Source organism: Anaerococcus vaginalis ATCC 51170 (genome assembly GCF_000163295.1).
GTDB classification, from domain to species: Bacteria; Bacillota; Clostridia; order Tissierellales; family Peptoniphilaceae; genus Anaerococcus; species Anaerococcus vaginalis.
On sequence record NZ_GG700527.1, the window covers coordinates 1778954 to 1836624 of the forward strand.

The following is a 57671-nucleotide window of genomic DNA, read 5'->3' on the forward strand; positions in this document are numbered from 1 at the left end:
GGACTTCAAAAATTGTTGATTTCTAAATTCCAAAATTCTAAAAACGCAAACTCGCTAACGCTCAAACAGTGCGTTTTTTTGACGAATTTTAAAATTTGAAATCAAATCAATTTTTTCCGTATGATATTCTTAGCATGAGGTTTTGTATACTTTATCAACAGTCTGAGAAGGCACACTTGCCTTCTTTTTAATTTAAAATAAAAAATTAATACATAGAAAGTTTTTTCTCAATCCACATTATAAAAGAATGGGGGAAAATTTTTGAAATTATTAATAAAATTTTTGCACTTGGGTGGGTGGTTATTAGGTCTTTTTTGCCCATTTTTTTTACGGCTTTTTCTACCATTTTTTCTAGATTTTCATTTCCTAAATTTTTTATTCCACCCGAATTATTGTTTGATTTTTTTAAAAATTCTGTTTCGACCCTGTTTGGGCATAAAACTGAAATTTTTATATCTTTAAACTCTCTCCTTACAGCTCTTGAAAATGACAGAACATAAGACTTACTTGCAGCATAAAGGGCAAATTTTGCCTGTGGAATAAAGGCTGCTGATGAGGCAATATTTAAAATTATTCCGTCTTTTTGGAAAAAATCTAGAGAAAATTTCGTCATTGCTGTGAGAGCTTTTATATTTAAGTCCAAAGTTTTCATATCATCATCAAAACTTGTGTTTTTAAAATAATCATTTTCTCCCATGCCTGCAGAATTTATCAAAAGTCCTATTTTTTTGTTTGAAATTTCTAATTCTTTTTTTAAAGTTTCAAAAGATTTTTTCTCACACAAATCAAGGGCAAAAATCCTTGCCCTTGTTTGTAATTTTTCTGATAAATCTTGAAGTTTTTCAAATCTTCTTCCTATTAGCCAAATTTCTTCATAATTTTTTTTGTCAATTTGCCTTGCAAATTCATATCCTATGCCTGAACTTGCTCCAGTAATTATGGCTATCATTATTTGCTCATAGCCTTCATTATTAGGTTTTGTTTTAAATTCCACAAATCATGAGAAAGGTCGACGTAATAATTGTGAGGTTGGTCAAATCTTTTTACCTCATCCCACAAGGATTTCACTTCGGACTTGCAGTATTCGTTTATTTCTTCAATTTTTGGAGATTCATAAACTTTTTTGCCGTTTGCAAAAATTGGAATTTGCATTTTTCGAATTTCATAATTTTCCATTCTTTTCATCTTCCAAGTAAAGTGTGGATCAAAAATTACAAGTGGTTTAGTTTCATCGACTTTTTCTTCTTTTAAAGTTATATAATCAGCTTCTGCCTTACCAGTTTTTTTGTCGTATAATCTGTAAACTTCTTTAAGCCCTGGTGTTGTAATTTTTTCTACATTTTCTGATACTTTTATTTTTGCGAGTTTACCTTTTTCATCTTCAACTTGAACGAGTTTATAAACTCCACCAAAAACTGGATCGGATTTTGCAGTGATTAATCTTTCGCCGATTCCAAATGAATCAATTTCTGCGCCTTGTTGGAGAAGGGATTCTATTTTGTATTCGTCAAGCGAATTGCTTGCAACAATTTTTGCATCCTTGTAGCCATTTTCGTCTAAAATTTTTCTGCATTCTTTTGAAAGATAGGCAATATCTCCTGAATCAATCCTAACTCCTCCAGAAATTCCCAAAGGATCTAAAACTTCCTTGAAAACTTTCATAGCATTTGGCAAACCTTGTTTTAAAACATCGTAGGTGTCAATTAATAAAATGCAGTTATCTGGATATAATTTTGCATAAGCCAAAAATGACTCATATTCTGAATCGAAGGATTGAACCCAAGAGTGGGCCATAGTTCCTCCAGCAGGATAAGCATACATTTGACTTGAAAGAGTGTTTGATGTGATTGGAGCGCCGGCTATAAAGGCAGACCTTGCGCCTTTTACAGAAGCGTCAGGCCCTTGAGCACGTCTTGCTCCAAATTCCATCACAGTTCTTCCCTTTGCAGCTCTTACAATTCTATTTGTTTTTGTAGCAACAAGGGAGCCGTAATTTAAAGACAAAAGCAAATAAGTTTCTAAAATTTGTGCTTCAATTATTGGAGCTCTTACAGTTACAATCGGTTCAGATGGAAACATTGCTGATCCTTCTGGAAATGCCCAAATATCTCCTGTGAATTTAAAATTTTTCAAATAAGTTAAAAATTCTTCCGAAAATTTTGTATTTTTTCTAAAGTATTCAATATCTTCTTCATCAAAATGAATATTTTCTACATAATCAATAATATCATCTAAGCCAGAAAAAATTGAAAATCCTCCGCCGTCAGGATTTTTTCTGTAAAATGCATCAAAAACTGCAATCGTATCTTTCATTCCACTTTCAAAATATCCATAAGCCATAGTAAATTCATAAAAATCACTTAGCATAGATAAATTTCTTCTTGTTTGCATATTTTCCTTCCTTATTATTTTTTCGTTTCACATATTGTTTTTATTATACCACTAATGAGTGGTATAGTAATAATAGTTTGGCACAAATTGGCAAACAAAAGGAGATACATAAATGTATATTTTTGATATAGATGGAACACTTTTAAATACGATTGATTCTATTTCATATAATATAAACCAAACTTTAAAAAATTTTTCTTTAAGTCAAGTACCGAAAGAAAAAATTGAGGAGTTTGTAGGAAATGGTCCAAAAGTTTTGATTGAAAAAACTCTTGATTATATTGGCTTTGAAAAATCTGAAAAAAGAGAAAAAATTTTAAACTCTTATAACAAAAGATATGATGATAATCCAACCTATCTTACAAAGCCTTATGATGGAATCGTAGAAGAGCTTGAAAAAATAAAAAAAATGGGCGAAATTTTGGTTGCTTTTTCTAACAAGCCAGATTCCACTTGCAAAAAAGTTATAGGAGAAATTTTTGGAGAAGGCTATTTTGATTTTATTTTAGGATATAGAGAAGATATAAAAAGAAAACCGTCTCCTGAGGGTATGTATATAATAAAAGAAAGATTTGGAGTCGACTATTCGGATATTTTTTATTTTGGAGACAGCGAAGTCGACATGGAGTGTGGAAAAAATGCTGGAGTATTTACTGTAGGATGTGCTTGGGGCTTTAGAGAAAGAAAAATTTTGGAAAATTTAAAGCCAAATCTTATAATAGATAGTCCAAAAGAAATTTCAAAAATAAGGAGAGTATAATGGCAAATTTATCAGTATTTGATATTATTGGACCTGTAATGATTGGCCCATCATCATCCCATACTGCGGGAGCAAACAGAATTGCAAAAATCGCAAGAGATTTGGGCGGAGAAGGATTTACAAAAGTTGATTTTTATTTACACGGATCATTTGAAAAAACTTACCAAGGTCACGGAACAGATAGGGCTTTGGTTGGAGGAGTTTTGGGTTTCGGACCAGAAGATGAAAGATTAAGAGACTCATTTAAAATAGCAGATGACGCAGGAATTACTTATAATTTTATTCCACAAGATATGGGAGAAGTTCATCCAAACACAGTAAAAATTGTTCTTCACTACCCAGACGGCCATGAATTTAAATTGAGAGGCTCATCAATTGGTGGCGGAAATATTATGATAAATCAAATAATGGACAATGAAGTAGAATATAATGGAAAAAATCCTACAATTATTTGTACTTATCCTGAACAAAAAGGAATGATAGCTTTCATTTCAAATGTTTTGTTTGACCACAATTATAATATAAAAAATATGAAAACTATAAACAAGGGCAACACAATTATGCTAATTGTAGAATTAGATCAAGATTTGGAAGAAGAAGTTTACAAAGAAATTGAAGCTGGTAAGAATTTTGAATTTATAAAATATTTGGGGTAATTTATGAAAACAACAATGGAATATATTAAAAATAGAATAAAAGAAGAAAACAAGGAAGTTTGGGAGATTGCGCTTGAAGATGAAATGGAGCTAACAGGAAAATCAAAAGAAGAAGTTTTTGAATTATTACAAAAATCTCTTGATGTTATGAAAGAATCTTCACAAAAAGCTCTTGATAAAAAATTAATGTCAATGACAAAAATGACTGGTGGAAATGCAAAATCAATGAACAATTATTTTCTATCAGAAGATACAATAATGGGAGATTTGCCAACAAAGGCAATGGCAATGGCTTTTTCAACATCAGAAGTAAACGCATCAATGGGAAAAATTGTAGCAAGTCCAACAGCAGGATCTGCAGGAATTGTTCCAGCAAGTTTAATGGCGATGCGTGAAAAATATGGATATTCTGATGAAGAGTTGATCAAAGCAATTCTCGTTGCAACAGAATTTGGACAAATTATTGCTGACAATGCAACTTTTGCGGGAGCTGAGGGCGGATGCCAAGCTGAGTGTGGATCTGCAGCAGCTATGTGTGCAGCAGCAATTTGTTATTTAAGAGGTTGTGACATTGACGTGATGGAAGATGCAGCATCAATTGCACTTTTATCAATCATGGGGCTTGTTTGTGATCCAATAGGAGGAATGGTAGAATTTCCTTGCAATATTAGAAATGCATCAGGAGTTATAAACGCACTTTCAGCAGCTGATATGGCAATTGCTGGAGTAAAAGTTTTGGTAACATTTGACGAAACAGTAGACGCCTTAAAAGAAGTTGGAGATGCCCTTCCTGCAAGCCTAAGAGAAACAGGCGAAGGCGGAGTTGCAGCTTGCCCATCAGCTATAAGATTAAAAAGAAAATATATAGACAAAGAAGAAGACTAAAATTTTTAAATAAAAATCTCAAAGAAAAAATAAAGCTATTTTACAAAAAAAGTAAAATAGCTTTATTTTTTATCATCTTCATCATCTTTTTCATCTTTTAAATTAAATTTTTTTCTCATGTGGTGTCTTAAAATTGTAAGTAAAAGGATAAAATATAGGATTGTAAAAACAATTAGAAGGATTACGCATATATTTCTTTTTATTTTGAAATACAAAATTATTGGATAAATTATGCCAAATAAAATTATTCCAAGAATTATAGAAAGATTTCCTGCAAAATTATTTCCGTATTCCCAACATTCTTTATTGTAACAAACTTCCCAAATGTGAAAGCCAACTCTCATTTTTGGATAGTCTGTGTGAAATTTTTTGAAAAATATTCCTACATAAATTGAAAAGAATAATAAAAGCACATCGCCAACTATTAAATTTCCCAAATTATCACCCTTTCTTTGAATTATTACTAGATAAAATATACCCCAATTGATATAAATTGAAAAATATTTACTTTTTGCATACAATATTAATAGACTTTGTAAGTTTATAATGAAGAAATGTTAAGTTAGTTAAAGAGGTGATTCGATGAAAATTTTAATTACATCTGATTGGTACCATCCCGTCGTCAATGGTGTAGTAAGATCAATTTTAAATTTAAAATCCTATCTGGAAGATAGGGGATTTGACGTAAAAGTTTTAACCCTCTCAAATTCAACTGAAAGTTATAAAAAAGGAAATGTTTATTATATAGGAAGTCTTGGTGCAGGGAAAATTTATCCAGAGGCAAGGATTTCTGCAACTTTAAGAAATAAATTTATTAAGGAAATAAAAGATTGGAAACCAGATATTGTCCATTCACAATGCGAATTTTCTACTTTTATGATGGCGACAAAAATTGCCAAAAAAACATCTTGTCCCTTAGTTCACACCTATCATACAATTTATGAAGACTACACTCATTATTTTTCTCCATCAAAAAAGGTGGGCAAAAAAATGATTTCGGTTTTTTCAAAAGCAATTGCCGATAGGGTTGAAATGATTATTGTTCCAAGTGAAAAAACTAGAGAAATTTTAAAATCTTATGATATTGAGGATGAGAAAATAAAAATAATTCCTACTGGCATAGAAATGCCAGAAAAATTGGAAGATAAAAATAAAATTAGAGATTATTATGGATTTGATGCAAGCGATAAAATAATTCTTTATTTGGGTAGGCTTGCCGAAGAAAAAAATATTGAGGAATTAATTGATTATTACGGAAGGCTTGATATAGAAAAATTAAAATTTATTCTTGTAGGAGGCGGACCTTATTTAAAAGATTTGAAATCTTATGCAAAAAATATTGAGAAAAAAATATATTTTGCGGGTATGGTTAAGCCTTTTGAAGTTAATAATTATTATAGAATGGCAGATGCTTTTGTTTCTGCAAGTAAGTCCGAAACTCAAGGACTTACTTATTATGAGGCGATGAGCAATGCTACTCCTGCGATTTGTAGAAAAGATTACTGCCTTGATAAGGTAATAATTGATGATTTTAATGGCTACCAATATGAAAATTTTTCTGATTTTAAAAAATATTTGGAAATGATTTTTCTTGATAAAGAAAAAAAGGATAAACTTTCTAGAAACGCAAGAAAATATGCTTTGGAAAATTTTTCTATAGATTCTTTTGGCGAAAATTGCGAAAGATTATATAAAGAAGCAATCAAAAAAGGTAGGACACATGAAAATTCTTATTTATAATGAAGATTATCAAACTGTAAAAGAATCTGGCGTTGGAAAAGCAATAGACCATCAAAAAAAGGCTTTGGATTTGGTTGGAGTTTCATATACCTTAAATCCAGATGACGATTATGATATTTGCCACATAAATACAGTTTTTCCAAAGTCTGCTTTTTTTGCAAATAAGGCGAGAAAATCTGGCAAAAAAGTTGTCTATCATGGACATTCCACCAAGGAAGATTTTAAAAATTCTTTTATCCTATCAAATGAACTTGCACCATTTTTCAAAAAATGGCTTATACATTGCTACAAAAAAGGAGATTTGATTTTAACACCAACAAAATACTCCAAAAATATTCTAGAATCTTATGATATTGGCAAAGAAATTAAAGTAGTATCAAACGGAGTCGACCTAGATTTTTGGAAGAAAAAAGAAAATGACAGGGAAAATTTTTATCAAAGATATAAGCTTGATAAAAATAAAAAATCAATCATTTCAGTTGGTCTATTTATAGAAAGAAAAGGGATTCTGGATTTCGTAGATCTTGCAAAAAAACTTCCCCAATACGAATTTGTGTGGTTTGGAGAATTGAAATTGAGCTTAGTTCCAGAAAAAATCAAAAAAGCTGTCAAAACAGATTTGAAAAATTTGCATTTTCCAGGCTACGTTAGCCAAGAATTATTGCGAGAAGCCTACTCAGGCTCAGACCTTTATATATTTCCAACATTTGAAGAAACCGAAGGAATAGTTTTGCTAGAGGCCCTTGCAACAAAAGCCGACACAATAATTAGAGATATAGAAATTTATAAAAATCTCAAAGACGGAAAAGAAATTTATAAAGCGAAAGACAAAAAAGAATTTTACAAAAAAATAAAATTGATTTTGGAAAGAAAATATCCTTCACTAAAAGAAGAAGGATATAAGCTCGCCCAAGAAAAATCCATAGAAAATATAGGCTTGAAACTAAAAAAATATTACCAAGACCTATTAGAAAGAGAAGAAAAATGAGAAGTGTAATAAAATTTATAGGCTATGCCCTTTTGATTATTTTACTACCAAGTTTTGTCATGCTATTTGTGACAAGCCTTGATACAAGTAATTTTATGTTAATTTTTTTAGGACAAATTTTAGTTTTTCTAATATTATTAAGTTTTTATTTTCTAATTAGAAAAAATACAAAAAAATACGAAGATAAAACGAAAAAAGAAATCGAAAACGAAAAAAATATAGAAAAATTAAAAAAATTAAGAAATGAAAAAATTTCATACAAATCAAAAGCAAATATAACAAAACAAATAATAGACATCTCCTATTCAAAAGAAGAATGCGAAAACCTTAAAAAATTCACATCAACCTATGACGATATGATTTTTTATTATTCAGCCCTTATAAAAAATGAGAGAGATGATAGAAAAAAATACAAGCAAAAAAGAGATAATTTTATAAAAAGATACAAAAATAGACATTTTATTTTCCCAGATTACAAAGAAAATTTAAAAACTTCAATAAAATGGATAGGAGTATTTTTGATTTTTTCCCTAATTTCATATTTAAATCCATTCAAATTCATAAAAAATCAAGAAATTTATGGGATAGTAGTATTATTAAATTTCACTTTCAATCTAGCACTTGTAGTAAATACAATTATTTGGATCCTAAGAAGCTTGAAAAGTTACTGGGCAAAAAATTTACTTTAAAGCATGATAAATTATAAATAAGAGAAATGGTAACTTGTTTATCAGTTATAGTTTTATATTTTTTTAATAGTTTGAGACAAAAGTTTTATCTTTTGTCTTTTTTTTTGAAAATTTTGAAAATTAATTTTCGAAGTGATTTAATTAAAACGAAATATTAAATTAATTAATATATGATATTAAAATATTAAAAAAATTAAAAACAAACTTTACAAAAATTAAAATGGTGGTATACTTATTTTATAAAGGAGGCGGGGTTTGATTAATAAATGTCCTAATTGTGGTGGTGACTTGGTTATCACTTCTTATAAATGTAATTCATGTTTTACTGAAGTTAGTGGAGAATTTGAGATGGGTAAGTTTCAAAGACTTGATATTGAGGATTTGGAATTTATTGAGCTTTTTTTGCAAAAGCGTGGCAGTATAAAAGATGTTGGAGAGAGTTTGGGAATTTCTTACCCGACTGTTAGAAATAGAATTGACAAGATTGTAAAAAAACTTGGTGGAAAAATAAATAAACAAGAATCTAGAATAGATATTTTGAATATGGTCAACAGCGGAGAGATTACTCCTGACCAAGCAAGTGAACTTTTAAAGGAGCTTAAAGATGAATGAAGAAAAGAAAATGATTTTAGATATGTTAAAAGAAGGAAAAATTACAGTTGAACAAGCTAGCGATCTTTTGGAGGCGGTTGGCAAAGACAAGTCTAAAAATAATGAGGAAAGTTTTGTTGATAAATTATCAACTTCTTTTGAAAAAATTATGAAAAAGACAAGTGAAACTATTTCAAATTTTGATTTTGATATTGATCTTGATAGTGTAAATATTCCTAATATTTACCACATAAATTCTCAAAAAACTGAAAATCAAACAAAAATCGATGATGATGTTAATGCTATTGAAATTGATCTTATAAATGGTTCTTTGGATATTGAAAGAGCTCAAGAAAATCATATTATGGTTGATGAGAAAGTTTATTTCAAAAACAAAGAAGACCAAGTAAATGATTATTTAAATATTGAAGTTGTTGAGGACAAATTAATTGTAAGTGTAAATGAAAATTATAAGTCTTTGGATGCAAGTGCGAATGTAAAATTATATTTGGGCAAAAATATTTATGATAGTCTTGATATAAATATTGTAAATGGATCAGTTTATCTTTCAAATATTTCTGGAGAAAATGCAAATGTTGATCTTGTAAATGGTTCTATAAGAATTGATGGCTTAAATATGAAAAAAGTTGATCTTTCATCAAAAGCTGGTTCAATTAAAATTTTTAAAATCGTTGATGCAAAAGAAGTTAATATAGGAACACAATTTGGATCAGTTGTAATTGATACAAATGAATTTAATAAAAATATAAAAGCTTTGATTAAATCATCATCTTATTCAATTGCGGATAAATTTAAAAATAAATTGCAAACAAAAGATGGCTACCAAGTTTCAACTAATCCAGAGGAATCAGATTTAGATTTGGATATAAAATCAGCTTTTGGTAGAGTAAGCATTAGATAAAATAGAAAATAAAACAAAAAGGTCTTAGGAGAAATCCTAGGGCCTTTTTTGTTTGGAGATTTTGAAAAATAGGTTTTAAAATCACTTATTTAGTTTAGTATATTTGTTTAAAAAATTTAGCCTTGTTAGGCTAAAAATTTTTGAGGCAATTACCAACAAATATTTGCAAAAGAAAAAATGAAATTATTAGAAAAGAGCGTAAATTTTGAGGGATTATTTTCAAATTTTCTTTCAATTTAGATATTAAATTATATTTATTAGGAAATGTAAAAATTTTTGTAAAATTTGAGTAAATATTTGAAGAATTTTCAAAAAAAAAACAAAATCAAATTTTAAAAAATAAGTGGTAAAAGCTTTTAAATTAGGCGTTTAGCGTATTTTATTTTTTAATTTTAAAAATTTAAAAAAAGACTTTACAAAAATAAAAATCGGGGATATAATATTATTGTATTAAGAGAGCGATACAATAATACAAAAATACAAAAAGGAAAGTGAATGAATATTTTAAAAATAATTTTGCCTATGGGGCTTTTGGGTTTTTTGTTTGTATTTATTATAAAAAAACTTGAAAAAAGCGAAAAAATTAAAGGCAAAAATCAAAATTACAAAAACAAGCAAAATTATTTGGCAGAAGGCATGACTATCGGAATGAGTTTTGGTATAATTTTTGGTTCTTTGTACGATAATATTGGAACTTTTCTTCCGATTGGAATGTTGATTGGTTTGGTTGTTGGGCAAGCGATAGAAAAAAAGGAGGAATAAATGGAATTTGATAATGATAGACCCATTTATCTTCAAATTTTAGAAGATTTTAAGTCGAAAATTTCAAGTGGCGTGTGGAAAGCTGGCGAAAAAATTGATTCTGTTAGAAATCTTGCCAAGGATTATGAAGTAAATCCAAATACTGTCCAAAGAGCTTTGTCTGAGCTTGAACGCGATGGGCTTTGCAAAAGCCAAAGGACAGCTGGGAGATTTGTAACGGATGATGGGGATTTGATAAAATCTTTGTCAAAAAATGCTTTTGAAATAATTTGCGAAGATTTTATTAACAATGCAAAAAATTTAAAAATTTCAAAAGAAGATGCTCTTGATGGTCTTGATAAATTTTGGGAGGTGGACTAATGTTAGAGATTAAAAATTTATCTATTGCATACAAAAATAAACTTGTTTTAGATAAGCTAAATTTATATTTTAAAAAAGGAGAAATTGTTGGGCTTTTGGGACCTAATGGATCGGGAAAAACAACTTTGCTTAGAATTCTTGCAGGTCTTGAAAAAAATTATAAGGGCGAGGTTAAAATTGGTGGAGAAAATCCAGACTATCTTACAAAATCATTTGTATCCTACCAACCAGACCATCTTCCTTTGGACAAATCATATAATTTGATTCAAATTTCAAATTTATATGACGAATTTTTTGAAGATTTTTCAAAAGAAAAATTTGAAAAAATAATTAGAGATTTTAAACTTGATATGAAAATGAAAATAAAAAATATGTCAAAGGGTATGAAAGACAAGGTGCAAATTGCTCTTTCTCTTTCAAGAAAATCGGATTTATATCTTTTGGATGAGCCAATGAGTGGAATTGATCCTGCAAGTAGGAGAAAAATTATGGATGTAATAATTGATAATTTTGATTCAGAAGGTCTTATGATTATTTCAACTCATTTGATTAGTCAAATCGAAAGACTTTTGGATAAGGTTGTATTTATTTCTGATGGAAAAATTATTTTGGAAGAAAATATTGATGATTTGAGACAAAATCACAAGATGGGAGTTGAAGAATACTTTGAGGAGGTTTTCAATGGCTAAATTATTAAAACACCAATTAAAAGAAAATATTAGGGACATAATTCCTTGGATGGTAATTCCTTTAATTTTGTCACTTGTATTAAATTATATAAATTTATATTTTGACTCAGCGTTTTTGGATTTTATCACAGTTATTTCAATGCTAGTTATGTATTCATCCTTTGCAATTTCTATGATAATTGTAATTTTAAATGATTACAAAAAATTTTATGGCGAAGAGGCTGCCTTTTATGATGTCCTCCCAGTAAAATCAAAAGATATAACAACATCAAGAATTCTAAATATAATGATTCTTGCTATACTTGCAGGTTTAATATTTTTGATAGAATTTTTTGGATTTTTAGTTATTTCGACAGGACAAGATGGAATAGGAATAAAAGAATTGTTTGACCAAATAAAAAGCTTTTTTGATCAATTTCCATCAAAAACATTAATAATGGGGATAATAACACTGATATTTTCCTTGCTTGCAACTTTTACAAGAATTTTGGCATCAATCAGCATTGGTTCAAGCAAAACTTTCAAAGATATGGGAAAATTTGGACCTGTTTTAGTTTTTATTATAATAACAATAATAGTTTCAGTTTTAGGGCTAACCTTTGGTCTTAAATTTTTTGAAACTTTTGCAATAAATGTATCAGAAAGCTCAACTCAAACACAAAGCGGATTTTATTTAAGCAAAATAGAAACTATAGAAGAATTAACAAGAGTAATGGGGTTCGGTACTATTTTAAACATAGTAGTATCATCTGTACAAATTTATCTTACAAACTTCTTTCACAAAAACAAACTAACAGTAGCATAAAGAAAGGCTCAAGGTTTATCCTTGGGCTTTATTTTTTTCTTAGTATAATAAAAAAGAGGTGACTTATGGAAAAAATATTATTTTTAGAAGGAAAATTTGTAGAAAAAATTTGGGGAGGAGATAGGCTTAAAAAAGAATTTCTTTACCAATTCGAATCAAAAAATATTGGAGAATATTGGGCGATTTCTGCTATGAAAGATTTCCCATCAAAAATTTTAAATGGAAAATATAAGGGTGAAAATTTAGATTTTTTATATCAAAACCACAAAGAAATTTTTGGAAATGAAAAAAAAGAAAAATTTCCCCTATTGATAAAACTAATAGATGCAAACGATGACTTATCAATCCAAGTCCATCCAGATGATGAAATGGCAAAAAATGAAAATTCCTACGGCAAAAGTGAGTGTTGGTATATTTTAAATGAAAATCCGGCAAAAATAATCTATGGCTTAAAAACAAAAAACAAAAAAGAAGCCATTGACCTAATAGATAAGGAAAAATGGGAAGATTTATTAAAAGAAGAAAATTCAAAAAAAGGAGATTTTTTTAAAGTGCCAGCCGGCATGGTTCATGCCATAAAAAAAGATTCCTTGATTTTGGAAATCCAACAAGCGTCAGATATAACTTACAGACTTTATGATTACAATAGGAAAGATAAAAATGGAAACAAAAGAGCTTTGCACCTAGAAAAATCAAAAAAAGCCTTAAAGTGCCTAGACACAGAAAAAATCCACGAAAATTTAGAAAAAAATATAGAAATTTTGTATGATAATGAGTATTTTACAGTAAAAAAAATAAATGTAGAAAAAGAAATTTCGTTTGAAAGAAAAGAGCCATATATTTTAGAAAGCATAATAAAGGGATGTGGGGAAATTATAATAGATGATGAAACATATCCAATAAAAAAAGGAGATTTTTTTATAATAACAAATTATGCCAAATCCTATTCTTTTAAAGGAAATCTAGAAATCGTAGAATCATCTTCAAAATAAAAGACCATCGGAAGATGGTCTTTTTGAATTCTTATTTTTAATTTTGTTTATCTAGAAATTTTTTTACCCTATCAAAAATAAGCAAAAATACAATTATTAAAATCAAAGCATCAGCTGCTAAGAAAGAATAATTATATGCAAAAGCGTATAGGGTAAAGTTATTAAAGCCGGCTGCTTTTGCTGTTGCCATATCGTTAAAGAATATAAAAGCACTAATCACATTAAAAGCTCCACTTACTAAATATGAAATTATTATTGATGGAATGTATGAATATTTGCTTTTATTTTTGCTAAATGATATACCTGCAAGGGCAATTGCTGAAAATGAAAGAATATAATCAAGAATTGCTTGGGCAGGATGAATTACATATCCTCCAAAAACCATATTCAACAATCCCAAAACTGCTGCAGCCAAAAGTCCTTTTTTAGCTCCCCATCTTATTGCAAAAATTATAATTGGAAGTCTTGATGCAAGAGTTACTGAACCTCCTAAAGGCATTTTAAACAAAACTACAAAAGAAAGTACAAAAGAAAGGGCGATTGACACTCCTCCTTCGACTATAAATCTTGTATTATTTTTCTCCATATTTTACTCCTTTTTTTCTGTTATATTTTATATAATAACAATTTTAAGTATATCATGTTAGTTGATAAATTGGAATTAAAATTAGCTAATACTTTAAAACTTAGCAAATGTAAGTAAAATATAAATATATTATTTACAAATTTGAGGGATAAAATGAAAAAGTTATTATATATATATAATCCGATGAGCGGGCAAAGAACTATAGGAAATTATTTAAGCTCAATTGTTGAATATTTTAGCAAAAATTCTTATTTTCCGACAGTTTATGCAACGCAAAGAGCGGATGATGCGAGAGAAAAAGTAAAGGAATTTGCCAAAGAATATGATGAGATTTTGGTAAGCGGTGGTGATGGAACCTTGGATGAAGTTGTTTCTGGTGTTTTAAAAGCTGATGCAAATTCTATAATTGGATACATTCCAACAGGTTCAACAAATGATTTTTCAAGGTCATTAAAAATTCCTTCTGACATAAAAAAATCTAGCAAATATGCTATAAAAGGCGAAGTTATGGATGTGGATGTTGGAAAATTTAATTCTAAATTTTTTACCTACGTTGCAGCCTTTGGTTCAATCGCCCAAGTTTCTTACGAAACTGACCAATCAATGAAAAATATTTTTGGAAGATTTGCTTATATTTTGGAGGGAGTAAAAACTGTTTCAAATTTAAAATCTTACAAGGCAAAAATAAAAATTGATGAAGAAGTTTTTGAAGGAGAATTTATTCATTTTATGGCAACAAATTCTGTTTCGGTTGGAGGCTTTAATAATTTTTACAATAAAAATATTGGACTTGATGATGGAATTTTTGAAGCTGTTTTAATTAAAAAACCAAAGGGATTAATAGAACTAAATCAAATTATCGATGGGCTTAGGAGCAAAAAAGAAAATGATAATGTGATTTTTAGGTCTGGTTCTGTTTTTAAAGTTGAAAGTGACGAAAAAATTGATTGGACTTTAGATGGCGATTTTGGAGGCTCTTATAAAAAAAGTGAAGTAAAAGTTTTAAACAGAGCTGTAAAAATGAGAACGGGCTTTTCAAAAGATAGCAAGGAGTTGATTTCGAATAGGAAAAAAAGTATTGACAAAAGAATATAGTGGTAGTATACTGTAAAATTATTTGATTTTACTATTTTGCCAAAAAAGGTTATAATAAAAGAGAGAACCTAGGAGGTCAAAATGTTTAAAATCGGTGATAAAATAGTTTATCCTATGCATGGAGCTGGGATAATTGATTCTGTAGAAACCAAAGAGTTTTTAGGCGAGGAAAAAGAATATTTTATACTCAAAATGCCTATAGGTAACATGGATATATCAATTCCAAAAGCAAATATCAACAAAATGAATATTAGAGATGTTATATCCAAAAAAGAAGGAGAAGAAATACTTGCAATTCTTGAACAAGATCCTAAAGATTTAAATTCTAATTGGAATCTAAGATATAGAGAAAATCAAGAAATTTTAAAAACTGGAGATATTTTCAAAATTGCAAATATGGTAAGAGACCTTGTTGCCTTAGACGATGATAAGGGGCTTTCAACAACTGAGAAAAAACTTTTAAATAGGGCAAGAAGAATTATGGCTAGCGAATTAGTTATGTCAGGCTCTCTAGAAAAAGATGATGCTGAAAAAATGATTGATGAATCAATCGGATTATAAAAAATTAGGAGAAGATAATGTTAAATAGAATATTTCGAATTATGTTTTCTGTAATTGGAGCTATTCTAGGCATATCTGTATTAAAATTGGTACTATCTGTTGTGGATTTTACAATAGGTAGTTCTGTTTTTTTCATTGCAGTAAATGTTTTAGTGGCTTTATTATTTGCAGGCATATTTTATTTTCTATCAGGTTTTATTTACAAAATGATGGAAGATGTATTTATGAAGTTAGAAAAATACTTAGAAGATTTACCGCCACTTAGTGTGGCAGTTGGAATAAGCGGGGTAATTGTAGGTTTAATTTTAGCCTTTCTTGCAACCAAACCATTAAGCTCTTTGTCGTTACCAGTAGTTGGTAATTCAATTTTTGTGCTATTATCTATTATTATTTATTTGGGCTTTGGACTTTTGGGTTGGAGAATTGCATCAAAATATCCTGACAAATACCCTCAAACATTCCAAAAAGTAAAAAATGTAAAAATATCAAATAGAAGAGAAAATAAAAAAGAAATTTCAAAGGATACATCCTTAAAATTAATAGACACATCAGTTTTAATTGATGGAAGAATTTTAGATATTATAAAGATTAATTTCATTGAAGGAAAATTAATAATTCCAGAATTTGTCCTAGAAGAACTTCAACACATAGCCGATAGTCCCGACGATTTAAAAAGAGAAAGAGGTAGACGTGGGCTTGACGTTGTAAAAGAAATCAAAAAAAATAAGGATATAAATCTTGAAATAAGTTCAAAAGATTATCCAGAAATAAAAGAAGTAGACTCAAAACTTTTAAAATTTGCCCAAGATACAGGAGCAAAAATTTTTACAAATGACTACAATTTAAACAAGGTTGCAGATGTGCAAGGGATTACAGTTTTAAATATAAATGATTTGGCAAATGCAATGAAAACCAAGGTTTTGCCTGGAGAGATAATGGAAATTGAAGTTATCAAAGAAGGAAAATCTAGAAACCAAGGAGTAGGTTATCTTGAAGATGGAACAATGGTTGTAGTTGAAGATGGAAAAGATTTAATTGGAAAGAAAATAAATACAACAGTAACTAGTGTTTTACAAACATCGGCTGGAAAAATGATATTTGTAAGAGCAAAGGAATAATATGATAGACGGCAAAAAAATTTCAGCGGTAATTACAGCAGCAGGAAATGGACTTAGGATGAAATCCAACAAGGCAAAACCCTACATAGAAATTATGGGCAGAAAAATTCTAGAAATTAGCCTTGATACCATTGTAAAACTTGACCAAATTGACCAAATAATTGTAGTAATTAGAAAAGATGATGAAAATTATTTGAAGGATATTTTAAAAAAATATGACAAGAAAATTTCCTATGTTTTTGGGAAAGAAACAAGAGAACTTTCAACTTATGAAGGCTTAAAAGCTGTAGATAAAAATTCAAAATTGGTCTTAACCCATGATGGGGTAAGACCTTTTGCAAGTAAAGAACTATTTGAAAAAGTGCTAGAAAATTTAAAAGACTATAAGGCTGTAATAAGTGCAGTAAAATCAAAAGATACGGTAAAAATTGTAGATGAAAATTCTTTGGTAAAAACTACACCACTTAGAAAAGAAGTTTACAATGTTCAAACTCCTCAAGCCTTTGATAAGGAAATGATTTTGGATTTTTACGAAAAATATACACAAAGTAATTTTACAATAACAGATGATAGCCAGCTTTTTGAAATTTATAGTGATGAAAAAATAAAAGTAGTTGAAGGCGAATATTCAAATATAAAAATGACTACACCAGAAGATTTGATATTTGCCAAGGCGTTTTTAGAGGATTAGTATGAGAATCGGAATAGGATATGACGTTCACAAATTAGTTTGTAATAGAAAATTAATTTTGGGTGGAGTTGAATTTAAATATGAAAAAGGACTTTTGGGACACTCAGACGCAGATGTTTTGGTTCATGCCATAATGGATGCGATTTTGGGAGCCTTAAATCTTCCAGATATTGGAAATTTATTTCCAGATACTGACGATGAGTACAAAGATATTTACTCAATAAAACTTCTTGATAGGGTTGTAAAATTAATGGAAGAAAAATCCTACAAAATCGGAAATTTAGATACAGTTATAATTTGTGAAATGCCAAAAATTTCTCCTAAAAGAGAAGAAATTCAAAAAAAATTGGCAAAACATTTAAAAACTGATATAGAAAATGTATCAATCAAGGCATCAACTTCAGAAAAATTATCTTTTACAGGACGTGGAGAAGGAATTGAGGCAAGAGCTGTAGTTTTGTTAGAAAAAATTGATTAAAATATAACAAATCGTAATAATTTAAGGTATAATTATCCTTAAAAGAAAGGACTTAATATGAAAAAATTAATTACTTCAGAATCAGTAACAGAAGGACATCCAGATAAAGTCTGCGATCAAATTTCTGATGCGATTTTAGATGAGTGTTTAAAACAAGATAAAAATTCGAGAGTGGCTTGTGAATGTGTAACAACAACTGGTCTTGTCTTGGTTGTTGGAGAAATTTCAACAAATGCTTATGCGCCAATAGAAAATATAGCAAGAGATACAATCAAAGAAATAGGATATGATGATCCAAAATTAGGATTTGATTATCAAAACGTAGCAGTTTTAACTTCTTTGATTGAACAATCTCCTGACATTGCCCAAGGCGTAAATGATTCAATGGATTTTAAATCTACAAATGATAAATACGACAAAATTGGAGCGGGCGATCAAGGAATGGTTTTTGGTTATGCAGATGATGAAACAGAAGAATATCTTCCATTGTCAGTTGTTTATGCACAAAAACTTTCTAAAAGACTTGCTCAAGTTAGAAAAGAAGGAATTCTTGATTATTTAAGACCTGATGGCAAAAGCCAAGTTACAGTAGAATATGATGATGACATATTAAAAAGAGTAGATTCTATAGTAATTTCAACTCAACATTCAGAAGAAGTAAGCCTTGAACAAATCAAAAAAGATGTAATAGAAAAAGTAATCAAAGAAGTTATTGATCCAAAATACATCGACGATGATACAAAATTTTATATAAATCCAACAGGAAAATTTGTAATTGGTGGGCCAAAAGGAGATTCTGGACTTACAGGAAGGAAAATAATCGTTGATTCTTACGGTGGATATTCAAAATCTGGTGGCGGAGCATTTTCTGGAAAAGATGCAACAAAAGTTGACAGATCAGCAGCTTATATGGCAAGATATGCAGCGAAAAATATGGTTGCAGCAGGTCTTTGCAAAAAATGCGAAATTGGTGTAGCTTATGCAATTGGAGTTGCAAAACCTCTATCAATTTATGTAGATAGTTTTGGAACTGGAAAATATGAAGATGAAAAACTTACAGAAATTGTAAAAGAAGTTTTTGATTTTAGACCTCAAGCAATCATTGATAAATTAGATTTACAAAGACCAATTTTCAAAAAAACCGCAGCTTACGGACACTTTGGAAGAAATGATGAAGATTTTACTTGGGAAAAATTAGACCAAGTTGATAAATTAAAAAATAAATAGGAGAGGCCATGTCAAGGTTAAGAAAAAGTGTGGCAATAGATTTGGGAACAGCCTCAGTCCTTGTTTACGTTGAAGATAAGGGGATTTGCTTAGAAGAACCTTCAGTTATAGCAAAAGATACACTCACAGGAAAAATTCTTTCAGTTGGAAAAGATGCAAAAAAAATTTTGGGAAGAACTCCTGGAAATGTAATTGCATTAAAGCCTTTAAAAGACGGAGTAATTGCAGATTTTAACGCAACAGAAGAAATGCTTAAATATTTTTTGAAAAAATCCTTGAATAAATCTTTATTTAAACCTGATTTATTGATTTGTGTTCCAAGCAAGGCAACTCAAATTGAAAAAAGAGCAGTTCTTCAAGCAGCAGAAAATGCAGGAGCTCATAGAGTTTATTTGATAGACGAACCTCTCGCAGCAGCGATTGGTGCAGATATAGATATAACAGATGAAAAAGGAAATATGGTTATAGATATTGGAGGAGGAACTTCAGACATTGCAGTAGTTTCTATGGGACAAATCGTAACAAGCGATTCTATAGAAATTTCTGGAGATACTTTCGACAATGATATAAAAGATCATATAAGAAACAGATATAGGATGCTTATTGGCGAATCAAGTGCAGAAATGATAAAAATAAAAGCTCAAGAGGCAGATTATACAGATTCAATTGAAGTTGTAGGACGACTTATAGAAGATGGACTTCCATCAAGAATCTATCTTCCAGTTGGAGAAATCTATTCTTGCTTACTACCATCAATTGATAAAATAATAAATGGAGTAAAAAATGTATTAGAGCAAACACCTCCAGAATTAGCTGCAGATTTGTATGAAAGAGGTATATTTTTAACAGGTGGCGGAGCATTAACCTTGGGACTTGCAAAAAGAATTAATGAAAGACTTCAAATTGATGTAAAAATTGCCCAAGATCCAAGAGAATGTGTAATAAAAGGAACAGCAAACGCCCTAACATGGATTGACAATATCGATGAAGAAAAGAATGAGTCAATGAAAGCCAAGCAAAAACAGCTTGAGAAAAAGGAAAAAATGAGGAGAAGATAATGACAAAAAAATTAGTTTTCGTAAGACATGGACAAAGTGAATGGAATCTTGCCAATAAATTTACAGGTTGGGTAGATGTAAATTTATCAGACAAGGGAGTAGAAGAAGCAAAGGAAGCTGGAAGAAAAATAAAAGATGCAGGAATAAAATTTGATATAGCTTATACATCAATTTTAAAAAGAGCAATAAAAACTTGTAATTTTGCCCTTGAATATTCTGACCAATTGTACGTGCCAGTTGTAAAATCTTGGAGATTAAACGAACGTCACTATGGAGCACTTCAAGGATTAAACAAAAAAGAAACAGCAGAAAAATACGGAGATGAACAAGTTCATATTTGGAGAAGATCATACGATACACTTCCACCAGCTTTAACAGACGAAGAAGCAAATGCACAAGCAAACGAAGATAGATTTAAAGAATATCCAAAAGATATAATACCAGTTGCAGAAAACTTAAAAGTAACACTAGAAAGATGTTTGCCATTTTATATAGACAATATAGCAAAAGACTTAATCGATGGAAAAACAGTTTTAGTAGCAGCACACGGAAATTCATTAAGAGCTATGGCAAAACATTTAGAAAAAATTTCAGACGATGACATAATGGATTTAGAAATTCCAACAGGACAACCATTAGTTTATGAATTAGACGATCAATTAAACGTAGTAAAAAAATATTACTTATAAAAAAAGACATAAGGCCTCAAAACTTTTTGTTTTGAGGCTATTTTTTTGAGAAAAAATAATTAGAAGAGGAAAAAATGGAGAAAATAAAAATAATAGTAGATTCAGGAAACTCGATTAACCTAGAAGAAGCAAAAAAATATAACATAGGCATAGTGCCGTTCAAAATACATTTTGGAGATACAAGTTACACAGACCAAATAGATTTAGAAAGCGAAGAATTTTTTGAAAAATTAAAAAATACAGAAGAAAAAGTTAGCACATCAATACCAGGAGTAGGAGAATTTGTAGAAAATCTAGAAAAATATATAGAAGAAGGATACAATAAAATCCTATGTTTTTCAATATCATCCCATCTTTCAGGTATGAACAATATGATGAATTTAGCAAAAGATCATATAGAAAATAAAAATGTTACAATCGATATAATAGATACAAAAATAGCATCACTTCCCCTATATTTTATAGCAACAAAAGCAGCAAAATCAGCTATAAAAGGAAAAAAATACGAAGAAATTTATAAAAGAGCAATTAAAGATGTAGAAAAAGCAAATATATACGTAAGAGCAGAAAGTCTTGACTACCTTGTAAAAGGAGGTAGATTGCCAAAATCAATAGGAAAAGTTGCAAATCTTATAAATTTCACGCCGATTTTTACAATGAAAGACGGAGAAATAAAAATAGCAAAAAAAGTTATAGGAAGAAAAAAATCATTCCAAGAAATAGCAAAAATCATAAAGAAAAAAATAAAAGATAAAAAAGAATACGGCCTAGCAATAGGCGGCGGAGCAAGCTTTGAAGAAATAAAAATAATAAAAGAATTACTAAAAGAAGAAATAAAAAACGCCAAAATATATAAAGAAATGACAGTGCCACCAGTATTTGGAGTCCATTTAGGACCAAAATCAATACTTTTAAGTGTTGTTGATTATGAAAATTAAAAAGTAAAACAAGCGAAGACATCGCTTCAGAGCGTCGGCAAACCTCCTAATAAAACAGGTTTATCGACACTTTTTTTATATTTATTCTCAAATATATTAATTTTTCAAATAATATAGTAAATTGAGAAAATTTACCTCCATTATCTTCTGATTTATCAAGTAATTTTGCTAGTTTTTTCATATTTAGGCACGCAAAAGTTAGTGCTGCTTTCATACTCATTTTTGCTTTTCCTATCATGTTAGTATATCTAAAGCTATGGTATTGTTTTGCACTTGCGAATAGTCTTTCTATTGTTTCTTTTCTTTGCTTGTATTCAGCTTTTCCTGCTTTAGTTAGTCTATATCTTTCACAATAGTCTATGTATTCTTGCCAGATATGTCTGATTATTACTTTTACCTTGCTTTTAATTTGTTCTTTATTTTTTCTTTCTGATTTTTATGTCTGTTGGCATGTGCTTTTACATGGGTTGAGTCTACAAATTGTATTTTTGCGTCTACGAATCCATAATTCATTGCTTGGTCTAGGATATTTTCGAATATTTGAGTGAATAGGTCTGTATTTTTAAATCTTCTTTCATAGTTTTTACCGGAAGTTGAAAAGTGTGAAACTTTATCGTAGAAGTCCAGTCCTAAGAACCGACGAGGCTAGGTTTACTTCTACTTCTCTTATTGTTTGCCTCATGCTGTTTATGTTGAAGAAGTATTGTAGGATTACAAGTTTTATTAATACTACTAGGTCGTATATGAAGTTGAAGTCTATGTGTTTATCTATTTTTCTTAATATGTGATTTTTTGGAACTAGTTGTTCTACTGATACCATTTGGACTTGTTCAGTATTATTATTTTCGTTTTTATGTAGAATAACTTCCTCCATCTTTAGTATATTTATACCCATAGATAGCTTGATTTAAGCGTTTATTATATAGACAAAGTAGATGAAATTGCGTTTTTCATCTACTTTGTCTACAGTCTGAAGCAAGATACTTCTTGCTTTTTTTATACAAATAATAGACATTATCAATTGAAGAGTATAATAATATTGGAGGATATTATGGCTAAAAAAATTGATATTAATAAGGCGATTTATGATTTGGTTAATCATGATGATAAATTAAAAAAAGATCTTATAGGTCTTGGTTTTAAAAATCTTTCCAATCCTCTTATGCTTAAAACTATGGGCAAAAAAATGTCTATTAGACGCGGGGCAAAGATGGTTGGAATTGATAATGTTGACAAAAAGTTAGAAGATTTGGGTTATGAAATTATTAACTCTTATGATGATTTTGAAGTTAAAAATAGAAGAGAACTCATTAAATCTTATGTAAAAAGATTGTCAGAAGGGGAATATCTTGAAAGTGTTAGAAAGGATTTTGTAAAAAATTTCGAAAATGTTTCATCTTCTGAAATTATGGATGCTGAGGAAGCTCTTCTTGAAGGGGGAGTTGATAGGGCTGATGTTCAAAGGCTTTGTGATGTTCATTCTTCACTTTTTCATGGAAAAACTGAAAGTGAAGATGGAAAGGATTTGAAATTAATAAATATTTCTGGTCATCCTCTTAGGTTTTTCTTTTTGGAAAATGAAAAAATTAAAGAACTTATCGATTTGGGAGAAAATAGCAAAGATTTGGAAGAAATTAAGGATATTTCCAATAATATTACTTCTCATTATAGGAAAAAGGGGGACTTGATATATCCTTTGCTAAAGGAAAATTACAATAAGCCAGGTCCATCTGAAATTATGTGGGGAGTTGATATTGAAATTTCTAAAAATTTCAAAAAAGCTTTCAAAAAATCTGATTTTGATGATGTCAAAAAAGTATTTGAAAGAGCAAGGGAGATGACTTATAAGGAAGAAAATATCTTGTATCCTTTGATGGAAGATGTGATTTCAAATGAAGATTTTTTGGGTCTTTATGAGGATTTGAAAGATTATCCTGATGATATAATCAAAAAAGAAATTTGGGATGATGGAGAAAATATAAATAATGAGAAAGATTCTATGGATGGATATATTAATTTTTCTAAGGGAAAGATGAAAGTTGATGAGCTTGAGGCCCTTCTTGATACTTTGGAAATTGAGATAACTTTTATAGATAAAAATGATATAAATTCTTATTATAATGACATAAAGGGTGAAAAGATTTTTAAAAGAGCAAAAACATCCTTAGGAAGGGAAGTTTATTCATGCCACCCACCACAAGTTGAGCCAATAGTAAGAAGACTTATCAGTGAATTTAAAAAAGGGAGCAAGGATAAATTTCAAATCATAAAAAACATAAAGGGCCACGACCACGCTGTGACCTACTATGCAGTTAGGGATAAGAACGGAAATTATTTAGGAGTTTTGGAAACTGTCCAAGATCTTTCTTTCTACAAATCCTATCTTGATGTTTGGGATAAGGCTAGGATGAAATAGAAAAAATCCTTTTTATTTTAAATCTTAATTATTTAATAAATTAATATAAAAGTGATTTATAGTTTGACAAAGAATTCAAATAATTCCAAACCACTCATGCTCAACAGCAAAGCTAACTATTATTTTTACGGTTACAGAAATGATGAGCTTGAAAAAGTAATAGAAGTTGACATAAGAGGAAACTCTCAAAAATAAGAAATATAAAATAAAGATGAGGACTTCAAAAATCCTCATCTTTTTTGATTAAATATTTAAAATTTACCTTTCCCTAGCAAAGGCAATTTCTTTTACATCTTTTCTTCTGATTGATGCGAAAATTGAACCTGAAATATTGTGCCAGATTGAAAAAATTGCTCCTGGGAGGGTTGCTAGTGGATTTAGGGCAAAATTTGCTGTAGCAAGTTGGATGGCAAGACCAGAATTTTGCATTCCCACTTCGATTGATAGCGCTGTTTGCTTGTCATAATCCATTTTGAATAATTTGGAAACGCCAAGTCCTAATAAAAGTCCTAGGGCATTGTGAATCATTACTATTAATAAAACGATTAGTCCAGATTTTGCAATTTTTTCTGCATTTGCTCCGATTATTCCTGAAATTATTAAAATAATTGCAAGGGATGATATTAATGGGAAAATTGATTTTGATTTTTCCATTTTTTCGGGGCTTAATTTTTTTGCAAAAATTCCCATCAAAACTGGTATTAAAACTACTGTAACAACTGATTTAAACATGGCCAAAATTGAAACTTCAACCCATCTTCCTGCCAAAAGATAAACCAAAAATGGTGTAACAATTGGGGCAAGAAGTGTTGATAAAATTGTCATAGAAACTGACATTGAAACATTTCCTCCAGCTATGTGGGTTATTACATTTGAGGCGGTTCCTCCAGGGCAACAGCCTACAAGAATTATTCCCAAGGCAATATCTTTATTTACATTGAAACCTACTGCCAAAATCCAAGCAAGCAAGGGCATTATTGTAAATTGTGCCAAGGCGCCTATAAAAATATCCCTAGGATTTTTTAATATTTTCTTAAAAGAATCTGAATCTATAGATGTTCCCATTCCAAACATTGCAAGGGCAAGAAAAATGGTGGTGTAATTTGTCATCCAAGAAAAATAATCTGGGACAAAATAGGCTATGACAGAAAAAATTACAATAATTAAACCGATATTTTGAGTTATTTTATCTGAAATTCTTGAAAATTTTTCCACGTCTACACCTCATAAATAAAATTGTCAATTAATCTGGTTTTTCCAATATATACGGCAATGGCAACCAAGGTGTCTTTGTTGAAATTATCTACATCTTTTATTGTTTCAAGGTCAACGGCACTGATGTAGTCGATTTTTGCAAGTTTTTCTGATGAAATTAATTCTTTCATTTTTTCCAAAACTTCACCTACACTTGCTCCATTCTTTGCCATTTTTTCTCCTTCAAAAATTGCCTTTGAAAGACAAAGAGCAGCCTTTCTTTCGTCAGCTGAAAGATAGGTATTTCTTGAAGACATAGCAAGTCCGTCGTCCTCTCTTACAATTGGGCAAGCAACAATTTCAACTGGAATATTTAAATCAAAAACTAATTTTTTAATAATTGAAAGCTGTTGGGCATCTTTTTGTCCAAAATACGCCCTATTAGGTCCAACAATATTAAATAATTTTGTACAAACAGTACAAACTCCCCTGAAATGTCCAGCTCTTCTTGCTCCACATAAATTATCAGAAAGTCCCTCAATATCTACAAAGGCTTTTTTGTCGTGATACATTTCGCTTGGTTCTGGATTAAAAATAAAATCAGCTCCCAAGTCTTCGCACAATTTGCTGTCAGCATTTATATCTCTAGGATAAGCCTCCAAATCCTCATTTGGTCCAAATTGGATTGGATTTACAAAATCAGAAACAACTACGATGTCATTTTCTGAAACTGCTTTTTTAATTAGGCTTGCATGACCCTTGTGCAAAAATCCCATGGTAGGAACAAGGCCGATTGATTTGCCCTCTTTTTTAAAATCTTTCAAAACATCTTTCAATTCATCAATTTTTTTGATAACTTTCATTTTCTTCTCCTCTAAAAATATTTAGAGATAGCCTAATACACCACTAAAATTTATTTATGATAATCTCCCGTGTTTTTCGTAAGATGAAATTTTTTGAATTTTATTTTCATCATCAACAAAAACAACTTTCGGACTATAATTTTCTAAATCTTTTTCACTATAAGAGGCATAAGCCATTATAATAACCAAATCATTAGGCGAAAAATGTCTTGCAGCAGCACCATTTAAACAAATAACACCACTGTCTTTCTCGCCAGCAATTGTATAAGTTTCAATTCGATTTCCATTGTTAATATTAACTACTTGCACTTTCTGATACTCTCTAATTCCAGCTGCACCAAGCAAAGCCTCATCAACAGTAATAGAACCAACATAGTCAAGTTCAGCCTGAGTCACAGTAGCCCTATGAATTTTTCCTTTTAACATTTCAATTTCCATAAAATCTCCTTAAAAAAAGCAAGGTAAAAGCAGTTTATATTTAATAAACAGACAAAAACCTTGCACAAGTAACAAAATATTTTGAGTCTCACTAAATATATAAGCTCATTTTTTAAAATTTAAATATAATGGTGTAAAAGAGTATAGTTTTAAAAACTTAAATACTATCTCTAGGGGTATTATAAATCATTAATATAAAATTAACAATGTGTGGGGAGAAATTTTTTTGAAAATAATATAAACTTTTTAAAACAATAATGAACTTGTGGTTAAAATTTTCATAAGAGGTAGAGTATTTATATATTTAATTAGTAACTTGATAAGTATTGAAATACTAAAAATTAAAATATTGGACTGATTATTAACATAAGATGTGAAATAAATTTGACAAAATTTTCAAAGATGATATTATAAAAATATAATCAACTAATAATTAAAATATTATAATTATAGAAAGGAGATGAGAAAATGAACGTGTACGAATTGAAAATTAGAACATTTTTATTAGAAGATATTGATTCATCAGATTCTTTGGGATTTATTTCTAAGGCAATAATTTCTTATTTGTCAGAAAATGAAAAATTTTTAGATATTCACGAATCTAAAAATTATAAATCCTATTGCCATGATAATCTATATCCAATAAAAAAGTTCTACAAAAAAAATATGGTTTATCAGTACAGAATTAGGTCGGTTGATGAAGAATTTGTAAATTATATGTTAAATGGTTTTTCTGATTACAAGGACAAGGTTTTCAAAAACTTAACTGTTGATGTTAGGATAATTCCAAAATCACCGATTTCAAAATTATTTACCTTAAATCCTATAATAATAAAAAATGATTTTGGATATTGGAAGGAAAAGTTGACCTTAGAAGAATTTGAAAAGAGATTCACAGATAATTTAATTAAAAAATATAAATTTTTTATTGATGAAAATGTAGAAGAGGGAAAATTTTATACAAGCCTTAAATTTTTAAATGAAGGACCAATCGCTTTTAAATTTAAAAATATAAGACTTTTGGGCGATAAGCTTGAGCTGGAAATCAATATGGATAAAAGAAGCCAAGACTTAGCCTATTTTGCACTTGCTGTGACATTTAGCGAAAATGCAGCTTATGGAGCAGGATTTTTGGGATATAAATATTTAATTTAGGAGGTGATTATGTGCTAGAAGAATGTTTGGAAATCTTTAAGAAAAATTTGGACGAGGATCCTGATATGGTTTTGAGAGGATATATTCCCAAAGATGGTAAATATTATCTTGTTACTATGAAAGAAAAAAGTCCTTGGGAAGTAAGTCCAAGTTTTAAAATTAAATATGACAAAAAAGAAAAGAAAATCGAAAATCAACCATTAAATTATTCTTTTATTAGAGATTTGGATTTTAATTCCAATCTCTTAAACATGAACAAAAGCATAGACAATAAAAAAGCGATCCATAGTTCTAATTATTATAGTTTTTTCTTCAAAGAAAATTCTTGTGAAGATAAGATTAATAAAGATGCGATAGAAAGATATTTTTCGGTTTTAAAAAATCCTATTAAAAAATATAAGGATAAAAGAGCAAAAAATCTTTATTTGGAAAATGAAGAAAAATTAGGATCTGTAAATTTAGAAGAAGTAGAAAAAATCGAGAAGTGGCTTATTGAAAATATTGATAAGAAAGAATTATTTGATATTGATACAAGCTCAAAAGATTATTTCAAAATATTTTTTGTCTATGAAGATGAAGAAAAAACAAAAAAATCCTATCAAAGAGAGCAAGATAGGTATTTACTTACCAATTTATTTAATAAGAATAAATATAATATAGAAGTTAATGGAAAAACTTTTGGTGTTTCTGATGATAATTTAGGAATAAATGATAAAAAGCCTTATTTAGAAAATTTATCTAGAAAGGTAAAACAACCTTATTTAATAAGTGCAGATATGGCAAAGTTACAAAATTTATTTTTTTCCTATCTTTCATCATCTGTAAAAAGAGGAAATAATAAAATATATTTTAATACAGGAAATAAAGAAATAAGTTTTGAAAAAAATAAAAATTTTATAGGTTTTGAATTGTTTTTGTATCCTGAAAAAAATGAGGCGGCTATCTTAGATTATAATATTTATTCAAAAGATTTTGATGATATAGAAATTAAAATTAACCAATATATTGAAGAATATTTACCTGAAAATGTTAAAGCTGAGGATATTTCTAAAAGAGAAGAAAAATACGGTCTTGTTACTGAAAAAAATACACTTTTAAATAAAATAGATTCGGTTTTTTTCTATAATTATTACCAAAGAAATAAGTATAATTTGGAGAATTTAAATATAAAAGAGTTAAATTTCAAAATGATAATTTTAAACTATGGGAAAAGTCTGGAATTTGCAATAATAAATAATAAGAATAAAGAAGTTTTAAAGATTTTAGATAGACTCTTGAAAGATTCTATCAAATATTCTCTTACAAATGATTATAATACAAAGGCTATAACCCAATTTAATTATTATTTATCTTTGAAAGAATATTTTGAAAAAAAGGAGGAAAATTATATGGATTTTCAAGAAAAAATGAAAAGAAAATTAGAATCGGCAGGCGATATTTCTCTTGAAGGTGATGAAGAAATTTTGTTTGCCTTAGGACAAGTTTTGAGAAAATTGCTTAATCATTCAAAGATTGGCGATAAAAATTTAACCTTTATTAGAAATTTCTTGGATGAACAAAAAACTTCTAAGATAATCGAAAATTTAAAACATTTGCTTGTAACTTATGCCCACAATATTAGCACTAAAGATGTAAGATTTAACAGGGCAGTAAGCCAAATTCTTGTTTATGAATTTGAAAAGGAAAAGGCTGATGATAAGTGGATAATGGCAGGATTTTTAGAAGAATCATATCTTTATGGAAAAAAACTAAGTGAAGGAGAAGAAAATGACAGAGCTTAACAAAAGAGTTTATGGGATTATTGGTATAGGATCAAAAATGGCAAATTGGAATGCGGATTTCTCAGGATTTCCAAAATCTTTATCATCTGGTGAAATTTTTGGATCAGATAAAGCCTTGAAATATACTATGAAGAAAAAATGGCTAGAAGAAGGCGAAAAAGTAATTTATATAAAAAGTTATACTATAGGTGATAAAGGAAACTTGATGCCTAGAACTTTAAAGGAAAGATATGAACAAGTTTTTGATACAGAAATAAAATCTGGTGAATCAGAAAAAATTTTGACTAACTTATTTTCTGCAACAGATGTAAAAAATTTTGGAGCTACCTTTGCAGAAAAAGGAAATAATATTTCTATAACTGGAGCTGTGCAAATTTCCCAAGGAATGAACAAATATGAAGACAGTAAAGCTCAAGTTCAACAAATTTTATCTCCTTTTAGAGATCCTAATGCTAAAGAAAAAAGTAAATCAGGAGAGGATGCTCAAAATTCTACTTTGGGAAATAAAATTGTATCAGATGAAGCTCATTATTTTTATTCTTTTGTAATAAATCCAAAGGCTTATGATGATTATAAACAATTAGGAGTAACAGAGGGCTATAGCGAAAAAGATTATGAAAAATTCAAATTAGCAGCAATTGATTCTGCATCTTCCTATGCTACAAACTCAAAAGAAGGAGCAAATAATGAATTTTCTATGTTTGTTGAAACAAAATTAGATACTTATCTTCCAAGCCTTGCAAATTACATTGAATTTGAAAAAAATTCTGAAGAAAACTCAAAAGATAAGATAATTTTTACAGGAAAAACTATTCTAGAAGAAAGAGATGATATAGAAAAAATTCAAATTTATTATGACAATGAAAAAATAGACTTGGTTGATTTTCCAGATAATATAGAAATTTATAATATTTACACAAGAGAAAAAATCGAGGCTTAATATGAAAGCTTTGAGATTTAGATTAAGTGGTAAAACAGGTTTTTTCAAACAGCCAGATGTAAATACTTATCTATATTATACTTACGGTCAAATTCATAGAGTCGCCCTTCTTGGACTTTTGGGAGCAATTCTTGGATATAAGGGCTACAATGAGAAAGATAGGGAAAAACATCCTGAATTTTATAAAAAATTAAAAGATCTTAAAATTTCTATAGTTTCAGAGGGAAATGATGGGATTTTTGATAAGAAGTTGCAAATATTTAATAATTCTACAGCCTTTGCTTCAAACGAAGAAGGTGGAAATTTAATAGTAAAACAAGTTTGGCTAGAAAATCCTTCATGGTTAATTTATATTTTATTAGATAATGATCAAAGTAAATCGATAGAAGAATATATTTTAAATAAAAAAACAATTTTTACTCCTTATCTTGGAACAAATGATCACATGGCAAATATTAGTGATTGTGAAATTGTTGATATAGAAAAAAGTAATGCAAAGATTATAAATTCCCTTTTTTGGGATGAAGATTTTAAACTAAGGCTAAAAAGTAAGATTTATAAATATGAAGAAAATCTTCCGTTTTTCTTAGAAGAAGACACTGAAAGATATATAAGAAAAAAAACATTAGCAAGTAATGGAGAAGTTAGAAAAAAATCAGATAAAGATGTAATTTTTGAAGATTTAGATAATAAGTTAAAACTTGTCTTTTACAGCGAAGAAGGAATTTATGAAACTTGATTTTATAGTTAAAAATCCAGATAAATACCTAGGTCACATAGAAGGAGTAGGAAATAATAAAGAAAAATTAGAAGATCATATTAATAAAACTTTTGCATATTACCAAAAGATTCTAGATGAAAAAAACTTGGGAAAAGTCTTTGAAAGATTTTTCCTAAGTATTTTTGATGAAAAAGATGAATATACTTATTTTAAAGATTTGATAGATTCAGTAATTTTGTTTCATGATTTAGGAAAGATAAATTCTAGGTTTCAAAGAAATAAATTAAAAAATTTTGAAATAGACCTTATAGATTTGGGAATAGAAAGCCAACATTCTATACTTTCTTCATTTATTTATGTTTATATTTTTGTTGGAAAAATTAAAAACTTAAAAATTGATGATGAACTAAAAGAAAAATTTTATTATCTTATTTTTTTAAATGCCTTTGTAATTTCTAGACATCATAGTGATTTATCAGACTTCTCATATTCAATTCATAATTTTTTTGATTTATTTATTGATGAAAGAAGTAAATTTTATAAAACTTTAAATTATTTAAGTAAAGATAAGAATATAAAGGAAGAATTTTTTGATGATTTTGAAGAAATTTCAAATGATATTATGGATCTTGTTTATGATTTTGATATGGATTCTTCTTATACGGATTTCAAAAAATCAAAGTCCAAAGAGATTTACATATATACAAGACTTATTTATTCTATTTTAGTTGCATCTGACTTTTATGCTACAACTGATTATATGAATGGATATAAGACAAAGCTTCCAAAAATTGACCAAAATGACCTTATAAAGATATACAATAATTCAAAACTTATAAAAAGTATTAGAAAAAGCGAAAAAGACAAGTCTTATGAGAAAAAAGAAAATATAAACGATCTTAGGACAAAAATTTTTCTAAATGCAGAAAAAAATTTAGAAGAAGAAAGGGATAAGAATATATTTTTCCTAGAAGCTCCTACAGGTTCTGGCAAATCTAATACTGCTATGAATTTATCTTTCAAATTATTAAATAATCAGATTAATAAAATAATATACGCCTATCCCTTTAACACCTTGGTAGAACAGAATAAAAATACTCTTTTAAAATACTATAAAAAAACCAGCATAGAAGAAAAAATTTCAATTATAAATTCCATAACACCTATTGGAAAAAGTGACAATGAAGATTTTATGAAAGATTGGGATTATTATATAAAATCTTTATTGGATAGGCAATTTCTCCACTCTCCGTTTATAATCACATCTAATGTAGGGCTTTTTAATACGCTTTTTTCAAATAAAAGAAAAAATATCTTCGGCCTTTATCAACTTACAAATTCTGTCATTGTTTTGGATGAAATTCAAGCCTACAGGGAGGATTTGTGGAATGAAATTATAGAAATGTTGGAGATTTATTCCAAGATTTTTAATTTAAAAATAATTATAATGTCGGCAACTCTTCCAGATTTATCAGCCTTATTAGATGAGGATAAAAAGAAAAATATAGGAAAATTAATTAAAAATCCAAGAGAGATGTTTAATGAGCCTTTATTTAAAAATAGGGTTAAAATAAATTATGATTTGTTAGATTTGGGAAAGATTGACTATGATCATCTTTTAAATCATATGAAAGAAAATATAGGAAATCACAAAAAAATATTGGTAGAATTTATTAGAAAAAAAGATGCGGAAAATTTCTTTAAAATTTTAAATGAGGAGGAATTTTTCGCTCAATACAATATTTTGATTTTAACGGGAGATGATAATTTGAGAAGGAAGGCTCAAGTTATCGGACAAATAAGTGGAGAAGTTATTAAAAAAACCATATTAATTGCAAGTCAGGTTGTAGAAGCTGGAGTTGATATTGACATGGATATTGGTTACAAAGATATATCTATGCTTGAAAATGAAGAACAATTTTTGGGAAGAATTGGAAGATCGGCTTTAAAAAATGATGCTGTAGCATATTTTTTTGATATGGCAGATGAAAAGAAAATTTATAAAAATGCCCAAGATATTTTGACTCTAAGAAATAAAGATAGGAGAAAAAATCTTGAAACAAAAGATTTTTCTAGATATTTTGCCTTAAAATTACAAAAAGCAAAAAATGATAGGGATGAATATGCCTATATAAATTTTGAAAAAGACCTTATTAAATTAAATTTCGAAAAAATATCAAAACACATGGAATTAATTGATGATAATAGGCAAATGATAGAATTATTTTTAAATAGAAATTTAAGGATAAATGGAAAAGAAATAAATGGATCTGAAATTTGGACTCAATACGCAAATCTTATTGAGAATAAAGATATGGATTATAGTGAAAAGATGGTAAAACTTTCAGAAAATAAAGCACAAATGTCAGATTTTCTTTATAGAATTACAAAAAGAGATTTTATAAAATATATTGGAAAAGCAAATGATATAATAGGAAATCTTGTTTATATAGAAGATGGAGAAAAATATATTTACAATGAAAGATTAAACTATAAAAATGAAAATGATGAATTTGAGGACATACTATGAATGGAACAATAATAAATTATTATTTTCATTGCAAAAGACAGTGTTATTTGTTTGCCAACAAATTAAATTTCGAAGATAACAGTGAACTTGTAAAAATAGGAAAAGAAATTCACTTAAATAAAAGCGAAAATAGGAAGAATTCTGAAATAAAAATAGACAATATAGTGGTTGATAAAATTACAGATAAATATTTGGTAGAAATAAAAAAATCAGATGCAGACAAAGAAGCTGCTAGATGGCAGCTTTATTATTATCTTTATATTTTAAAGAAAAAAGGAATAGTCAAAAAATGAAAATTAGAATTTGTTGAAAACAATAAAGGTAAAAAAATAGAATATTTGGACTTAGATGATAAAAAAGAAAAAGAACTAGAAAAAGTACTTAAAGAAATAGAAGAATTTATTTCAAAAGAAAAAATCCCAAAATTCAAAAAAATTAAGGGATGTACCAAATGCGCCTATTATGAATATTGCAAGATCTAGGTGGGAATATGGGAAAAACAAAATATCTTTTAACAGATGGACAAATAAAAAGAAAAGACAATTCCTTGTGCTATAGAGTAAATGGTAAAAATGTTTATATACCAATAGAAAGCATAAGAGAGCTTTATATACTAAGCGAGACAAGTATAAATACAAAATTATTAGATTTTCTTGCAAGTAAGCATATAGTCTTACATTTTTTTAATTATTATGGAAACTATTCAGGAACATTTTACCCAAGGGAAAAATATATAAGCGGAAAACTTTTGGTTAAACAAGTGGAAGCCTATAATGAAAAAAGAATAGAAATAGCTAAAAAAATTGTAGGAGCAATAGGTAAAAATATCTACCAAGTTCTATATCATTACTATAAACATGACAAAAAAGAAGTTAAAGCTTTCCTTGATTATCTAAAAAATAAGATTCCAAAAGAGCTTGATAAGGCAAACGATATTAAACAAATTTTATATATAGAAGGAAAAATTTGGCAAGGATTTTACGATTCTTTCAAATATTTTCTAAATGAAGATTTTATTTTGAATAAAAGAGTAAGAAGACCCCCTGATAATCCAATAAATGCTTTGATATCATTTGGAAATTCACTTTTATACACAAAAACAATAACAGCTATCTATAGAACTCACTTAAATCAAGCCATAAGTTATTTACACGAACCAAGTGAATCAAGATTTTCTCTTTCCCTGGATATGTGTGAAGCATTCAAGCCGATTTTGGTATTTAAAACAATTTTTGATTTGGTAAATAATAGAAAAATTAGGGTAGAAGATCACTTTATAAAAGAGCAAAATTACTGCATACTAAATGATGAAGGTAAGAAAATATTTATAGCAGCATTTGAAAAAAGAATAGAAACAAAATTTAAAAATGAAAAATTAAAAAGAAATGTAAGCTATCAAACACAAATAAAGCTAGATTGCTATAAATTAATAAAATATATACTAGAAGACAAAGAATTCGAACCCTATTTATTAGAAAGGAAATATTGATGGGGAAAAATTATAATTATGCATTTCTATTCTACGATGTTGGAGAAAAAAGAGTAAACAAAGTCTTTAAAGTCTGCAAAAAATATTTAACTCACCACCAAAATTCAGTATTTAGAGGAGAAATAAGCCCGTCAAAAATTATTGCTCTAAAAAGAGAAATTAAAAAAATAATAAAAAAAGAAGAAGACTTTGTAACAATAATAAAAATGTATAACAAAGAATCCTTTGAAGAAGAAACTATAGGAAAATACAAATCAATAGAAGAAGACCTAATCATATAAATACCAGCAAAAACAAAAGAATTTGAAAAAATAAAGAAAAGAAAAAAATAGAAATAGCTGGTAAAAAATCAAAGAATCTCATAAAATGGGTAATATATTGATAGGATGTATATTTAAAATGTGCATTTTATATTGGTTGATTATTAACATTTGATGTATTGAAATGATAGAGAATATAAAAATTTTAAGTTGTCTGGTGCTAGTTGATTATTAACATTTGATGTATTGAAATCTTGATAGACAGATAAGAAATATAGTTGAATATCAGTTGATTATTAACATTTGATGTATTGAAATATAATAATTCTTAAAATTAGATCTAAACTTTCTGAGTTGATTATTAACATTTGATGTATTGAAATAGGGTTGCTTTGCAACCCCTTAGGGGCTTGCCCTTGTTGATTATTAACATTTGATGTATTGAAATGCCGTTTTAAGAAAGATTGAGGCGATAGAATGATATGTTGATTATTAACATTTGATGTATTGAAATTGTTTCTGCTCTTGATATTTCTGTTGGTAATATTAAGTTGATTATTAACATTTGATGTATTGAAATTCAAGAGCTGAAACCCTATTATCAATATTAACAAGGTTGATTATTAACATTTGATGTATTGAAATATAAGTCCAGAAAAGACGCTTTAGAGTTTGATATTTGTTGATTATTAACATTTGATGTATTGAAATAGTATTATGAATGATTTGATTAAAAAGAGGAAAGAAGTTGATTATTAACATTTGATGTATTGAAATATTAGTTTATTTAAGACGAAAGCTGATACGATCCAAGTTGATTATTAACATTTGATGTATTGAAATTAGTGGAAGAAGAACACATCCTATAACCAAGATAGCGTTGATTATTAACATTTGATGTATTGAAATAACTGAAATGGGTAAAAGATTAGGTATTCCTACTTCGTTGATTATTAACATTTGATGTATTGAAATAGTTCAAATTCGTCATTTTTATAAACTGCATATCCGTGTTGATTATTAACATTTGATGTATTGAAATTTTTACAACATTTAGCCACGCATAAGTAATAGCAACGTTGATTATTAACATTTGATGTATTGAAATTCAATATTGGTTATATTGTTATAAGCCTTAGACTTAGTTGATTATTAACATTTGATGTATTGAAATTTCTAGGATAAATACCAGAGCCAACCCCATTGAAATAGTTGATTATTAACATTTGATGTATTGAAATTCAATTATATTACCATTTTCATCATAATATAACTCAGTTGATTATTAACATTTGATGTATTGAAATTGGAGCAGCGTTACTAAAATTTATTCCTCTTAGATCGTTGATTATTAACATTTGATGTATTGAAATAGGGATTATTTATCTCATTCAGAACGGTTGAAATTGTTGATTATTAACATTTGATGTATTGAAATAAATCAAATAAATCACAATAATCATCATTATAAGACAGTTGATTATTAACATTTGATGTATTGAAATCATAAACTTTATAATAATAAAAAATTAGATTATTTAGTTGATTATTAACATTTGATGTATTGAAATATTCCTGCAAGTATAACTAATGCTATTGCTCCAGTGTTGATTATTAACATTTGATGTATTGAAATTATTTAAGACAGCGTCAGATTTGGGAAGATAAAAGTTGATTATTAACATTTGATGTATTGAAATTATTGCTGTTAATAAGTCTTATTTTACGGATACTAAGTTGATTATTAACATTTGATGTATTGAAATCAGGACAGTTTCTTTTCTTCCTGCTCATATTCTTGTTGATTATTAACATTAGATGTATTGAAATATGAAACATTTTAATTTTTAACATTTCAATACGTCTGTTGATTATTAACATTAGATGTATTGAAATTCTAATAATTCAACTTTATTTATAAGTCTTTTTTCAATTCTTGTTGATTATTAACATTAGATGTATTGAAATAATATATAGACCACCCAGTAAAATCATTATAAGTAGTTGATTATTAACATTAGATGTATTGAAATTTAACATTTACAGTTTTTGTTACTGTTTTAGTTGTTTGTTGATTATTAACATTAGATGTATTGAAATATGCAAATTTAATTGCATATCCAGAAAAAAAAACTCAGTTGATTATTAACATTAGATGTATTGAAATATAATCGGACAAAAACCAAAGTAATGATGATATTCCGTTGATTATTAACATTAGATGTATTAAAATCTAAATAACTTAAAAGTAAATGATGGAGCTTTTCCGTTGATTATTAACATTAGATGTATTGAAATACTTTAAAATTTCAATAATTTCACTGTATGAAAGTTGATTATTAACATTAGATGTATTGAAATATCTTTCTTCCATCTAACATTTCAAAAACTTGACTTGTTGATTATTAACATTAGATGTATTGAAATGAAGAATATAAATTAAATATTTTAAAAGCATTTAAGTTGAATAGTAACATTAGATGTATTGAAATAAAGGCAAAGAAAATGGAAATTTACGAGGAAGAGATGTTGAATAGTAACATTAGATGTATTGAAATTAGTCCATATGATAAACTCCAATTTTATGAATCATAGTTGATTAATAACATATGATATATTGAAGTGAACTTTTCACTATATAGTTTAATTAAATATATGACATTGTATATTACTTGAAATTTTATTAAAGGAGATATTATGAATTTTATTGAACTTGTGAAGAATCGTTATTCTTGTAAAAATTTTAGTGACAAAAAAGTTGAAAAGGAGAAGCTTGATATTATTCTAGAAGCGGGCAGGCTTGCGCCTACTGCTAAGAACAATCAGATTCAAAGAATTTACGTTGTAAAATCAAATGATGCTCTTATAAAAATTGAGGAGCTTACTCCTTGTAGGTACAAGGCTCCTCTTGTTTTGCTTGTAGCTTTTGATGAGAGTGAGGCTTTTGTTTATCCGGGAGGGAAATATAATACTGGTGTTGAAGATGCTACGATTGTTGCAAGTCATATGATTTTGGCAGCTTCAAGCCTTGGTGTTGATTCTTGCTGGGTAAATCTTTTTGATCCTGATAAGGCAAGAGAAAAATTTTCTTTGCCTAAAAATGAAAAAATTGTTGCAATGATTGATTTGGGCTATGCAAATGATGGAGTTAAGCCTTTAGAAAATCATTTTAAGCGCAAAAATATTGATGAAACTGTAAAAGTTATTTAGGACAATGGGGGTTAGCAAAGATATGGAATACTTGATATTCTGTATCTTTATTTTATTTTTGCTATTGATTTTGAGATATTAGCTAAATTATTTTTGAATTTTAGTGTTATTTATTATATTTAATGGAAAAGTGCTTTTGCAATATATGAAATAATTTTCATTTTACAAAAGCACTTTTTTATATTTTATTTGATATTAACTTTTAAATTTTATTTCAAAACAAATTCCATCACAACTGGATTGTGGTCGGAGTATTGGAAATTTTCTTTTTCTTGGGTTTTTATGGTTTTTATTTTTATATTATCTGTTGCCATAAATCCGTCTATGGTTGAAAGATAGGCGTCTTTTCCTGTATAAGGTTTGTCGTTTACTACTGATGTTTCTCCGTTTTTGTCGTAGTAGAGTTTTATATTTTCTGTTAGCAATTCTTTTGGCAAAATTTTTGGATTCCAAATTCCTTCTGGCAATTCTTTGTAATTTCCTGTTAGCTCTTGGTTAAAATCTCCGCCTACTATCACGTAATTGCCTTTTTTATATTCTTTGTTTACGAAATTTATTATTTCTTTTGTTTGTGCAATTCTTCCGTTGTTTCCTTTTTCGTAGGCGTCTAGGTGGACGTTTACTATTACTAATTTCTTGTCGGAATTTTTTATGTCGATGTATGAAGGGTTGAAGGCTCTTTTTAGGTTTACTAGTCTTGATGGAAATTTGTGAGGGATTTCTTGTTGGTATCTTTTTGATTTTTGTATTTTAAAATTTGTTTGAGTCATTATTCCTGATTCTACTTTTCCCATTGGTGGGATTGGATATGGAATAAAGGCAGCCTTAAAATTTAGGGCGAAGGTTGTGTTGCCCAAAAGTTTTTTTCTTATTTTTTCGTACTCGTTAATGTGGTAGGTTCTTTTTGAATTTATATCTACTTCTTGGAAAAATTTTATGTCGGAATTTATTTTTTTACTTGAATTAATGATGTGGTTAATTGATTTTTCTACATGGCTTTTGTTTATTGGAAAGACCATTTTTCCACCGTCCATAAAGAAATCCGTGTCTTTATCAAGTCCGCCGTATCCAATATTCCAAGTCATTATCGTATAACTTTTTCCGATTTCTGGATTTTTATCGCCATTTCCTTGGATTTCTACATTTTCAATTTTTTCTGGTCGGTACTCTTTTATCCAAAGATATGATAGGAGAATTAAAATTCCTATTAGAATTATTCCTATTATGGAAAAGATAATTTTTAATGTTTTTTTCATTTTTCACCTCTATAATTTTTGGGAAATTTCCCTAATTTGTTATTTGTATAATATAAATACCCTTTTTTTTCTTATATATAAGAAAGAAAATTAAAATAGGGAAATAAATAAAATCTCTATAATTACTTTGTAAAATAAAGTTAATAAGATTGTTTTAAATTTCTAGAAAAGTATAGTTACTTTACGAAAGATTATGTATCAAAAAATATTTACAATATAAATAAAGAGGCTTTAATTGATGGAGTTATTATGGAAAAAGTAAAAATTATAGCTGATTCGGGGTGTAATATAGACCTTGACATGGCGAAGGAATATGATATTTCAATACTTCCTTTTAATATAAATTTTAAAGACAAATCTTACACCGACCTTTACGAATTAAGTAGGGAAGATTTTTTTATAAAATATAAGGAAAGCAAGGAGAGAGTTACAACTTCTATGCCATCTCCAGGCAAATTTTTGAAATTATTGGAAGAAGAATACCAAAAAGGATATAGAAACTTTATAGTATTTTCAATTACAAAGAAATTTTCTGGAATTTATCAAATGATGGATATGATGAAAGAGGAGTTTGTAGAAGAAAATCCAGATGCAAGAATTAAAGTAATAGATACAAATACAGCCACAATAGCTGCAATTTATCCTGTAATAAAAGCTGCGATTTATGCGAAAGACGGAATGGGACTTGATGAAATTTACAAAAAAAGTCTGGATAATTTAAAATATTGCAATGTAGCAGGAGTTGTAAAAAATTTGGATGCCTTAGTTAGGGGCGGAAGACTTCCAAAAACTATAGCCAAGCTTGCAAATTTAATTTCATTTTCTCCGGTTTTGTGCATAGAAGATGGAGAAATAAAATTAATAAAAAAAGTCACAGGAAAGAAAAAATCATACAAAGAATTGATAAAATATTTGAAAAAGCTTTGCAAAAAATACAAGGATTATCAAATAATAATTGGCGGAGCAGATAGTTCAGATGAAATTGAAATTTTAAAAGAAGGACTAAGTAGCGAAATAGAAAATGCCCTAGATTTTAAGATAATAGATGTAACAGCAGTAATAGGCTCCCACTTAGGAGATGGAGTAATTTTCTGTTCGATTTTTCCAATAAATTAGATTTAATAATTTGAAATAAAATATTTTCGTATTAAATTTTGCTATGTGATTTTTAATACTTTGTAAATAATCTAAGCCCAATCATCTGGGCTCAGAGCGTAGACAAACCCTCAAGCACGAATATCTGACTCCAAAAATTGTTGATTTCTAAATTTCAAAATTCTAAAATCGCAAACTCGCTTATGCGAGAACAGATAAATAGCTTAAAATTGTGCCAGTGGCACGATTTTAATATTTATCCCTCGGAATAAAACGAAGAATTAAAATTTAATTGAATTTAATTTATTTTAAAAATAATCACAGCTTTAAATTTTAGAGTGCGTTCTTATGACGAATTTTAAAATTTGAAATCAAATCAATTTTTTCCGTATGATATTCTTAGCATGAGGATTTGTATACTTTGTCAACAGTCTAAGCCCAATCATCTGGGCTTTTTATTTTTGGAAAATTTTAAAAAATTTTTGATTATTTTTTTGTTTCATTTTCACATAAAATTTTACAAAAAAATTTAGATTTTTATTATTTTTTTACTCTGAGAAAATAAAATTTTTTAATAACAAAATTTTTTTATTTATATTTAGGTTCTCAAAAAATAAAACCAATATAATGATATTCAATATCATACTATTCGGTGTATAATTGTTTATGAAGATAGTGATAATATATATCATTATTTTACATACTATTATTATGACTAAGTAAACTTCACTGGTTCGGTTAGATGGATTTATTTTTTTAGAGATTGTTGATATTGACTATTATTACGAAAAATCATATAATTATAAGCCATAAATAAATTTATTTAAAATAATAGATTAATAAATAGAAAGAAGGAATATATGCCAATAACCTTATTAAATAATGGACAAGAAGCAGAAGTTATTAGAGTAACTGGAAATGATGAAATGAAAACCCATCTTTCAAATTTAGGTTTTGTTAAAGGGAAAAAAGTTAAATTATTTTTCTTTGATGGAGTAAATTACATTATTATGGTTGACAATAGCAAGTATGCTCTTAACAAAGACTTAGCAAAAAGAATATACGTGAGGGAGATATAATAATGAAAACTTTAAAAGATGTAGCAGTAGGAGAAACTGCTACAATAAAAAAAATTAAGGGAGATGGAGCTACCATAAGAAGAATTATGGATATGGGTCTTACAAAAAAAACTGAAGTTTATGTAAGAAAAATTGCTCCATTGGGAGATCCTATCCAAGTTAATTTGCGTGGTTATGAATTAACTCTTAGAAAAGAAGATGCAAAAAATATAGTAGTGGAGGAATAGATGACCTATACAGTTGCTTTAGCTGGAAATCCTAATTCAGGAAAAACTACTCTTTTTAATGAGCTTACAGGTTCAAGCCAAAGAGTGGGTAACTGGCCAGGGGTTACGGTTGATAAAAAAGAAGGAAAATTAAAAGGGCACAAGGATATTATCATCCAAGATTTGCCAGGAATTTATTCACTTTCTCCTTATACAATGGAAGAAGTGGTTTCAAGAGAATATTTGGTTGAACAAAAACCAGATTTGATTGTAAATTTAGTTGATGGTTCAAATTTGATTAGAAATCTTTATCTTACAAGTCAGCTTATTGAACTTGGTATTCCAACAATAATAGCTTTGAATATGATGGATATTGTTAAATCAAACGGCGATGTTATTGATAAAGATAATCTTTCTGAAATTCTTGGCTGCCCAGTTGTAGAAATTGTTGCTAGTAAGAAAAAAGGAACAAAAGATTTAATAGAAAAAATTGTAAAATCACAAAATAAATTATCTTTACCTAAGCCATTGATATATTCTGGAGAGCTAGAAGAAGTTTTAGAAAAAATTTCTAGTGAAATTTCAGATTCTGTTGATTCTAAATTAGAAAGATATTTATCAATAAAGGCTTTTGAAAATGATGAAGATATGTTTGAAAATATTTCTTTATCAACTAGCCAAAAAGAAAATATAAAGACTTTAAGAGAAGATTTTGAGAAAAAAGAAGATGATGTTGCTGAGGGAATTATAACTACAGAAAGATATGAAGCTCTTGGAGAAGTTGGAGAAAAAGTTTTAAAGAAAGCTCCTCCAAAACTTTCAACAACTGATAAAATTGATAAAATTGTTACAAATAGAATTTTGGGACTTCCAATTTTCGCTCTTGTAATGTTTGTAATTTATTATATAGCAATTTCAACTTTGGGAACTGGTGCAACTGATGCTGTAAATGGATTTTTTGAAGATACAATGACACCAGCAGTAGCAGATTTTCTAACAAATATGGGAATTAACGATGTTTTAGTAGGACTTGTAACTGATGGAATTATTGCTGGAGTTGGAGCAGTTCTTGGATTTTTACCACAAATGTTAGTATTGTTTGCCCTACTTTCAATTCTTGAAGATATAGGATACATGGCAAGAGTTGCCTTTGTAATGGATAGGGTATTTAGAAAATTTGGACTTTCTGGAAAATCATTTATACCAGTAATGATTGGAACAGGTTGTTCAGTTCCAGGAATCCAATCATCAAGAACAATAGAAAATGAAAGAGATAGAAGAATTACAATTATAACTACATCTTTTATGCCATGTTCTGCAAAACTTCCTGTAATAGCTTTAATCGCTGGAGCATTTTTCAAAGAAAACCAAGCCCTAGTTACATTTTCATTTTATATAATTGGAATACTTTCTGTAATAATTTCTGGAATTATTTTAAAGAAATTTAAAGAATTTGCATCAGAGCCAGCTCCATTTGTTATGGAACTTCCACCATACCACGCACCAAGGGTTACTTCAGTTTTAAGAGATGTATTTAATAAAGGAATGAGCTTTGTAAAAAGAGCAGGAACAATAATTTTAGTATCATCAATAATTATTTGGTTCTTATCAAACTTTGACTTCTCATTTAAATTGGTAGAAGCTGAATCAGAAAACTCAATGCTTGCAGTTTTAGGTGGATATTTGGCGGTTTTATTTAAACCATTAGGATTTGGACAATGGCAATCAGCAGTAGCAACAATTACAGGATTTGTTGCAAAAGAAAATGTAGTTTCAACAATGGGAGTTGTTCTTGGAATTGGAGCAGATCTTGATGAAACAAATAGACAATTAATTACAGCTTTCAACCAAGCAATAGGAACTCCAGTTGCTGGATATTCATTCCTACTTTTCAATATGCTTTGTATGCCATGTTTCGCAGCAGTTGGAGCTATAAAAACAGAAATGAATAATAATAGATGGACACTTATTGCTATAGGATACCAAATGGCATTTGCCTATGCGATTGCATTTATTTTCTATCATTTAGCAAATTTCTTTGTATATAAAGAATTTTCATTTATGACAATACTTGCAATATTAGTATTGATAGGTGTTTTGTATTTGATTTTTAGACCTGTAAAATACAAAGAAGAAAAAAGATCTTACAAATTAAATTTTGCAAGAAAATAAAAAAATCATTATGAAGGGATGGTTTTATGAATATACAATCTTGGATACTTTTGATAATAATTTTGGGAACTTGCTCTTATATTATCTATACTAGATTTATAAAAGAAGGCTCAAATTTTGGTTGCAAAGACTGTGCTCAAAAAACTTCTTGCAATAGTGGAAAGTGTCAAAGTAAAAAAGAAAAAAATAAAGAAAAATCTAAATCATGTCCATATTGTGACTGATTTAATTTTAAAATAATTCTTAATTAAGAAAGGCTTTTGTAAATTGATTATTTCCATAAGGGATGTATTTGCAAAAGCTCTTTTTTAAAAATATAAAATAATTTGCGATAAATTTTGCTGATATAAAAAATCATTACAAATGATAAAGATTTTTATTAGCAAAATTTAAAATAAAGCTAAAAAAATTTGCAAAAAATAATTAAAGCGGTTATAATTATTTCAATAAAAAAAATAGGAGGAAGAGATGATTAAAGTAAACAAAAAAATTATAAGTACAGGTATTGGAGTAATAGCGGGAGCTATTGGAGGAAAGGTTCTCACATCAAAATTAGCAAAAAAGGCTGCTGTAGCTACAGTCCAACAAGGATTGAAAGCAAAAAGTGCTGTTGATAAGACTGTAGAAAATATAAAAGTTACAACTGATGATATAGTGGCTGAAGCAAAAATTAAAAATGAAATTGAAGAAAGACTTGAAGCTGAAGCAAAAGATAAGCTTGATATAGAAAATGTTGCTTCAGAAGCTAAAGAAGAAGTTAAGGAAGAAATAAAAAAAGAAATTAAAGAGGACTAGGATGAGAGCGGCCATAAAGGCGAGAACTTTTGGAAGAAGTAGGTTTATTTACGAGGATTATCTAAAAAAATCTAACGTCAATAAATTAAAGTACAAAATTGAACAAGTAAAGGGCGTGAAATCTTGTGAAATTTCTTATATATCAAAATCTATTATTGTAAATTATGATGAAGATTTTATAGGAAATATTGCAAGATTTATCCTAGATTTTGATTTGAAATCTTTGGATAATTTTGATATTGAAGATGCGGATTTTATTCCTCAAGTTGATAAATCAATTTTTCATATATTAAGAAATTCAGCATACAAGAGAATTGTGTTTGGCTATCTTATGCCTATCAGTATTAGACCATTTTTTACACTTTTGAGAGCTTATCCTTTTATAAAGGAAGGCTTAAAATCCATAAAAAATAGAAAGATAGATGTGGCAGTTTTGGATGCAAGTGCAATTACAATTTCTATAATTACAGGAAAATTTGGGGATGCGGCTAGCATAATGGCCCTTTTATCATTGGGAGAAGAACTTGAAGATTATACCTTAAAAAAATCAAGACTTAATTTAAAATCTTCGCTTGCTTTAAATGTTGATAAAGTTTTTGTAAAAGATGGAAATCAAAAAATAATCAAAAATCTAAAAGATGTAGAAATTGGAGATTTAATTTATATTTCTATGGGAAGTAAAATTCCTGTGGATGGAGAAGTTGTTGAGGGCTTTGCCATGGTAAATGAGGCTTCATTTACTGGAGAGGCAAAAGCTGTTGAAAAAAATGAAAATTCTACTGTTTTTGCAGGGACTGTTCTTGAAGAAGGAGAGCTTTTAGTAAAAACTAATAAAAAATATGGAGATTCTAGATTAAATCACATAATAAAACTTATTGAAGATAGTGAAAAAAATAAATCTCTTGCTCAATTAAAAGCAGAATCTATGGCTGATTCTTTGGTAAAATATTCTTTTATTGGGGCAGGATTAACATATTTATTTACAAGAAATTTCATAAAAGCAAAATCATTTTTGATGGTGGATTATTCTTGTGCCTTAAAACTTACAATTCCGATTGCATATATGAAGGCTATAAGTCAGGCTGGAGAAGAAAATATTTTGGTAAAAGGTGGAAAATATTTTGAGAGCATAGCTAAAGCTGACACAATTATTTTTGATAAAACTGGAACATTAACCAAGTCCCAGCCAGAAGTCAAAAAAGTAATTTCCTTTGATATTGATGAGGATGAGGCTTTAAGAATAGCTGCTTGCCTTGAGGAACATTTTCCTCATTCAATAGCAAGAGCTGTTGTGAAAAAAGCTGTGGAAAAAAATCTTTGCCACGAAGAAATGCATTCAAAGCCAGAATATATAATGGCTCATGGTATAAAATCAAAAATAAATGGGAAAACAGCTCTCATAGGAAGCGAACATTTTATTCTTGAAGACGAAGGAATAAAAATAAATTCCCAACAAGGAGATTTGATAAATTCATTAAAAGAAGAATATTCTCTTTTGTTTATGGCTTATGACAATAAATTGATGGCGGTTTTATGCATTGATGATCCAATTAGAGAAGATGCAAAAAAGACAGTAATGGCTTTGAGAGATTTAGGTTTTACTCATATTGCTATGCTTACAGGAGATAATGAAAATTCTGCTAGAGCTGTAAGCAAAAAACTTGATTTAGATTTTTATAAATCCCAAGTTCTTCCAGAGGACAAAGAAAATTATGTAAGAAAAATGAAACAAATGGGAAGAAAAATTATAATGATAGGAGATGGAGTAAACGATTCAATTGCCCTATCAAGGGCAGATGTGGGAATTTCTATGTCAAAAGGCGCAGATCTTGCCAAAGAAATCTCTGACGTTTCAATAAAAACAGATTCGCTCAAAGAATTAGTTGATCTTGTAAAACTTTCAAGAAGTGTAGATAAGAGAGTAAAAAATGATTATGAAAAAATAATTGCCTTTAATAGTTTATTGATAGCGTTAGGTTTAACATCGTTTATAACAAATACTCAATCAGCACTTTTACACAATATTTCCACTGTAGCTATAGCAAGTGAAAATATGAAAAAATATAAAATTTGAGAAAAAACCAAAGTTTAAGGCTTTGGTTTTTTATTTTGGAACTTTTAAATTAATAATTTCTATAAATAAATTCAACAAAATCATTAATTTTCACATATATTAAAAATTTTCAAAATGGAAAAAAACTATGAAAAATGTATGATAGATATGAGAAAATCGTTTTTTTATAAGGAGAATTTATGTTTAATTTTAGAAATGACTATTCAGATATTTGTTATCCAGAAATTTTAGATGCTATAAAAGAAAACCTTGACCAAATAAATCCAGGATATGGGGTTGACGATCACAGCAAAAATGCTGAAAAATTGATAAAAGAAAAATTAGAAGATGAAAATGTTGATATTTATTTTATCCACGGAGGTACAGGAGCAAATATTCTTGGGGCAAGTGTAGGAATGGTGGCACAAGAATCAATAATTGCTGCTACAACAGGTCACATAGAAGACCAAGAAGCAGGAGCAATCGAGGCTTGTGGAATAAAAATAGAAACAATTCCAACAGATGACGGCAAAATTACCCAAAAATTATTGGAAGAAAAATATAAATCTTTTACCAATGAACACCACACAGTACCAAGAAAAGTTTATATATCAAACACAACAGAAGTAGGGACTCTTTATAGTAAAAAAGATTTGGAAGAAATTTACGATTTTTGTAAAAAACACGACTTATATTTATTTATGGACGGGGCAAGGCTAGCACACGCCATGGCAAATGAAAAATCTAATCTAAAATTTAAAGATTTGACCAAACTTTGCGATATATTTTATTTTGGAGGAACAAAAAACGGACTTATGTTCGGCGAAGCCCTTGTAATTGTAAATGATGATTTAAAGAAAAATTTCAGAAATTTGCAAAAACAAAAAGGAGCCATGCTTGCCAAAGGATTTGTAACAGGAATGATGTTTGAAAGGCTCTTCCAAGATGATTTGTACATTAAAGGTGCAAAAAAAGCCTACCAAATGGCAAAAAAATTGGCTCAAGGATTTGAAGAAAAAGGCTACAAACTTGCTTATGAATTTAATTCAAACCAAGTTTTTGTAGAAATTTCAGATAAAGATATAAAAAAATGGGAAAAATTAGCTTATTTTGAAGTTGGAGAAAAAAGAGAAGATAAATTTGTTGCAAGATTTGTAACAACTTACAAAAGCCAAGAAAAAGAAATAGAAGAATTTTTAGAAAGGATTTAGTATTATGCATTACACAGGACAAGTTTACAGACCTCCTCTTGAAGCCTACACACCACTTTTGGAAGTAACTTACGGTTGTTCCCACAATAAATGTGCCTTTTGCACCATGTATAATATGACAAATTTTGGAATTTCTCCTATAAAAGACATAGAAAGTGATATTTTAGAAATTTCCATGACCTATCCGAGGCCAATTGAAAGAATTTATCTATTAAATGGAGATCCTTTTGTGCTTTCAACAGAAAAATTGGTAGAAATTGCCGATTTAATCCACAAATATATCCCAGAAGTAAAAACAATAACTTCCTATGCAAGTTTTTATAATTTAAAAAATAAAACGAAAGAAGATTTAAAAATCCTCAGAGAAAAAGGCTACAATGAACTTTGGTTTGGAGTAGAAACAGGAAATCAAAAAGTCCTAGACTGGCTTGATAAGGGAGCTGACCTTGATGATTATAACAAAGGTATAGAGAAAATGAAATATGCAGGCATGACTTACAACGCCATAGTAATGCAAGGAGTTGCAGGAAATGGAAATTCAAAAGAAAACGCAAGAGAAACGGCAAAATTTTTAAACCTCTATCCACCAATAGGAATTTTTATAATGAGCACAGACGTCCAAAGAGGATCAAAATTATATAAAATGAGAGAAGAAGGAAATTTTAAAGAAACAAGTAACAGAGAAAACCTAGAAGAACAAATAGAATTATTAAAAAACCTAGAAGTTCCGGGAAATGTCCTTTACTCATCAGGCCACATAGTGAATCTCGTAAAAGTAACATCTCACATGAGAAACAAAGAAAAAATGATAAAAAAATTAGAAGACGCACTAGAAAATCTAGACGAAAAAATCCTAGATTCAAAAAATATGGGTAGGGCAATTTAAAAAATAGGCTGTTGCAAGGTTTTTTGCAACAACCTATTTTTTAGTTGATATTATCAACTGCCTCGTTGTATTTTCTTATTGTTTTTTTGTGAAAAAACAAAGTTATAAATGCCAAAGGAAGTGTTATAAAATATTTAATTAACTCTGAAAATATTAGTATAGCTAAAAATGATAACAAGGAAGATCCTACGTCTCTTTTGTAGATTGTTTTTGTTTCGCCAAGCCAATTTGTGCTAGTGGATGATTTGTGATAGTTCATAAATTTGCTTGAAGCTTTTGCCATATTTACAGCTCCATAAGGATTGAAAAATGATGAAAATCTTCCACCAACATATCTTTTATAATCTGCATACCACGAATAAGTGTAATTTGTTAATAAAAAATACGCTAAATAAATCATTCCTTTTAGAAAACTATAATCAAAGCTAATAAGAATAAAAATTGAAGAAATTATTATATATGAATTTATATAAAATGTTATTCCCATTTTTGGTGTGGAAAAATAAGATGGATTTTTGTAGGGGTCAATAAATTTATCTTTAGACTTATTATCATAAGTAACATTTTGATTGGTAGTTTCTTCAATTGTTGGAGGTTTTACATATTCTGCTTCTCTTTTGGAAGGTGGTTTAATATATTCGTCATCATTATTAATAACTTTATTATTATCTTTTGATGGTGGTTTAATATATTGATTTTGATTAGCCATTTTTACTCCTTAATTTGTTCCAAATCCTCTATTGTAATTGTGTTTACATCATCTTCATTTGTATTTGAAATTCTTTGGCTCATTATTCTGATTAATTTTTCATTAAAATTTCTAATCCATCGTCCATTACTATGATCGTTTGATTTGTTATAATTATTTTCTACAACTTGATAGTAAAGTCCTTCATCAACCTTATATGCGAATTTATCCAAGCTTGATAAGCCAATTTTTACAAGCTCATCTACAGTGTAGTCTTCAAAATAAAATTTGTTTGGAACTCTTGACTGAAGACCTGAATTTAAAGATAGAAATTCTTTCATTTCCTTGCTATATCCAGCAAATATTATTACTATGCTTTCTCTATAATCTTCCATAAATTTCAAGATTTCATCTATTGCTTCATTTCCAAAATCATTATCAGATCCTTGTGAAAGGCTGTATGCTTCATCTATAAATAAAATTCCACCAAGTGCTGATTTTAAAACTGCTCTTGTCTTAATTGCAGTTTGACCTATATAACCTGCGACAAGATCTGATCTTGAAACTTCTATAAATTTATTTTCTTTTATAATAGATTTTTGATAGAGAAGATTACCTAAAATTCTAGCAACGGTGGTTTTTCCTGTACCAGGATTTCCAAGAAATAAGGAATGCAAGGTGAAGTTTTGGATTTTTTGTCCTGAATCTCTTCTTTTTTTATTTAGCTCTGCCATAGAAATAAATTCATCAACTTGCCTTTTTACTTGATCTATTCCTATAAGATTTTGTAATTTATTATAAGCGTCCTCATCTTTTCCATCATAGTTTTTGTATTTGCCAATATTAAATACCTGATCAATATCCTCATTTGTTAAAGTCGAAAGATCTGTTGATTCACTTTCGATAACTCTTGTCGCAAATACTTTTAGTAGTTTTTCGTTAAAGTTTCTAATCCATCTAGCGTTAGATTTATCTATAGATTGCTCATAAGCAAATTTCACATTTTTTTCATAATAATTTCTATCTTCTATTACATATTGCTTTTCAATTAAAATACTTTCTCCGATTTGAACAATCTCATCACTTGAGTAATCTTCAAAAACAAATTTATTGGCAACTCTAGAGTTTAGACCAGGATTTGTATCTAAAAATTCCTCCATTTCCTTAGTGTATCCAGCGAAAATTATCATAATTTCACTTCTGTGATCTTCCATATATTTAAGAATAGTATTTATAGCTTCTTGACCGAAATTCACAGAGGAATCTCCCTTATTTAAGGTGTAAGCCTCATCTATAAATAAAATTCCACCTTTTGCTTTTTCTAATAATTTATAAGTTTGTTCGGCAGTTTGACCGACATTAGATGAAATTAAATCAGATTCACTAGCTTCAATGAAAATAAACTCTTCCTTATTATATAAGGCTTTATATTCAAATAATATTTCGCCAATAAGCCTTGCTACAGTTGTTTTTCCAGTTCCAGGATTTCCAAGAAATACAGAATGGAGCGAATTTTCTTCAGGAAGAAAACCCATTTGGATTCTTTTATTATTAAATTCGACCATCCTAATCATTTTGTTTATTTCATTTTTTACAGAATTTAATCCAACTAACTTATTAAGCTTATCGTATGGCGAAAGCTCGTTTTCATTTGATGAAATATTTTCATCATCATCTATTTCGTCATATAAAAATTCTTCATCCAAATTATCATTTTCAATTAAGCCGACCTTGTAATAGGAATCATCAGACCTTTCTATTTTTATTGGAGAATTTTCATCATCATAATAATATTCGCCATTAATAGATAAATATTCAGTTAATAAGGTAGAGCTACCATTAATTCTAATATTAGGGACAAAATATCTATTAAGAGAAATTTCGTAAGTTTTAAGTATGGAGTTATCTTGAACAAGCAAGTCAATTTTTTCATTATTCTCTCCTTTTAAATTAAAGGAGTCTTCTACAATTGCAAGAGATTTTTGATTTATACAAAATATTTCATTAACAGTTAATTTTGAAATAAAAGCTCTACTAGAATTAATATCCACAGATGAAACTATGTCATCATTAGAGATCAAATATGAGTTTTCATTTAAAAATAAGCAGCTAGGGTAATTTTTTTGTATAAATAAATTGTTATTTGAATTTATATTGGTGTTATAGATGTATAAACAAGGATATCTTTTTTGAGTATCTCCTCCGTTGACAGTGGAGTTATTAATTTTTAAATCTGAATGTTTAGCATTTATTGCATTTGTGTAATATTTTTTTATACAGGACTTGTTAATACTTACATTAGAATAATCAAATGATAAAGAAAGACATAAGTCTGAATTGTTGATTTCTATATTAGAATTTTTTGCATATAATTTAGAATAAAAATCGCCCTTATCAAATGTACTTACATTTTCAAAATTTAAGCTTGAATTTTCAGAAACATAAACTTCTGGATATTTTTCTTGATTAGAATCTAATTTTATAAGATCAGTTCTATCTATTATTACTTTATTTAAAAAAACAGTGGAAGAATCTTTAATATTTAAAATATTATCAAATTTATTATTTGATTCTAACCACAAACTATTTATATTTACATTTGCTTTATTTTTTATGTTAAGTCTTCCAACAATTTTATTTGTATAATAATTTGTATTATCTTCAAAATTAACGTGACCTTCTAAGGTCAAATCTTTATCTATTTCAAAAAATCCATCTTCTAAAATTAGATGAAAATTTTCTTTTAATTCTAAAATATCGCCAGGACTACAAGCATAATAAGCTTGATAAAAATTCCAAGTATCGTTAGAATTGCCTATTAAATATCTTGCCATTTGTTCCTCCTTAATTTTATTTAATTATATCATATTTAAAATATAAAAATATCAATTAGTAACAGGAAGTTATTCTTTAAAAAATAATTTATTTTCATTTAAAAGTAAATCCTTATAATTGATAATAAATCTTGAAAAAATTTATTTTTTATGCTAATATATAAGAAGTATTTGGGAGGGAGTGAGTTTTGCACTCCCTTTCGTTTTCGCTATTTTTAAAAAATGTGAAAAATTTCAAAAAAATATAAGTTTATAAATTAGTCGAGATATTATATAATAAAAGTGATATTTTTAAGGAGGACTTATGACAGAAACAAGAGTTAGATTTGCACCATCACCAACAGGTTACCTCCACATCGGTGGACTTAGAACAGCACTTTTTAATTACCTTTATGCAAGACATACTGGTGGAAAAATGCTTTTAAGAATTGAAGATACAGACAGAACCAGATTTGTTGAAGGAGCCTTGGAAAATTTATTGAAGACTTTAAAATGGTCAGGAATTGAAATTGACGAAGGTGTTATGCTTGACGAAAATGGAGAAATTACCGAAAAAGGAAATTGCGGTCCTTATATCCAATCTGATAGGGTTAAGGCTGGAATTTATGATAAATATATTGAAAAATTAATCGAAGAAGGCAAGGCTTATTATTGCTTCTGCTCAAAGGAAAGACTTGATAATTTAAGAGCAAGACAAAAAGCTGATGGTCTTACACCAAAATATGATGGACTTTGTCGTTCATTAACATTAGATGAAGCAAAAGAAAAAATTGCTAACGGAGAAAAATATACTGTAAGATTAAAACTTCCAAAAGATACAGATATTTCTTTTGAAGATAGGATTAAGGGAAAAATTACTTTTAATACAAATGATATGGACGACCAAGTTTTGATAAAAGAAGACGGATATCCAACTTATCATTTTGCAGTTATTGTTGACGACCATGAAATGGGAATCACCCACGTTGTAAGAGGGGATGAATGGATTTCTTCAACTCCAAAACACGTGTTTTTATACCAAGCTTTTGGATGGGAAGCACCAGAATATATCCACCTTCCTACAGTTTTAAATAAAGATCACAAAAAATATTCTAAGAGAAATGGAGATGGAATGGTTGAAGATTTCATCGAAAGAGGATATTTACCAGAAGGATTAATAAATTATTTGGCTCTTTTGGGATGGTCTCCTGATAGTGAAGAAGAAATTTTTACAATGAAAGAGCTTGCTGACCAATTTACTTTTGATAGGGTAAATAAAACCGGAGCAGTTTTTGATGTAAGAAAACTTGATTGGGTTAACGGTCATTATGTAAGAGAAATGAGCGTTGAAGATTTGGCAAAAGCTATAAAACCATATTGTATTGAAGCAGGATTTTTTGGAGAAGATTATCCAGAAGAAAAATTAAATCTTCTTGCAGCTACTTGGCAATCAGCAATTGATAAATTCACAGATATAAAAGATGAAGCCTATGTTTATTATGTAGATGATAAAGATATGAAATGGACTGATGAAGCAGTTGAAGCCATAAAAACTGACGAAGCTAAAACTTTGTTTGATGCCTTTATTGGAAAGCTTGAAGAAGTTGATGAAGTTAGTCTAGATTTTGCAAAAACCATAATGAAATCAATCCAAAAAGAAACAGGAATAAAAGGAAAGAATTTATGGTTCCCTGTTAGGGCAGGACTTACAGGAAATGTTCACGGACCAGAACTTGTAAATGCCTTTGTTATTATGGGCAAGGAAAAAATGATCGACAGATTAAACTACGTTAAGGAAAATTTTTAATATGAAAATATATAATACATTCACAAGACAAAAAGAAGAGTTCAAGACAATTGATGAAAATAAGGTAAGAATGTATGTATGCGGCCCAACAGTTTATGATTATATGCACATAGGAAACGCCCGTCCTTTGGTAATTTTTGATACAATGAGAAGATATTTAAAATATCTAGGAAATGATGTAAAATATGTTGTAAATTTTACAGACGTAGATGATAAAATTATAAATAAGGCCATTAAAGATAAGATATCAACTAAGGAAGTTACAGATAAGTATATAAAAGCTTATATGGAAGATGCAAAAGATTTAAATCTTGACGAAGAGCATACAATCCATCCAAAAGCTACAGAAACTATGGATGATATTATAGAATTTGTAAAAGAATTGGTGGATAAGGATTGTGCTTATGAATCAAATGGAGATGTTTATTTTGATATTTCAAAAGCAAAAGACTATGGACATCTTTCAGGAAAAAACATTGAAGATTTAAGAGAAGGCGCATCAAACAGATTAGATGATAAGGACAAGGGCAAAAAAAGAAATCCTATGGACTTTACCCTATGGAAAGCTACAAAAAAAGAAGGAGAAGTCTCTTGGGATTCTCCTTGGGGCAAGGGTAGACCGGGCTGGCATATAGAATGTTCAACCATGAGCAAAAAATTATTGGGAGAAACAATTGACCTTCACGCTGGTGGAGAAGATTTACAATTTCCTCATCACGAAAATGAAATTGCCCAATCAGAAACAAGATCAGGCAAAAAATTTGCAAATTATTGGATGCACAACGGCATGATCCAAGTTGATGGAACAAAAATGAGCAAGTCTTTGGGAAATTTCTTTACCCTCCACGATATCAAAAAAGAATACGACCTTATGGTTGTAAGATTTTGGCTTTTGTCTGCAAGCTATAGACTTCCAATAAATTTCACAAGAGAAATAATAGAACAAGCAAAAAATTCCCTAGAAAGATTAAACAATGCCAAATTTAGGATGGATGATCTTTTGGAAAAAACTAGTGGAAATTTAAAAGACGAAGAAAAAGACCTAGTTAAAGAGCTTGATAATTTTGAAAATAATTTTAGAAAAGTTATGGATGATGACCTAAACACTGCGGATGCACTAACAGTTTTATTTGAAATTTCAAAATTTGCTAACACCAAACTTGATGAAAATTCTTCAAAAGAATTCGTAGAAAAAACAAGAGATTTATTTATAAAACTTGAAGATGTTCTTGGTATAGAAAACAGAAAAAAAACAGACGATTCTATTGATGAAGATTTAATAAATAAACTAATAGAAGAAAGAAAAGAAGCGAAAAAGGCAAAAGATTTTAAAAAGGCTGATGAAATTCGTGACAAACTTTCTGAAATGGGAATTTTAATCAAGGACACAAGAGAAGGAACCAAGTGGGAGCTTAAATAATGGCAAGTATATATGGAAGAAAATCTGTACTTGAAACCATTGATGCAGGAGAAAATATAAAAAAAGCTCATATTTTAAATAATAAAGGCAAAAATCACAAGCTAATTGATAAGATTATAAATAAATTAGAAGATGAAAATGTGCCAATATTTTATGAGGATAAGGATTATTTTTCAAAAATTTCTGGCAACCACCAAGGTGTTGAAATTGAAGTAGAAGATTACAAATACAAGGACCTTGATGATTTGAAAGATAAAAAAAGACTAATGATTCTAGACCAAATAGAAGATCCCCACAATCTTGGTGCAATAATTAGAAGTGCAGAAGCCTTTGGTTTTGATGGAATAATTATTTCAGAAAGAAGATCTGCAAAAGTAAATTCAACAGTTTACAAAACAAGTGCCGGAGCAATCAACAATATTGATATAGCCATGGTTAAAAATATAAATAGGGCCATAAAAGAAATAAAAAAAGAAAATTTTTGGGTTTATGGACTAGCTGGAGAAGCAGAAGGGGACATTACCCAAACAGATCTTACAGGAAAAATTGCCCTAGTTGTTGGCAATGAAGGAAAGGGACTTTCAAGACTTGTAAGAGAAAATTGCGATGGACTAATAAAAATACCTATGCTTGGCAAAATAAATTCATTAAACGCATCGGTAGCAAGTGCAATCGCAATCTATGAAAGTCTAAGACAAAATGGCTTTAACTAAAAAAAATATAACCTATGTTGATGGCTATAACATAATAAATTCTTGGCCTGAATTAATTCGTATAAAAGAAAATTCCCTAGAGCTTGCTCGTGAAAAATTAATAGACGAGATGGCAGAATACGCATCCCTTTCAAACGAAAAACTTGTCGTAGTTTTTGATGCCTACAATTCAGATGGAGAAAAAGAAAATATATTTGAAAAACTTGGCATAAAAATAGTCTATACCAAAAAATTTCAAACGGCAGACACCTACATTGAAAAAATGACAAACAAATATGCACGTCGTCACAATGTAAAAGTTGTAACCGACGATGGGCAAATTCAATCACTTGCTTTCGAAAGAGGAGCAAGCAGGATTACTGCCCTTGAGCTTAGGAATGATCTTTTAAATAAAAGGGTAAAAATAAAAAGAAATCAAAAAAAAGATTTTTCAAATAATTTCAAGCAATTTCCCTTATCAGAAGATGTAATAAAAAAACTTGATGATATAAAAAAAGACTTGGAAAAATAAATGGTAAAGGTAGATAAATTCAATTTATAAAAATTCAAATCATTTTTATAAGAACTTGACTGCTTAGGCAGATCAATTATGGTGGTTATATGGATAAAATAGATTTTAATGACGAAGAAGTCTTTGAAAAATTTAAAGATTTTTTCGATGAAGATGATATTGATGAAAAACAAGCCCAAAAAATTTATAAGGGCTTAACAGAAGATGAAAAAGAAGAATTTGAACAGTTTTTGGAAGATGAAGAACTGGAAATAGAAGAGGAAGAAGATAGAAAAAAAATAAAAAATTCTATCGTTGC

57 protein-coding genes, 1 pseudogene and 1 CRISPR repeat array (1 of these 59 cut by a window edge) are annotated in these 57671 nt (G+C 28.6%); of the genes and pseudogenes, 46 read left to right on the plus strand and 12 right to left on the minus strand.

Annotation, left to right across the window (positions count from 1 at the left end; genetic code table 11):
* Positions 1–205 precede the first annotated feature (205 nt).
* A complete protein-coding gene (locus tag HMPREF0078_RS08285) occupies positions 206–949 on the minus strand; it encodes an SDR family NAD(P)-dependent oxidoreductase (protein WP_039920671.1) in 744 nt (247 codons plus the stop codon).
* Positions 949–2391 carry a nicotinate phosphoribosyltransferase gene (locus HMPREF0078_RS08290; protein ID WP_004839735.1) on the minus strand — a complete coding sequence of 481 codons (1443 nt, stop codon included), beginning with the start codon at positions 2389–2391 and terminating at the stop codon, positions 949–951. Before HMPREF0078_RS08290 ends, HMPREF0078_RS08285 begins: the two co-directional genes overlap by 1 nt.
* A 112-nt stretch (positions 2392–2503) precedes the next feature.
* Here HMPREF0078_RS08290 and HMPREF0078_RS08295 point away from each other — a divergent pair, with 112 nt between their 5' ends.
* Genes HMPREF0078_RS08295 through sdaAA form a run of 3 tightly spaced genes read left to right on the plus strand, consistent with a single transcriptional unit; the run spans position 2504 to position 4692 of the window.
* Positions 2504–3151 carry an HAD family hydrolase gene (locus HMPREF0078_RS08295; RefSeq protein WP_004839736.1) on the plus strand — a complete coding sequence of 216 codons (648 nt, stop codon included), beginning with the start codon at positions 2504–2506 and terminating at the stop codon, positions 3149–3151.
* Positions 3151–3807 (plus strand): L-serine ammonia-lyase, iron-sulfur-dependent subunit beta, encoded by a 657-nt coding sequence (sdaAB, locus tag HMPREF0078_RS08300; protein WP_004839738.1) that lies wholly within the window; start codon positions 3151–3153, stop codon positions 3805–3807. Before HMPREF0078_RS08295 ends, sdaAB begins: the two co-directional genes overlap by 1 nt.
* A gap of 3 nt (positions 3808–3810) precedes the next feature.
* A complete protein-coding gene (sdaAA, locus tag HMPREF0078_RS08305) occupies positions 3811–4692 on the plus strand; it encodes an L-serine ammonia-lyase, iron-sulfur-dependent, subunit alpha (protein WP_004839739.1) in 882 nt (293 codons plus the stop codon).
* Positions 4693–4754: 62 nt separating this feature from the next.
* Here the strand turns inward: sdaAA and HMPREF0078_RS08310 are convergent, their stop codons facing one another.
* Positions 4755–5129 (minus strand): SdpI family protein, encoded by a 375-nt coding sequence (locus tag HMPREF0078_RS08310; protein WP_039920674.1) that lies wholly within the window; start codon positions 5127–5129, stop codon positions 4755–4757.
* A gap of 145 nt (positions 5130–5274) precedes the next feature.
* Between HMPREF0078_RS08310 and HMPREF0078_RS08315 the strand changes: the two genes are divergently transcribed.
* The 10 genes from HMPREF0078_RS08315 to HMPREF0078_RS08360 all read left to right on the plus strand — a co-directional run bounded on the left by HMPREF0078_RS08315 (position 5275) and on the right by HMPREF0078_RS08360 (position 13230).
* Positions 5275–6432, plus strand: coding sequence for a glycosyltransferase (locus HMPREF0078_RS08315; RefSeq protein ID WP_004839743.1), 1158 nt, complete (start codon positions 5275–5277; stop codon positions 6430–6432).
* Positions 6413–7420: a glycosyltransferase family 4 protein gene (locus HMPREF0078_RS08320; RefSeq protein ID WP_004839744.1), complete on the plus strand. Its 1008-nt coding sequence runs from the start codon at positions 6413–6415 to the stop codon at positions 7418–7420. Before HMPREF0078_RS08315 ends, HMPREF0078_RS08320 begins: the two co-directional genes overlap by 20 nt.
* Entirely contained in the window at positions 7417–8109 is a 693-nt protein-coding gene (locus HMPREF0078_RS08325) for a hypothetical protein (protein ID WP_004839746.1), read from the plus strand. Before HMPREF0078_RS08320 ends, HMPREF0078_RS08325 begins: the two co-directional genes overlap by 4 nt.
* Before the next feature lie 255 nt (positions 8110–8364).
* Complete coding sequence (locus tag HMPREF0078_RS08330) at positions 8365–8721, plus strand: DUF2089 domain-containing protein (protein ID WP_004839748.1); 357 nt, start codon at positions 8365–8367, stop codon at positions 8719–8721.
* Positions 8714–9622, plus strand: a complete 909-nt coding sequence (locus tag HMPREF0078_RS08335; RefSeq protein ID WP_004839749.1) for an SHOCT-like domain-containing protein — start codon at positions 8714–8716, stop codon at positions 9620–9622. The genes HMPREF0078_RS08330 and HMPREF0078_RS08335 overlap by 8 nt, the downstream gene beginning before the upstream one ends.
* 495 nt (positions 9623–10117) lie before the next feature.
* Complete coding sequence (locus HMPREF0078_RS08340; RefSeq protein WP_004839750.1) at positions 10118–10384, plus strand: hypothetical protein; 267 nt, start codon at positions 10118–10120, stop codon at positions 10382–10384.
* The gene (locus HMPREF0078_RS08345) at positions 10385–10744 is read left to right on the plus strand and encodes a GntR family transcriptional regulator (RefSeq protein WP_004839752.1); all 360 of its coding nucleotides are present in this window, start codon (positions 10385–10387) and stop codon (positions 10742–10744) included.
* A complete protein-coding gene (locus tag HMPREF0078_RS08350) occupies positions 10744–11433 on the plus strand; it encodes an ABC transporter ATP-binding protein (RefSeq protein WP_004839754.1) in 690 nt (229 codons plus the stop codon). Before HMPREF0078_RS08345 ends, HMPREF0078_RS08350 begins: the two co-directional genes overlap by 1 nt.
* Positions 11426–12238 (plus strand): hypothetical protein, encoded by an 813-nt coding sequence (locus HMPREF0078_RS08355; protein WP_004839755.1) that lies wholly within the window; start codon positions 11426–11428, stop codon positions 12236–12238. Before HMPREF0078_RS08350 ends, HMPREF0078_RS08355 begins: the two co-directional genes overlap by 8 nt.
* A gap of 65 nt (positions 12239–12303) precedes the next feature.
* Entirely contained in the window at positions 12304–13230 is a 927-nt protein-coding gene (locus HMPREF0078_RS08360) for a type I phosphomannose isomerase catalytic subunit (protein WP_004839757.1), read from the plus strand.
* Positions 13231–13267: 37 nt separating this feature from the next.
* On the opposite strand, the gene HMPREF0078_RS08365 is transcribed toward HMPREF0078_RS08360, so the two are convergent.
* Positions 13268–13816 carry an energy-coupled thiamine transporter ThiT gene (locus HMPREF0078_RS08365; RefSeq protein ID WP_004839760.1) on the minus strand — a complete coding sequence of 183 codons (549 nt, stop codon included), beginning with the start codon at positions 13814–13816 and terminating at the stop codon, positions 13268–13270.
* A gap of 153 nt (positions 13817–13969) precedes the next feature.
* Between HMPREF0078_RS08365 and HMPREF0078_RS08370 the strand changes: the two genes are divergently transcribed.
* From HMPREF0078_RS08370 to HMPREF0078_RS08410, 9 genes are all read left to right on the plus strand, one after another.
* Positions 13970–14911 carry a diacylglycerol/lipid kinase family protein gene (locus HMPREF0078_RS08370; protein WP_004839761.1) on the plus strand — a complete coding sequence of 314 codons (942 nt, stop codon included), beginning with the start codon at positions 13970–13972 and terminating at the stop codon, positions 14909–14911.
* Between the two features lie 81 nt (positions 14912–14992).
* Positions 14993–15472 (plus strand): CarD family transcriptional regulator, encoded by a 480-nt coding sequence (locus HMPREF0078_RS08375; RefSeq protein WP_004839762.1) that lies wholly within the window; start codon positions 14993–14995, stop codon positions 15470–15472.
* Between the two features lie 17 nt (positions 15473–15489).
* Positions 15490–16590, plus strand: coding sequence for a PIN/TRAM domain-containing protein (locus tag HMPREF0078_RS08380; protein ID WP_039920676.1), 1101 nt, complete (start codon positions 15490–15492; stop codon positions 16588–16590).
* 1 nt (position 16591) lies between these two features.
* A complete protein-coding gene (gene ispD / locus HMPREF0078_RS08385) occupies positions 16592–17281 on the plus strand; it encodes a 2-C-methyl-D-erythritol 4-phosphate cytidylyltransferase (RefSeq protein WP_004839767.1) in 690 nt (229 codons plus the stop codon).
* A gap of 1 nt (position 17282) precedes the next feature.
* The gene (ispF, locus tag HMPREF0078_RS08390; RefSeq protein ID WP_004839769.1) at positions 17283–17759 is read left to right on the plus strand and encodes a 2-C-methyl-D-erythritol 2,4-cyclodiphosphate synthase; all 477 of its coding nucleotides are present in this window, start codon (positions 17283–17285) and stop codon (positions 17757–17759) included.
* Between the two features lie 57 nt (positions 17760–17816).
* Positions 17817–18986, plus strand: coding sequence for a methionine adenosyltransferase (metK, locus tag HMPREF0078_RS08395; protein ID WP_004839771.1), 1170 nt, complete (start codon positions 17817–17819; stop codon positions 18984–18986).
* Positions 18987–18994: 8 nt separating this feature from the next.
* Positions 18995–20044, plus strand: a complete 1050-nt coding sequence (gene mreB, locus HMPREF0078_RS08400) for a rod shape-determining protein (protein WP_019118962.1) — start codon at positions 18995–18997, stop codon at positions 20042–20044.
* On the plus strand, positions 20044–20733 hold the full coding sequence (gene gpmA / locus HMPREF0078_RS08405) for a 2,3-diphosphoglycerate-dependent phosphoglycerate mutase (RefSeq protein ID WP_004839773.1): 690 nt from the start codon (positions 20044–20046) through the stop codon (positions 20731–20733). The genes mreB and gpmA overlap by 1 nt, the downstream gene beginning before the upstream one ends.
* Positions 20734–20807: 74 nt before the next feature.
* On the plus strand, positions 20808–21671 hold the full coding sequence (locus HMPREF0078_RS08410; RefSeq protein WP_004839774.1) for a DegV family protein: 864 nt from the start codon (positions 20808–20810) through the stop codon (positions 21669–21671).
* A 46-nt stretch (positions 21672–21717) separates the two neighbouring features.
* Here HMPREF0078_RS08410 and HMPREF0078_RS09395 read toward each other — a convergent pair whose 3' ends face one another.
* Both HMPREF0078_RS09395 and HMPREF0078_RS09400 read right to left on the minus strand, forming a co-directional pair.
* Positions 21718–22080: a transposase gene (locus HMPREF0078_RS09395; RefSeq protein ID WP_409359711.1), complete on the minus strand. Its 363-nt coding sequence runs from the start codon at positions 22078–22080 to the stop codon at positions 21718–21720.
* Between the two features lie 201 nt (positions 22081–22281).
* Positions 22282–22566, minus strand: coding sequence for a transposase (locus HMPREF0078_RS09400; protein WP_004839781.1), 285 nt, complete (start codon positions 22564–22566; stop codon positions 22282–22284).
* A gap of 156 nt (positions 22567–22722) precedes the next feature.
* Between HMPREF0078_RS09400 and HMPREF0078_RS08420 the strand changes: the two genes are divergently transcribed.
* Positions 22723–24087 carry a DUF438 domain-containing protein gene (locus tag HMPREF0078_RS08420; RefSeq protein ID WP_004839784.1) on the plus strand — a complete coding sequence of 455 codons (1365 nt, stop codon included), beginning with the start codon at positions 22723–22725 and terminating at the stop codon, positions 24085–24087.
* 258 nt (positions 24088–24345) lie between these two features.
* Here HMPREF0078_RS08420 and HMPREF0078_RS08425 read toward each other — a convergent pair whose 3' ends face one another.
* Genes HMPREF0078_RS08425 through panD form a run of 3 tightly spaced genes read right to left on the minus strand, consistent with a single transcriptional unit; the run spans position 24346 to position 26582 of the window.
* Positions 24346–25302 carry a bile acid:sodium symporter family protein gene (locus tag HMPREF0078_RS08425; protein ID WP_004839785.1) on the minus strand — a complete coding sequence of 319 codons (957 nt, stop codon included), beginning with the start codon at positions 25300–25302 and terminating at the stop codon, positions 24346–24348.
* Positions 25303–25304: 2 nt separating this feature from the next.
* Complete coding sequence (panC, locus tag HMPREF0078_RS08430) at positions 25305–26144, minus strand: pantoate--beta-alanine ligase (protein WP_004839787.1); 840 nt, start codon at positions 26142–26144, stop codon at positions 25305–25307.
* A gap of 54 nt (positions 26145–26198) precedes the next feature.
* Positions 26199–26582, minus strand: a complete 384-nt coding sequence (gene panD, locus HMPREF0078_RS08435; RefSeq protein WP_004839789.1) for an aspartate 1-decarboxylase — start codon at positions 26580–26582, stop codon at positions 26199–26201.
* A 468-nt stretch (positions 26583–27050) separates the two neighbouring features.
* Here panD and HMPREF0078_RS08440 point away from each other — a divergent pair, with 468 nt between their 5' ends.
* From HMPREF0078_RS08440 to HMPREF0078_RS08480, 9 genes and pseudogenes are all read left to right on the plus strand, one after another.
* Positions 27051–27737, plus strand: coding sequence for a hypothetical protein (locus tag HMPREF0078_RS08440; RefSeq protein WP_004839790.1), 687 nt, complete (start codon positions 27051–27053; stop codon positions 27735–27737).
* Between the two features lie 11 nt (positions 27738–27748).
* Positions 27749–29518 carry a hypothetical protein gene (locus HMPREF0078_RS08445; protein ID WP_004839791.1) on the plus strand — a complete coding sequence of 590 codons (1770 nt, stop codon included), beginning with the start codon at positions 27749–27751 and terminating at the stop codon, positions 29516–29518.
* Positions 29505–30458 (plus strand): type I CRISPR-associated protein Cas7, encoded by a 954-nt coding sequence (locus tag HMPREF0078_RS08450; RefSeq protein ID WP_004839793.1) that lies wholly within the window; start codon positions 29505–29507, stop codon positions 30456–30458. The genes HMPREF0078_RS08445 and HMPREF0078_RS08450 overlap by 14 nt, the downstream gene beginning before the upstream one ends.
* A gap of 1 nt (position 30459) precedes the next feature.
* Positions 30460–31197 (plus strand): type I-B CRISPR-associated protein Cas5b, encoded by a 738-nt coding sequence (gene cas5b / locus HMPREF0078_RS08455; protein WP_004839794.1) that lies wholly within the window; start codon positions 30460–30462, stop codon positions 31195–31197.
* Positions 31187–33709 (plus strand): CRISPR-associated helicase/endonuclease Cas3, encoded by a 2523-nt coding sequence (locus tag HMPREF0078_RS08460; protein WP_004839796.1) that lies wholly within the window; start codon positions 31187–31189, stop codon positions 33707–33709. Before cas5b ends, HMPREF0078_RS08460 begins: the two co-directional genes overlap by 11 nt.
* Positions 33706–34191: pseudogene (gene cas4, locus HMPREF0078_RS08465) on the plus strand (CRISPR-associated protein Cas4). The gene HMPREF0078_RS08460 and the pseudogene cas4 overlap by 4 nt, the downstream one beginning before the upstream one ends.
* An 8-nt stretch (positions 34192–34199) precedes the next feature.
* Positions 34200–35198, plus strand: a complete 999-nt coding sequence (gene cas1b / locus HMPREF0078_RS08470) for a type I-B CRISPR-associated endonuclease Cas1b (RefSeq protein ID WP_039920680.1) — start codon at positions 34200–34202, stop codon at positions 35196–35198.
* The gene (cas2, locus tag HMPREF0078_RS08475) at positions 35198–35479 is read left to right on the plus strand and encodes a CRISPR-associated endonuclease Cas2 (RefSeq protein ID WP_004839804.1); all 282 of its coding nucleotides are present in this window, start codon (positions 35198–35200) and stop codon (positions 35477–35479) included. Before cas1b ends, cas2 begins: the two co-directional genes overlap by 1 nt.
* A gap of 135 nt (positions 35480–35614) precedes the next feature.
* Positions 35615–38082: a CRISPR direct-repeat array (repeat unit 30 nt; unit sequence GTTGATTATTAACATTTGATGTATTGAAAT).
* Positions 38083–38155: 73 nt separating this feature from the next.
* Complete coding sequence (locus tag HMPREF0078_RS08480; protein ID WP_004839806.1) at positions 38156–38668, plus strand: nitroreductase family protein; 513 nt, start codon at positions 38156–38158, stop codon at positions 38666–38668.
* A gap of 209 nt (positions 38669–38877) precedes the next feature.
* Here the strand turns inward: HMPREF0078_RS08480 and HMPREF0078_RS08485 are convergent, their stop codons facing one another.
* Positions 38878–39924 carry an exonuclease/endonuclease/phosphatase family protein gene (locus HMPREF0078_RS08485; protein WP_004839807.1) on the minus strand — a complete coding sequence of 349 codons (1047 nt, stop codon included), beginning with the start codon at positions 39922–39924 and terminating at the stop codon, positions 38878–38880.
* 249 nt (positions 39925–40173) lie between these two features.
* On the opposite strand from HMPREF0078_RS08485, the gene HMPREF0078_RS08490 reads away from it, so the two are divergent.
* The 9 genes from HMPREF0078_RS08490 (at position 40174) to HMPREF0078_RS08530 (ending at position 49421) form a co-directional block, all read left to right on the plus strand.
* On the plus strand, positions 40174–41040 hold the full coding sequence (locus HMPREF0078_RS08490; RefSeq protein ID WP_004839808.1) for a DegV family protein: 867 nt from the start codon (positions 40174–40176) through the stop codon (positions 41038–41040).
* Between the two features lie 839 nt (positions 41041–41879).
* Positions 41880–42098: a FeoA family protein gene (locus tag HMPREF0078_RS08495; RefSeq protein WP_004839809.1), complete on the plus strand. Its 219-nt coding sequence runs from the start codon at positions 41880–41882 to the stop codon at positions 42096–42098.
* Positions 42099–42100: 2 nt separating this feature from the next.
* The gene (locus HMPREF0078_RS08500) at positions 42101–42325 is read left to right on the plus strand and encodes a FeoA family protein (RefSeq protein ID WP_004839810.1); all 225 of its coding nucleotides are present in this window, start codon (positions 42101–42103) and stop codon (positions 42323–42325) included.
* Complete coding sequence (gene feoB / locus HMPREF0078_RS08505; RefSeq protein ID WP_004839811.1) at positions 42326–44476, plus strand: ferrous iron transport protein B; 2151 nt, start codon at positions 42326–42328, stop codon at positions 44474–44476.
* Between the two features lie 26 nt (positions 44477–44502).
* A complete protein-coding gene (locus HMPREF0078_RS08510; RefSeq protein ID WP_004839813.1) occupies positions 44503–44700 on the plus strand; it encodes a hypothetical protein in 198 nt (65 codons plus the stop codon).
* A 244-nt stretch (positions 44701–44944) separates the two neighbouring features.
* A complete protein-coding gene (locus HMPREF0078_RS08515; RefSeq protein WP_004839814.1) occupies positions 44945–45271 on the plus strand; it encodes a DUF6110 family protein in 327 nt (108 codons plus the stop codon).
* Between the two features lies 1 nt (position 45272).
* Positions 45273–47345, plus strand: a complete 2073-nt coding sequence (locus HMPREF0078_RS08520; RefSeq protein ID WP_004839816.1) for a heavy metal translocating P-type ATPase — start codon at positions 45273–45275, stop codon at positions 47343–47345.
* Between the two features lie 179 nt (positions 47346–47524).
* Complete coding sequence (locus HMPREF0078_RS08525) at positions 47525–48535, plus strand: threonine aldolase family protein (protein WP_004839817.1); 1011 nt, start codon at positions 47525–47527, stop codon at positions 48533–48535.
* A gap of 4 nt (positions 48536–48539) precedes the next feature.
* Positions 48540–49421 carry a radical SAM protein gene (locus tag HMPREF0078_RS08530; protein ID WP_039920683.1) on the plus strand — a complete coding sequence of 294 codons (882 nt, stop codon included), beginning with the start codon at positions 48540–48542 and terminating at the stop codon, positions 49419–49421.
* A 40-nt stretch (positions 49422–49461) separates the two neighbouring features.
* Here the strand turns inward: HMPREF0078_RS08530 and HMPREF0078_RS08535 are convergent, their stop codons facing one another.
* Entirely contained in the window at positions 49462–50130 is a 669-nt protein-coding gene (locus tag HMPREF0078_RS08535; protein ID WP_004839821.1) for a hypothetical protein, read from the minus strand.
* 2 nt (positions 50131–50132) lie between these two features.
* Positions 50133–52943, minus strand: a complete 2811-nt coding sequence (locus HMPREF0078_RS08540; RefSeq protein WP_004839823.1) for an AAA family ATPase — start codon at positions 52941–52943, stop codon at positions 50133–50135.
* 304 nt (positions 52944–53247) lie between these two features.
* Here HMPREF0078_RS08540 and gltX point away from each other — a divergent pair, with 304 nt between their 5' ends.
* The 5 genes from gltX to HMPREF0078_RS08565 form a co-directional block, all read left to right on the plus strand.
* Positions 53248–54729: a glutamate--tRNA ligase gene (gene gltX, locus HMPREF0078_RS08545; RefSeq protein ID WP_004839825.1), complete on the plus strand. Its 1482-nt coding sequence runs from the start codon at positions 53248–53250 to the stop codon at positions 54727–54729.
* Between the two features lies 1 nt (position 54730).
* On the plus strand, positions 54731–56149 hold the full coding sequence (gene cysS / locus HMPREF0078_RS08550; protein WP_004839827.1) for a cysteine--tRNA ligase: 1419 nt from the start codon (positions 54731–54733) through the stop codon (positions 56147–56149).
* Positions 56149–56862: a 23S rRNA (guanosine(2251)-2'-O)-methyltransferase RlmB gene (rlmB, locus tag HMPREF0078_RS08555; RefSeq protein WP_004839829.1), complete on the plus strand. Its 714-nt coding sequence runs from the start codon at positions 56149–56151 to the stop codon at positions 56860–56862. The genes cysS and rlmB overlap by 1 nt, the downstream gene beginning before the upstream one ends.
* Positions 56849–57373: an NYN domain-containing protein gene (locus HMPREF0078_RS08560; RefSeq protein WP_004839831.1), complete on the plus strand. Its 525-nt coding sequence runs from the start codon at positions 56849–56851 to the stop codon at positions 57371–57373. The genes rlmB and HMPREF0078_RS08560 overlap by 14 nt, the downstream gene beginning before the upstream one ends.
* An 89-nt stretch (positions 57374–57462) precedes the next feature.
* Positions 57463–57671 carry the beginning of a sigma-70 family RNA polymerase sigma factor gene (locus tag HMPREF0078_RS08565; protein ID WP_004839833.1) on the plus strand. Its footprint extends 793 nt past the window's final position, so only the first 209 of its 1002 coding nucleotides appear in the window; the start codon lies at positions 57463–57465; its stop codon lies beyond the right edge, outside the window.

Coding starts and splice junctions, on each gene's coding strand:
- HMPREF0078_RS08285 (WP_039920671.1), bottom strand. CDS start 949: ATGATAGCCATAATTACTGGAGCAAGTTCAGGCATAGGATATGAATTT.
- HMPREF0078_RS08290 (WP_004839735.1), bottom strand. CDS start 2,391: ATGCAAACAAGAAGAAATTTATCTATGCTAAGTGATTTTTATGAATTT.
- HMPREF0078_RS08295 (WP_004839736.1), top strand. CDS start 2,504: ATGTATATTTTTGATATAGATGGAACACTTTTAAATACGATTGATTCT.
- sdaAB (WP_004839738.1), top strand. CDS start 3,151: ATGGCAAATTTATCAGTATTTGATATTATTGGACCTGTAATGATTGGC.
- sdaAA (WP_004839739.1), top strand. CDS start 3,811: ATGAAAACAACAATGGAATATATTAAAAATAGAATAAAAGAAGAAAAC.
- HMPREF0078_RS08315 (WP_004839743.1), top strand. CDS start 5,275: ATGAAAATTTTAATTACATCTGATTGGTACCATCCCGTCGTCAATGGT.
- HMPREF0078_RS08320 (WP_004839744.1), top strand. CDS start 6,413: ATGAAAATTCTTATTTATAATGAAGATTATCAAACTGTAAAAGAATCT.
- HMPREF0078_RS08325 (WP_004839746.1), top strand. CDS start 7,417: ATGAGAAGTGTAATAAAATTTATAGGCTATGCCCTTTTGATTATTTTA.
- HMPREF0078_RS08335 (WP_004839749.1), top strand. CDS start 8,714: ATGAATGAAGAAAAGAAAATGATTTTAGATATGTTAAAAGAAGGAAAA.
- HMPREF0078_RS08340 (WP_004839750.1), top strand. CDS start 10,118: ATGAATATTTTAAAAATAATTTTGCCTATGGGGCTTTTGGGTTTTTTG.
- HMPREF0078_RS08345 (WP_004839752.1), top strand. CDS start 10,385: ATGGAATTTGATAATGATAGACCCATTTATCTTCAAATTTTAGAAGAT.
- HMPREF0078_RS08350 (WP_004839754.1), top strand. CDS start 10,744: ATGTTAGAGATTAAAAATTTATCTATTGCATACAAAAATAAACTTGTT.
- HMPREF0078_RS08355 (WP_004839755.1), top strand. CDS start 11,426: ATGGCTAAATTATTAAAACACCAATTAAAAGAAAATATTAGGGACATA.
- HMPREF0078_RS08360 (WP_004839757.1), top strand. CDS start 12,304: ATGGAAAAAATATTATTTTTAGAAGGAAAATTTGTAGAAAAAATTTGG.
- HMPREF0078_RS08365 (WP_004839760.1), bottom strand. CDS start 13,816: ATGGAGAAAAATAATACAAGATTTATAGTCGAAGGAGGAGTGTCAATC.
- HMPREF0078_RS08370 (WP_004839761.1), top strand. CDS start 13,970: ATGAAAAAGTTATTATATATATATAATCCGATGAGCGGGCAAAGAACT.
- HMPREF0078_RS08375 (WP_004839762.1), top strand. CDS start 14,993: ATGTTTAAAATCGGTGATAAAATAGTTTATCCTATGCATGGAGCTGGG.
- HMPREF0078_RS08380 (WP_039920676.1), top strand. CDS start 15,490: ATGTTAAATAGAATATTTCGAATTATGTTTTCTGTAATTGGAGCTATT.
- ispD (WP_004839767.1), top strand. CDS start 16,592: ATGATAGACGGCAAAAAAATTTCAGCGGTAATTACAGCAGCAGGAAAT.
- ispF (WP_004839769.1), top strand. CDS start 17,283: ATGAGAATCGGAATAGGATATGACGTTCACAAATTAGTTTGTAATAGA.
- metK (WP_004839771.1), top strand. CDS start 17,817: ATGAAAAAATTAATTACTTCAGAATCAGTAACAGAAGGACATCCAGAT.
- mreB (WP_019118962.1), top strand. CDS start 18,995: ATGTCAAGGTTAAGAAAAAGTGTGGCAATAGATTTGGGAACAGCCTCA.
- gpmA (WP_004839773.1), top strand. CDS start 20,044: ATGACAAAAAAATTAGTTTTCGTAAGACATGGACAAAGTGAATGGAAT.
- HMPREF0078_RS08410 (WP_004839774.1), top strand. CDS start 20,808: ATGGAGAAAATAAAAATAATAGTAGATTCAGGAAACTCGATTAACCTA.
- HMPREF0078_RS09400 (WP_004839781.1), bottom strand. CDS start 22,566: ATGGGTATAAATATACTAAAGATGGAGGAAGTTATTCTACATAAAAAC.
- HMPREF0078_RS08420 (WP_004839784.1), top strand. CDS start 22,723: ATGGCTAAAAAAATTGATATTAATAAGGCGATTTATGATTTGGTTAAT.
- panC (WP_004839787.1), bottom strand. CDS start 26,144: ATGAAAGTTATCAAAAAAATTGATGAATTGAAAGATGTTTTGAAAGAT.
- panD (WP_004839789.1), bottom strand. CDS start 26,582: ATGGAAATTGAAATGTTAAAAGGAAAAATTCATAGGGCTACTGTGACT.
- HMPREF0078_RS08440 (WP_004839790.1), top strand. CDS start 27,051: ATGAACGTGTACGAATTGAAAATTAGAACATTTTTATTAGAAGATATT.
- HMPREF0078_RS08450 (WP_004839793.1), top strand. CDS start 29,505: ATGACAGAGCTTAACAAAAGAGTTTATGGGATTATTGGTATAGGATCA.
- cas5b (WP_004839794.1), top strand. CDS start 30,460: ATGAAAGCTTTGAGATTTAGATTAAGTGGTAAAACAGGTTTTTTCAAA.
- HMPREF0078_RS08460 (WP_004839796.1), top strand. CDS start 31,187: ATGAAACTTGATTTTATAGTTAAAAATCCAGATAAATACCTAGGTCAC.
- cas1b (WP_039920680.1), top strand. CDS start 34,200: ATGGGAAAAACAAAATATCTTTTAACAGATGGACAAATAAAAAGAAAA.
- cas2 (WP_004839804.1), top strand. CDS start 35,198: ATGGGGAAAAATTATAATTATGCATTTCTATTCTACGATGTTGGAGAA.
- HMPREF0078_RS08480 (WP_004839806.1), top strand. CDS start 38,156: ATGAATTTTATTGAACTTGTGAAGAATCGTTATTCTTGTAAAAATTTT.
- HMPREF0078_RS08485 (WP_004839807.1), bottom strand. CDS start 39,924: ATGAAAAAAACATTAAAAATTATCTTTTCCATAATAGGAATAATTCTA.
- HMPREF0078_RS08490 (WP_004839808.1), top strand. CDS start 40,174: ATGGAAAAAGTAAAAATTATAGCTGATTCGGGGTGTAATATAGACCTT.
- HMPREF0078_RS08495 (WP_004839809.1), top strand. CDS start 41,880: ATGCCAATAACCTTATTAAATAATGGACAAGAAGCAGAAGTTATTAGA.
- HMPREF0078_RS08500 (WP_004839810.1), top strand. CDS start 42,101: ATGAAAACTTTAAAAGATGTAGCAGTAGGAGAAACTGCTACAATAAAA.
- feoB (WP_004839811.1), top strand. CDS start 42,326: ATGACCTATACAGTTGCTTTAGCTGGAAATCCTAATTCAGGAAAAACT.
- HMPREF0078_RS08510 (WP_004839813.1), top strand. CDS start 44,503: ATGAATATACAATCTTGGATACTTTTGATAATAATTTTGGGAACTTGC.
- HMPREF0078_RS08515 (WP_004839814.1), top strand. CDS start 44,945: ATGATTAAAGTAAACAAAAAAATTATAAGTACAGGTATTGGAGTAATA.
- HMPREF0078_RS08520 (WP_004839816.1), top strand. CDS start 45,273: ATGAGAGCGGCCATAAAGGCGAGAACTTTTGGAAGAAGTAGGTTTATT.
- HMPREF0078_RS08525 (WP_004839817.1), top strand. CDS start 47,525: ATGTTTAATTTTAGAAATGACTATTCAGATATTTGTTATCCAGAAATT.
- HMPREF0078_RS08530 (WP_039920683.1), top strand. CDS start 48,540: ATGCATTACACAGGACAAGTTTACAGACCTCCTCTTGAAGCCTACACA.
- HMPREF0078_RS08535 (WP_004839821.1), bottom strand. CDS start 50,130: ATGGCTAATCAAAATCAATATATTAAACCACCATCAAAAGATAATAAT.
- HMPREF0078_RS08540 (WP_004839823.1), bottom strand. CDS start 52,943: ATGGCAAGATATTTAATAGGCAATTCTAACGATACTTGGAATTTTTAT.
- gltX (WP_004839825.1), top strand. CDS start 53,248: ATGACAGAAACAAGAGTTAGATTTGCACCATCACCAACAGGTTACCTC.
- cysS (WP_004839827.1), top strand. CDS start 54,731: ATGAAAATATATAATACATTCACAAGACAAAAAGAAGAGTTCAAGACA.
- rlmB (WP_004839829.1), top strand. CDS start 56,149: ATGGCAAGTATATATGGAAGAAAATCTGTACTTGAAACCATTGATGCA.
- HMPREF0078_RS08560 (WP_004839831.1), top strand. CDS start 56,849: ATGGCTTTAACTAAAAAAAATATAACCTATGTTGATGGCTATAACATA.